The sequence below is a fragment of the Colwellia sp. TT2012 genome, from assembly GCF_001440345.1.
Classification (GTDB): Bacteria; Pseudomonadota; Gammaproteobacteria; order Enterobacterales; family Alteromonadaceae; genus Colwellia.
Genome location: NZ_LJYX01000017.1, coordinates 346028 through 403698, shown reverse-complemented (window position 1 = coordinate 403698; position 57671 = coordinate 346028). Strand labels below are relative to the sequence as shown.

At 37.9% G+C, this 57671-nt stretch carries 37 protein-coding genes and 2 pseudogenes (1 of these 39 cut by a window edge); 21 read left to right on the top strand and 18 right to left on the bottom strand.

Translation table 11 applies throughout. The features are described from left to right. Positions 1–30 precede the first annotated feature (30 nt). Together ASU03_RS11440 and ASU03_RS11435 are read right to left on the bottom strand one after the other, a co-directional pair. On the bottom strand, positions 31–3264 hold the full coding sequence (locus ASU03_RS11440; protein ID WP_057831929.1) for a collagenase: 3234 nt from the start codon (positions 3262–3264) through the stop codon (positions 31–33). 563 nt (positions 3265–3827) lie between these two features. Beyond that, positions 3828–4238 (bottom strand): hypothetical protein, encoded by a 411-nt coding sequence (locus tag ASU03_RS11435; RefSeq protein WP_057831928.1) that lies wholly within the window; start codon positions 4236–4238, stop codon positions 3828–3830. Positions 4239–4680: 442 nt separating this feature from the next. Between ASU03_RS11435 and ASU03_RS11430 the strand changes: the two genes are divergently transcribed. Beyond that, positions 4681–5562: a DMT family transporter gene (locus ASU03_RS11430; RefSeq protein WP_057831927.1), complete on the top strand. Its 882-nt coding sequence runs from the start codon at positions 4681–4683 to the stop codon at positions 5560–5562. A gap of 159 nt (positions 5563–5721) precedes the next feature. Here the strand turns inward: ASU03_RS11430 and ASU03_RS11425 are convergent, their stop codons facing one another. Together ASU03_RS11425 and ASU03_RS11420 are read right to left on the bottom strand one after the other, a co-directional pair. Beyond that, complete coding sequence (locus tag ASU03_RS11425) at positions 5722–6096, bottom strand: hypothetical protein (RefSeq protein WP_057831926.1); 375 nt, start codon at positions 6094–6096, stop codon at positions 5722–5724. Further along, the gene (locus tag ASU03_RS11420) at positions 6093–7808 is read right to left on the bottom strand and encodes a S41 family peptidase (RefSeq protein WP_057831925.1); all 1716 of its coding nucleotides are present in this window, start codon (positions 7806–7808) and stop codon (positions 6093–6095) included. Before ASU03_RS11420 ends, ASU03_RS11425 begins: the two co-directional genes overlap by 4 nt. A 527-nt stretch (positions 7809–8335) precedes the next feature. Here ASU03_RS11420 and ASU03_RS11415 point away from each other — a divergent pair. The 4 genes from ASU03_RS11415 to ASU03_RS11400 all read left to right on the top strand — a co-directional run bounded on the left by ASU03_RS11415 (position 8336) and on the right by ASU03_RS11400 (position 15056). Beyond that, on the top strand, positions 8336–9970 hold the full coding sequence (locus ASU03_RS11415) for a peptide MFS transporter (RefSeq protein WP_057831924.1): 1635 nt from the start codon (positions 8336–8338) through the stop codon (positions 9968–9970). A gap of 78 nt (positions 9971–10048) precedes the next feature. Further along, complete coding sequence (locus ASU03_RS11410) at positions 10049–10801, top strand: alpha/beta hydrolase (RefSeq protein ID WP_057831923.1); 753 nt, start codon at positions 10049–10051, stop codon at positions 10799–10801. A gap of 804 nt (positions 10802–11605) precedes the next feature. Further along, positions 11606–13540: a tetratricopeptide repeat-containing diguanylate cyclase gene (locus ASU03_RS11405; protein ID WP_057831922.1), complete on the top strand. Its 1935-nt coding sequence runs from the start codon at positions 11606–11608 to the stop codon at positions 13538–13540. A 541-nt stretch (positions 13541–14081) separates the two neighbouring features. Next, positions 14082–15056 carry a transposase gene (locus tag ASU03_RS11400; protein ID WP_057831921.1) on the top strand — a complete coding sequence of 325 codons (975 nt, stop codon included), beginning with the start codon at positions 14082–14084 and terminating at the stop codon, positions 15054–15056. A gap of 451 nt (positions 15057–15507) precedes the next feature. Here the strand turns inward: ASU03_RS11400 and ASU03_RS11395 are convergent, their stop codons facing one another. Continuing rightward, entirely contained in the window at positions 15508–17256 is a 1749-nt protein-coding gene (locus ASU03_RS11395) for a winged helix-turn-helix domain-containing protein (protein WP_057831920.1), read from the bottom strand. Between the two features lie 390 nt (positions 17257–17646). Here ASU03_RS11395 and ASU03_RS11390 point away from each other — a divergent pair, with 390 nt between their 5' ends. The 5 genes from ASU03_RS11390 to ASU03_RS11370 all read left to right on the top strand — a co-directional run bounded on the left by ASU03_RS11390 (position 17647) and on the right by ASU03_RS11370 (position 23753). Then, positions 17647–19170: a peptide MFS transporter gene (locus ASU03_RS11390; RefSeq protein WP_057831919.1), complete on the top strand. Its 1524-nt coding sequence runs from the start codon at positions 17647–17649 to the stop codon at positions 19168–19170. Positions 19171–19262: 92 nt separating this feature from the next. Continuing rightward, positions 19263–20237: a transposase gene (locus ASU03_RS11385; RefSeq protein ID WP_057831918.1), complete on the top strand. Its 975-nt coding sequence runs from the start codon at positions 19263–19265 to the stop codon at positions 20235–20237. A gap of 507 nt (positions 20238–20744) precedes the next feature. Continuing rightward, positions 20745–21587 (top strand): putative selenate ABC transporter substrate-binding protein, encoded by an 843-nt coding sequence (locus ASU03_RS11380; protein WP_057831917.1) that lies wholly within the window; start codon positions 20745–20747, stop codon positions 21585–21587. Further along, entirely contained in the window at positions 21584–22270 is a 687-nt protein-coding gene (locus ASU03_RS11375) for an ATP-binding cassette domain-containing protein (RefSeq protein WP_057831916.1), read from the top strand. Before ASU03_RS11380 ends, ASU03_RS11375 begins: the two co-directional genes overlap by 4 nt. After that, positions 22263–23753, top strand: a complete 1491-nt coding sequence (locus tag ASU03_RS11370) for a PhnE/PtxC family ABC transporter permease (RefSeq protein ID WP_057831915.1) — start codon at positions 22263–22265, stop codon at positions 23751–23753. Before ASU03_RS11375 ends, ASU03_RS11370 begins: the two co-directional genes overlap by 8 nt. Here the strand turns inward: ASU03_RS11370 and ASU03_RS11365 are convergent. Further along, a complete protein-coding gene (locus tag ASU03_RS11365) occupies positions 23730–23999 on the bottom strand; it encodes a hypothetical protein (protein ID WP_057831914.1) in 270 nt (89 codons plus the stop codon). The genes ASU03_RS11370 and ASU03_RS11365 overlap by 24 nt on opposite strands. A gap of 401 nt (positions 24000–24400) precedes the next feature. Here ASU03_RS11365 and ASU03_RS11360 point away from each other — a divergent pair, with 401 nt between their 5' ends. From ASU03_RS11360 to ASU03_RS11335, 6 genes and pseudogenes are all read left to right on the top strand, one after another. Continuing rightward, complete coding sequence (locus tag ASU03_RS11360; RefSeq protein ID WP_057831913.1) at positions 24401–25378, top strand: isoaspartyl peptidase/L-asparaginase; 978 nt, start codon at positions 24401–24403, stop codon at positions 25376–25378. 415 nt (positions 25379–25793) lie between these two features. Then, positions 25794–26165: pseudogene (locus ASU03_RS19945) on the top strand (SAM-dependent methyltransferase); the annotation flags it as partial. A gap of 109 nt (positions 26166–26274) precedes the next feature. Further along, complete coding sequence (gapS6a, locus tag ASU03_RS11350; RefSeq protein ID WP_057831911.1) at positions 26275–26631, top strand: GapS6a family protein; 357 nt, start codon at positions 26275–26277, stop codon at positions 26629–26631. Positions 26632–26633: 2 nt separating this feature from the next. Next, positions 26634–29909, top strand: a complete 3276-nt coding sequence (gene gapS6b, locus ASU03_RS11345) for a GapS6b family protein (RefSeq protein WP_057831910.1) — start codon at positions 26634–26636, stop codon at positions 29907–29909. Between the two features lie 536 nt (positions 29910–30445). Continuing rightward, positions 30446–31420, top strand: coding sequence for a transposase (locus ASU03_RS11340; protein WP_057831909.1), 975 nt, complete (start codon positions 30446–30448; stop codon positions 31418–31420). A 162-nt stretch (positions 31421–31582) separates the two neighbouring features. Then, positions 31583–35245: a YobI family P-loop NTPase gene (locus ASU03_RS11335; RefSeq protein ID WP_057831908.1), complete on the top strand. Its 3663-nt coding sequence runs from the start codon at positions 31583–31585 to the stop codon at positions 35243–35245. 60 nt (positions 35246–35305) lie between these two features. On the opposite strand, the gene ASU03_RS11330 is transcribed toward ASU03_RS11335, so the two are convergent. After that, positions 35306–38527, bottom strand: a complete 3222-nt coding sequence (locus ASU03_RS11330; RefSeq protein WP_057831907.1) for a DUF3427 domain-containing protein — start codon at positions 38525–38527, stop codon at positions 35306–35308. 726 nt (positions 38528–39253) lie between these two features. Between ASU03_RS11330 and ASU03_RS11325 the strand changes: the two genes are divergently transcribed. Then, positions 39254–40357 (top strand): MFS transporter, encoded by a 1104-nt coding sequence (locus tag ASU03_RS11325; protein WP_231731561.1) that lies wholly within the window; start codon positions 39254–39256, stop codon positions 40355–40357. 186 nt (positions 40358–40543) lie between these two features. Here the strand turns inward: ASU03_RS11325 and ASU03_RS11320 are convergent, their stop codons facing one another. The 3 genes from ASU03_RS11320 to ASU03_RS11310 all read right to left on the bottom strand — a co-directional run bounded on the left by ASU03_RS11320 (position 40544) and on the right by ASU03_RS11310 (position 44412). Continuing rightward, positions 40544–42103 carry a PH domain-containing protein gene (locus tag ASU03_RS11320; protein ID WP_057831906.1) on the bottom strand — a complete coding sequence of 520 codons (1560 nt, stop codon included), beginning with the start codon at positions 42101–42103 and terminating at the stop codon, positions 40544–40546. After that, positions 42096–42713, bottom strand: coding sequence for a PH domain-containing protein (locus tag ASU03_RS11315; protein WP_231731560.1), 618 nt, complete (start codon positions 42711–42713; stop codon positions 42096–42098). The genes ASU03_RS11320 and ASU03_RS11315 overlap by 8 nt, the downstream gene beginning before the upstream one ends. An 826-nt stretch (positions 42714–43539) precedes the next feature. Beyond that, on the bottom strand, positions 43540–44412 hold the full coding sequence (locus ASU03_RS11310) for an NAD-dependent epimerase/dehydratase family protein (protein ID WP_057831905.1): 873 nt from the start codon (positions 44410–44412) through the stop codon (positions 43540–43542). Between the two features lie 301 nt (positions 44413–44713). On the opposite strand from ASU03_RS11310, the gene ASU03_RS11305 reads away from it, so the two are divergent. Continuing rightward, positions 44714–45613 carry a JmjC domain-containing protein gene (locus ASU03_RS11305; protein WP_057831904.1) on the top strand — a complete coding sequence of 300 codons (900 nt, stop codon included), beginning with the start codon at positions 44714–44716 and terminating at the stop codon, positions 45611–45613. Positions 45614–46174: 561 nt separating this feature from the next. Here ASU03_RS11305 and ASU03_RS11295 read toward each other — a convergent pair. The 4 genes from ASU03_RS11295 to ASU03_RS11280 form a co-directional block, all read right to left on the bottom strand. Continuing rightward, the gene (locus ASU03_RS11295; RefSeq protein WP_057831902.1) at positions 46175–46606 is read right to left on the bottom strand and encodes a hypothetical protein; all 432 of its coding nucleotides are present in this window, start codon (positions 46604–46606) and stop codon (positions 46175–46177) included. Continuing rightward, a complete protein-coding gene (locus ASU03_RS11290) occupies positions 46603–47997 on the bottom strand; it encodes an ABC1 kinase family protein (protein ID WP_057831901.1) in 1395 nt (464 codons plus the stop codon). Before ASU03_RS11290 ends, ASU03_RS11295 begins: the two co-directional genes overlap by 4 nt. A gap of 2 nt (positions 47998–47999) precedes the next feature. Continuing rightward, a complete protein-coding gene (locus ASU03_RS11285; protein WP_057831900.1) occupies positions 48000–48386 on the bottom strand; it encodes a DUF6463 family protein in 387 nt (128 codons plus the stop codon). 91 nt (positions 48387–48477) lie between these two features. Continuing rightward, positions 48478–49197 carry a TetR/AcrR family transcriptional regulator gene (locus ASU03_RS11280; protein WP_057831899.1) on the bottom strand — a complete coding sequence of 240 codons (720 nt, stop codon included), beginning with the start codon at positions 49195–49197 and terminating at the stop codon, positions 48478–48480. 478 nt (positions 49198–49675) lie between these two features. Between ASU03_RS11280 and ASU03_RS11275 the strand changes: the two genes are divergently transcribed. Next, entirely contained in the window at positions 49676–50050 is a 375-nt protein-coding gene (locus ASU03_RS11275) for an RNA-binding S4 domain-containing protein (protein ID WP_057831898.1), read from the top strand. A gap of 339 nt (positions 50051–50389) precedes the next feature. Here the strand turns inward: ASU03_RS11275 and ASU03_RS11270 are convergent, their stop codons facing one another. Beyond that, entirely contained in the window at positions 50390–51760 is a 1371-nt protein-coding gene (locus tag ASU03_RS11270) for a sensor histidine kinase (protein WP_057831897.1), read from the bottom strand. Beyond that, positions 51753–52706, bottom strand: a complete 954-nt coding sequence (locus ASU03_RS11265; RefSeq protein ID WP_057831896.1) for a DUF3369 domain-containing protein — start codon at positions 52704–52706, stop codon at positions 51753–51755. Before ASU03_RS11265 ends, ASU03_RS11270 begins: the two co-directional genes overlap by 8 nt. A 426-nt stretch (positions 52707–53132) precedes the next feature. Here ASU03_RS11265 and ASU03_RS11260 point away from each other — a divergent pair, with 426 nt between their 5' ends. Next, complete coding sequence (locus tag ASU03_RS11260) at positions 53133–54584, top strand: sensor domain-containing diguanylate cyclase (RefSeq protein WP_057831895.1); 1452 nt, start codon at positions 53133–53135, stop codon at positions 54582–54584. A 196-nt stretch (positions 54585–54780) separates the two neighbouring features. Here the strand turns inward: ASU03_RS11260 and ASU03_RS19940 are convergent. Together ASU03_RS19940 and ASU03_RS11250 are read right to left on the bottom strand one after the other, a co-directional pair. Then, positions 54781–55471: pseudogene (locus ASU03_RS19940) on the bottom strand (hypothetical protein). A gap of 328 nt (positions 55472–55799) precedes the next feature. Further along, a complete protein-coding gene (locus ASU03_RS11250; RefSeq protein WP_057831889.1) occupies positions 55800–56759 on the bottom strand; it encodes a histone deacetylase family protein in 960 nt (319 codons plus the stop codon). 652 nt (positions 56760–57411) lie between these two features. Here ASU03_RS11250 and ASU03_RS11245 point away from each other — a divergent pair. Next, positions 57412–57671, top strand: partial view of a TetR/AcrR family transcriptional regulator gene (locus ASU03_RS11245; RefSeq protein WP_057831893.1) — the beginning only. It continues 517 nt past the right edge of the window; only the first 260 of its 777 coding nucleotides appear in the window; the start codon lies at positions 57412–57414; its stop codon lies beyond the right edge, outside the window.

The window sequence follows — 57671 nt, the reverse complement described above, 5'->3', positions numbered from 1 at the left end:
GACTTAACCTAAAAAGGTTATCTCAATTTTTTACAGTTTATTAATCGTTACTCTAACGCCACCAAACTCACCTTTTAAGGTGATGTAGTGCCATAATTTTGCAGGATTTAATTGCACACGTAAGCTATCATAGTTACCGTTAGCGTTGGCTATGCCTTCATTGTTTTGCGCTGTAGCCCAAGACTGTGAACTAAACATGATATCGGCATTTCCCCAACCGCCACTGGTGTTAATTTCGATTGTGCCGCTTTCGCCATTATGATTAGCGAAGATAAAGCTAGCGCCACCATTATTTGAATTTACACATTCAATTAATACATTAGGTACAATGGTATTGTTTGCTGGATCATGCGCATTGGCTGGATCGTTTGGCGTACATGGTGAAAAGTCAGTGCTGATTGTGATTGGTTCACCAGCCCAGTTACCCGCAGTACCTGAATTGGCAGCAGTTTCATCAGATGGTCCAAATTCAACAATACCGTTGTCTACGGTAGAAATATCACTGATTAACCAGGTATTCCACTCTGTATCATAACGTGTGCCAATATTGTTCATAAAGGTTTGATATTCAACATATTTGTTGTTACGTAATAAATATAATATTTGATCAACATCTGCACGATGGTTTTCAAACATAAATCTTACCGCTAAATATCCCCAACGATAGATACGTGCTTGACCTGAATTATAATCATTTTTGAATATTTCAGACAAGGCAAACTCTTGTGTTTTACCTACTTCAATCGCATGTACGTAACCTTCTCTGTATGAAATATACTCAGCTAAACCTTCAATCCACCAGATAGTATTTTGAGAAATAGCACGACCAAAGTCACCAAATAAATTATAACGACCATCTAGGTAATGCACATACTCATGTTGTAAGTTCCATACGTGGAATTTAGGTTGTTTCCATTCAGCTTCATAAGCAATGAAACGTGCTTGGTTTTTCTCTTCTGCAGGAGAGCCTTCTAAATACATGCCACCATTGTTGGTGTCCATATTGAAGAATTGACCAGCATACGTTTTATATTCAGCTGAAGAGTTAAAGACAACAAGTTCTAAATCGGTATTATTATCTTCCAGAACTGGAATATTTAATGTTGCTAATGTTTGATGAAAGTTAGTTTCTTGTTGACTTAATATGTCACACATCCATGCGCCTTGGTCATTGAAAACACTTTGAGCACGAATTTTTAATGAACCAGATGGACACTTGTAGTTAAATGTTAAAGTCTCTTGTTCTAGCTTAAAAGCGAAGCCACAAATATTATAGTAACCACAATCTGCTCTATCGTAAAAGTCAGCCATACCTGCTGCAGCAAGCCATAAACCGATTGTTTGGTCATTTTTACTGGTGCTATCAATGATGCTTTTAACTATCACTTTAACTTGTGATTTCATTTCTGGAATATGATAAAGACGTGATAATTCACGAGCGGCGTTAGTAACAATGTACTCTTCATCGGTTCCAATTAAATGACGTTTACTGGCTTGAAAGTTATTTAGCGCTGTTAATATGGTGTGATCCGTTGCATATAATGCACGTAATTCAACATCCCACAATGAACGCCAAATAGTAGTAAATACCGAGTTTGCAGCGGCATTCATATTAAAGCTAGTTTCCCATTGAGTATTGTACTGGTTTAATACACGTACCGTGATGTCGTTAAACGCAGCACCTAATGAAGATGAATCAACTGTGATTAAGGCTTCTTTTAATACACTACCATTTGCTTCACTTGCAACCCAAGCATTACTGTTATTGAAGAACGCACGTAATGCTGTTTTGATTGTTGATTTTACCGCGACACTATAATCAGGTATGTCGTTAGGGTATGAAAATTGAACATAAAATGCGCCACGGAAGAAATAAAATAACGATTCTAAACCGCTAGTATCTTCACCAGTATAACTCGGTGCACGGGTAATAATTGCATTAGCAATAGCAAGCATGTTCGCTTCAGAGTATATCTGCGTAGCTTCACTACCACTGATGTTAAAGATCGGGCTAACATTTTGTGGGTGTGTTAAAGCAATACGTTCAACAAGTGCTTGACCATTTAAGCCGATAAAGCGAGTTTTATCTGTAGGGAAACCATCATCAGGAATAGTTGAACCACCACCTGTAGTAGGTAATGTAGAGAGATCCACAGCAACTAAAAAGCTAACTTGTGAAGCTCCAGTAGTGCCAGCATCTAATTCTACATATAACCAACCTTTGTTTGCGGTGAGAGTAACCGATTGACCATTAGCTGTTTTACTTGAAACATGGTCATAATTAGTGCTACTAGCCCAGATATCTTTTTTAGCATATATGGTTAATTCACCTGAACCACCACCAGTAGATACGGTTACATTCATGTTGTCGGCAGGAACATATATATAATATGATGAAGAGCTTGCAATAGTTACACATTCAATTTGATTAAACGTTAACTCATTTGCGACAATGGTATCTGCACCACACATTCCAGGGTTAGCTGGTAGTGTCGGTATATCTGGATTTGTTGGCACTGTGGGATCAGCTTGTGCACTTACTTTAAAGCTTACTTGGTCGTTAGCACCAAAAACACTAATGTATAATCTACCGGCATTAGCGGTCAGACTCAACGATTCCTCAGTACCAGCATTAGTAGAAGAGGCGGTATAACTTGAGCGTGTTGCCCAGCCGTTAGTATTGACAAAAATGTCTGCTTCGCCAGTCCCGTTTTTCGTCGTGATGACAAGTGGCGTATTGTCTGCTTCAACGTCAAGATAGAAATATTTACCGTTACCAGAAATACATTCTTGTTGCTCTAACGTTAAGACGTAACCTGATGTAGTATCGGCACCACATAATAGTGGGGCAGTACCACCGCCGGTATCCTTTTTATCTCTAACATTTAACGTGACTTGTTGGTGTTGACCAAAAACACTTACGTATAAACGACCAGCATGAGCTATAACCGTTATTTTTTCTTCTGTACCGGCATTATTGGTGCGCTGCGTATAACTTGTGTCGGTAGCCCAACCAGAAGCATTAACTATTATATCTGCTTCACCGGTACCACCAGACGTCTGAATTTCTAGAGCGGTATTATTTGCTTCAATATCAATATAGAAATATAAGCCGTTGCCTGAAATACATTCAGTTTGGCCTACTATGAGTTCATTACCGGCAGTCGTAGCAGTGCCACATTCAAGTGCGTTTGCTCCGCTTGATGCAAATGCTCCGAGAAGAGCCGCTACGGTAAGTATTTTTTTGCTGACAGAGTTTGTCATATAAAATCCCATTGTAAGGAGTTAGCTATGCAAGTACTAACTATTTATAATTATTATTTTTTGTGCTTTTTTGAGTGACCTCTTAGTTAAATAACTCAATAATTGAACTACTTAACTCACCAGAAAAGCGCTGGTTTTGCATTTGTTATCTAGTAAAAAATCTAATAAGTAATGTTGTTATTTCTGCTAATTCAAATTTTTAATGGGAACGATGAATGAATTAGCTACAGAGCAATAATTTTAATAATCATGATTGTATATGAAATGTTGTATGCAATATATTATGTACGAGTGTAAAAAACAAGCTATCAATAGCCATAAGGTTACCGTTTTATTAAATTAATAATTTAACTTATTGTTAATAAATGGATTTTTTATCTGTGTTTTTAATATATTAATTTTATAAAATTCTGGATTATTTATACTCAATCAATATTTTAAGATCACTGTGTGAATATTCGAGCAAGGGAGACTAAAGGTGATTTTTTGAAAGAAGAGTATTGAAGAAAAAAAACCACTAAAAAGATTGAAGTGGTTAGTGAGTTTGTTAGTTAGTAAAAAAATTAACGTGAAACGCCGGTAGGCGGCGGTGGTCTATTATCAGTTGTTTTCAGTACTTTTTCATGGCCATGTTGTTGAGCACTTGAATGGGCATCTTGATAACGAGAGTCAGGTGCTGGAGGTGCTGGCAGAGGTGGTGCTGACAGAGGTGGTGCAGTTGCTACTGTTGAAGTATGAACATAAGCATTGATTTTTTCAGCATTTTCCTCGGCTATACCATGCTCAACCGGTGGTCTTTGTTGCTTATCTAATAGGGCAACTTCTGCGAGCTGCTTTTCAGCAACAGACTTAACAGCCTTATTGCTTGGGTCGCTTGCTTGTTGGTCATTATCGTTGTTGGAAAACTGTATGTAGCCCAAAACTACAACGACGGTTACTGCTAAAGCAGATATAACCACTTTATTGTTTATCATAGACGCCTCTATTATTTGTATTTTGATATATTGTATATTGTTTGCCTATTGAAAAAGTAGCATACTTTTCAGACGTACTCAATGATGTGTTTAGTTAATGATTAAAAATAGTCGCTTTGTTTATGCTCAACCTAGTATTTAGCTGTTGCTTCGATTGAGGATATCAATGAATCCAATGAATAAATAGCTGAAGCCTTAAATAAAGCGACAAAGCTATAAAGCGACAAGGCTTTAACTTAAATTGGCCACAGAAAGCATGCTTGTCCCCAATTTCACCCTATCAATTAAAAAATGTCGAAATCATGGACCTTTTTCTTGCTATTTAAATTCTGCTATTTTGCCATCCTATCTAGGTAGATGATGATAATTGTTAATGTTAAATAACTACGTTTGAGATTGATTGTTGTTTACAATGGTAAAAAAATAATCTAGTTAGGTTTTAATGTCATATCTTATTTCGGTTACCCTCTTGTGGGCTTTTTCATTTAGTTTAATTGGCGTGTATTTAGCAGGGCAGGTTGATGCTTGGTTCTCGGTATTAATGCGTATTGGTTTGGCTATGTTACTCTTTTTACCCTTTTTACGATTAAATGAAATCAGCTGGCAAACGGCCGTTAAATTAATGGCCATAGGGGCAATTCAATTAGGCTTAATGTACGTTTTTTATTATCAGTCATTTTTGTATTTGTCTGTGCCTGAAGTTTTATTATTTACCGTGATGACCCCTATTTATATCACCTTATTAAATGATGCTTTTGAGCGAAAATTTCACCTCAATTTTATGTTAACCGCATTACTGGCCACCTCGGGTGCTATTGCCATTCGTTTTAACACCGTAGACGCTAACTTCATTATGGGTTTGCTCTTGGTGCAAGCGGCTAATTTATGTTTTGCTACCGGGCAGGTCTGTTATAAACGCTTAATGGCTACTCAGCAGCTAAAACAGTCTATCAATCAAAAAGCAATATTTGCCTGGTTTTTCATCGGTGCGTTTTGTGTGGCGGCCATTTGTTATTTAATTTTTGGTGATGCCACTAAACTACCGACCACTGAGTTGCAATGGGGCATATTAGTTTATTTGGGCATTATCGCCTCAGGTGTGGGTTATTTTGCGTGGAACAAAGGCGCTACCTTGGTTAATGTCGGTGCACTGGCTATTATGAATAACTTGCTGATCCCTGCGGGCATTATCGTTAATTTAGTGATTTGGAATCGTGATGCAGATATTGCTCGATTACTCTTTGGTGGCTCACTCATTGTGCTGTCGTTATTACTGAACCAATGGTTAGAAAAGCGCAGAAACGCGTCTAAAGTCAGTGAATAAATAGCGGAAGCTTTAAATAAAATAACAAAGCTATAAAGCGACAAGGCTTTAACTTAAATTGGCCACCGAAAGTATGTTTGTTCCCGACTTCAGCCGAACAATTAAAAAAGGTCGAAATAATCGACCTTTTTCTCTCTATGTAAATTCGGCTATTAAACGTTATCGTTTAAAGCAAGACCTTGTCTTTAATGGCCACTCTTGACCTGTATCAAGTCGTTTAAGCAAACAAGTATCGGATTTTTTTCTTAATTCAAACACTAAAGCCGGTTTTATTTCCTTACTATAAACTTTTACACCCTGTGGTGATGTCACCGGCGGAGTCGTCAATAATAATCGACTCGACTGTTGAAAGACATCCTGTGCTATTGGTACCTTATTGCCTGCCAAAGCATTACTAACGACAGCAACAATTTCAGCACGGGCTTCACTACTGTTATCAGGCAGTAATGCCGCAACTGATTCATCAGCCTGCAGAGCACAAGCTGACAGAAGACTTAAAGACAGCGCGACAAAAGTAAGATGTTTAATTATCATTGAGTTTTACCTGCTCTGACATGGCGGAATTTATCAAAATAAATATCATCAATAATAGCATCTTGTAGTGGCGTGCGAGTATTAAGCTTAGCGCCAAAATATTCAACCGAATTGCTTGGTTGAGATAACACTGATTTCGGCGAACTAAAACTACTAATCAATTTACCGCTTAACTTAACAGGTTGTTCGACCATCACAGGACAAGTATTATGTGTTTGATAATAAAGCGCACTAGCGAGTAATAATTCTTGTTCGTCACCCAAAGAGTGCAAATAATCCTCCTTAATAGGACAACCTTGTACTTGATCTAACTTACCTGCTTCCGGCAACTTAGCGGGTACTAAACCATCGGCATAATCACCAAAACCTGCATCATTTTCTCCTTTAAACTGCACCGTGAAATACGTAGAACCACAATTATCTTGAATAAAAAATCCGTATGGTTTTCCGCAGGTTGTTTCACCAATTTGAATAACTTCTATGCCTACACCAATTAACGAATTGATAAATGATTCACTCGCTGAGCAGGAAGAGCCGGTAGTAAGCACATAAACTCGAGCTAAATCTAAGGTTGGTAGTGGTTGATCCGCTTGAATAATTGAGTCGCCACCAATTAAACGTCCTAAATCAATGGTCACATCAAGAAACGGTGTTTCGGTACTGGCTGTTTTATCGTTGTAAACAATTTTTTCGTATAGCTTACCTTCGGTAACATCTTTACCGGCAACCATATAAGCCAATTGCGACGACAGCGCTAAAAAACCACCACCGTTATAACGTAAATCAACCACTAAATCAGTAATTTGATTTGCCGAAAAAAGCGTAAATTGATCAAAGAGATCTTTTTCAACCGTAGAAATACTAAAAGAATTTAATAATAGATAGCCGACTTTTCCCTGTGGAGTAGCTATTGTTTTAGCTAACTGTAACGGTACTGCTGTAATGGCGGCAGTTTGCAACGTTACTTGATATTCTTCATTATTAATATCAATAAACTTAAAGGTATGACTTTCGCCTTCGTTGCTACTATATATGGCATTATCCATAATATTAATGTCACTTTGCGCCGTGCTATTAACAAAATCAACACCATCAATTTCCAGCAGCTTCGAACCACGAGAAACGCCCGCCATCATTGCTTGCGTATTTGGCGTGACATTTTTTACCTGCCAACTTCTCGGTGGAGCAATACTGCTTTGTTGATCATAGTCAATACCGTAACCATAGCTGACGCCTAATTGAGTGTGCTCTTCAAAATTACTTGTCGGCTCCATCCAATGAAACTTATCTTTCGGAGCGCCAGAATCTGTTACTGCTGTTGTTTTAAGTTGGTCGAAATAATCGATTAAATTAAAGTTTTTTGGATCTTTATCAATAACGTCTTTGTACCAAAGGTAAGTCTCATGAGTAAAGGCACGTTGCCACTGTTTTTCCAGTAGCTCACTGCCTGATTTATCTGGATAAGTGATATGAGTAATAGGGCTGCTGCCAACGCGGGGATCTTTACATTGAGCTACAAAGTTACTTGATGGTTGAAATTGATCTTGCTGCCAAGTAGGCTCAGTGACTGTTTTAGTCACGGGCACTGTTCCGCCAGAGCCACCACAGCCAGTGAGCATAACTAACGGCAGTGCTATGGTTAACAATAATAGCGGTTTTATATTTTTTTTACTTATGGTATTTTGTTCACTTTTGTCAATAACAACTGTCATTTACACTATTCCCTTTTAATATGAATCCATTTCAGTCATCTTTGGATAAAGTAATATTCTATAACTTAGGCCAAATAAAAAATCATCGTATCTTAAGTTATATTTAAATAATTAACAATCACTTACCATGGTTTACCAACCATCATAAGGCAGTTTAGTCGGCTCTAATAATACTTATCCATACCTTGGCTCTAGTTTTGTTGTTAAAGTATTGATGTTCACTATTTCACCCCAAACTTGTCACCCACAAATTCCCATCCTCTTCACCCCCTTGGTTTAGCCGCAGTCATTTCCGGAGTTCCGTCCTCATCAATTCCGAAGTTAGACCCTCTGTCATTTCCGAAGTTACTGGTCGGAAATCCATGGTCTAATAGCCATTAAACTTTGATTATATTCCACCATCCACCTATCGGTTATTCCTCGTACTTCCGTCAATGAATTAAACAAATAACAAGCCTGCTTAGCGTAACGGTAATACTCACCCTATACTTCTTCTATGGTTTTCTTGGTCGAATTACAGGCTATATATGAATAAAACAGACATCGCTGATACGGATAAACAGATAAGTGCTGATGAATTATTTGGTCACCCCAAAGGCTTGTATGTTTGTTTTGCCACTGAATTATGGGAGCGATTTTCATTCTATGGTATGAAGTATTTGCTGCTGTTATATTTGACCAAATACCATTTGTTTTCAGACGGAGAAGGATTGGCAGTATTAGGCGCCTATGCGGGTTTAGTTTATACCTTACCTGTTATCGGTGGCATGTTAGCCGATCGCTACCTAGGTATGAAAAAGTCGGTGATCTTCGGTGGTATTTTACTCAGTATTGGCCATATCCTTATGGCAGTAGAAGGTCACCAAGCGGTGCAATATGTGGCAGGAACTATTTTAACGGCTGATCTTACCCTTAATACGGGCGCTGTCCTCAGTGCAGGTACGCAATTAACTCAAACGATTAAAGTACAAGACCTAGCGGCGCTGAATGTTTTTTATCTGGCGCTATCGTTTATTGTGGTTGGCGTTGGTTTTTTAAAACCCAATATCTCCACTATCGTGGGTCGATTATACAGTAAGGATGATCCCCGTCGTGACTCTGGTTTTACTATTTTTTATATGGGCATCAACCTTGGCGCTTTTGCCGCGACAATTATCTGTGTTTACTTAGGAGAAACGTTCGGCTGGAACTATGGCTTTGGCGCCGCTGGCATTGGCATGCTGTTTGGCTTAGTTACTTTCACTAAGGGACTGAAATATTTACGTGGCTTGGCTGAGCCGCCACACGCTGAACTTTTAGCCGAGAAAGTGTGGGGCTTGATCAGCCGTGAATACCTAATATATTTAACAGCGATATTAAGTTTGTCGGTGTTTTGGTTAATGATCCAACATGAGCCTGTGGTGTTTGCTGCCCAGCAGATTTTACTGATTGTTGCCGGGGGCGGGCTAATCGTTTTTGCGCTGTTAAAAGGCAGCAGAGCAGAGTTTCAACAAATGCTGGTACTCATGGTTTTAATTGCTTCTACCATTGTTTTTTGGGCGCTGTTTGAGCAAGCCGCTGGCTCGATGACCTTATATGCCGATAGGGTAGTTGATAGAACTATTGCTGGCATTGAAATATCAGCCGGACAGTTTGGCTCGCTCAATGCAGGTTTTATCATTGTGTTAGCCTTACCTTTTGCGGCCTTATGGGTATGGTTAGAAAAGTTTCAGCTAAACCCCAATATTGCTGTTAAATTTGGTCTTGGCATTATGCTGGCAGGCATAGGTTTTGCTGTCTTAGTGTTAGGCGCGCAATTTCCTAATGAGGCAGGAAAAATCAGCTTATGGTGGTTAGTGCTGGCGTATCTCATTCATACTACCGGTGAACTGTGTATTTCGCCGGTAGGGCTTTCAGCGGTAACTAAGCTGGCCATACATAGGGTAGTAGGGCTCTCCATGGGCGTGTGGTTTTTAGCAACGGCGCTGTCTGAAACCCTTGCGATGCGCTTAGGAAAAATGGCTGCCATTGATACCCAAGGCGGAGAGGTTGCTAGTGTGAGTGATGCTGTTGTTATCTATAGCCAGCTGTTTGAATTTTTAATGTGGGTTGGTCTTGGTAGCGGCGTTGTGGTTTTATTGATATCGCCACTGTTAAAGCGTGGTATGCATGGCGTGCGCTAAACTTCTTTTAGCGTTAGCACTCAAGTTAAGCTGCTAGCTTTATCTGCACTATTTTACTTTAAATATAGAGAGGCGTTAATGTTAGATTTTGGCAAGTTTTTACTGGTCGCTTATTTGGTAACAGTAACGCTGTTATATTTTGCTCAGCGCAAGATGTTGTACTTTCCACCGGTAAATAGTCCGACAGCACAGCAAGACGATATTGCTTTTAAGGTGAATGGACAAACCATACAAGCATGGCAGATAAACCCAGAGACAAGCCATGCCTTATTATATTTTGGCGGTAATGCTGAAGACGTTAGCGCGAATATTGAGTCATTTCGTCAGCTATTTCCTCATCACACGGTTTATCTGATTAATTATCGCGGCTATGGCGCCAGTACCGGAGCACCGAGTGAGCAAGCACTGACTCAAGATGCGCTAGCAATATACGACCAACTAGCCAGTGATTATCAAACAATCAGTGTTATGGGGCGCAGTTTAGGCTCTGGTGTTGCGGTTAATCTAAGTGCAGTTAGAACGATTAAAAAGATGATTTTAGTCACCCCTTTTGACAGTATTCTCAATGTTGCCCAAGACATTTACTGGATGTTTCCCTTATCCTTTTTGCTCAAAGACAAATTTGAATCATGGCGTAAGGTAGAAGATATTAACGCCGATAGTCTACTTATTATTGCTGAGCAAGATGAGGTGATTGCGCCTAAATACGGGCATAACTTAGCTAATTACTTTGCCAAAAAGCCTCAATTGAAGGTTATTGTTGGCGCAGGTCATAATAACATCGCCGAGTTTTCAGCTTACCAGCAGGCGCTTGCAGAGTTTATGCAGTGAAAAAATGATGAGAATAACAATGCTAATCTCATCATTAATTTAGTTTTTTGATTAGAATGTTTTTTTGATTAGTAAAATAGCAGACAGCCCTCTTAATATATTCGTCATTCCCGAAGTTACTGATCGGGAATCCATTGTCTAAAAGCTATTAAACTTTGATTTATATGGGATTTAATTAACCATTCATTGACAAAGAACAACAATTAAGTGATTGTCTTCGTGAAGATAAAGCAGGTTACATTGAAGAAAATCAACCAACCTTGCTAACTCGGCTTAATATAAGCCCTGAAAACTGGCTGACACTAAGCAAAGGTTTTAGAAAACTCTTTCATGGCGCGGTGGGACATAGCGATGTATTGACCGAGTACTGTGAACACCAAGGGTTAAAGCGACGAACCAATGTCACTTTCTGTGATAAACTATTGGCGTAACGATTCAGCACCAATCACCTCTTATTTAATAAAACCACATCAAGCCTGATATTTTTGTCATGTCTAAAAAATAGCATTTCTGCTATTTATTTGAAAATTTGGTAAACACTGTTCGAACTCAGGTTTTATTCGCAATAATTGAGCTTATTTTGAGTGGCTATTTTACTTATGTTATTATTTTGTTTTAGGGGGGTATAAGCGAGTTAACTTGTTAACTTGTTAACTTGTTAACTTCTTTACTTTTTTCAACGCTGAGTAATAAAAAACCTTAACTAAAAGTAACTAATTCCAACGAGATTGACCGACAATCAACTACAATAGTTAATAGTGTAAAATAATAAAAACAAAGTATTAATAAAAAAGGCGGTAAGCAGTGACCAGCATTATTTTTATAGTCAATATGATTAAAAAAAATCACTTGCTTCAGTCAATTAACCTGCAAAAGATTATACTGATTTGTATCATGGCCTTTAGCCCGGTTAGTTATGCTTTATCTCCACACCCTGTTTGGTTACAAGAATCACTGAAAAAGCTAGACCAACTCAACGATAAAAACCCTAGATTGGCGCTTGAATTCACTAAGACATTACTTAACAAGCCAACACAGCCACTAGATAACATCGGCAAAGCAGCACTGTATGCCAGAGTTGCTGAATACAATTATTATTTAGGCTTGCTTGATGAAAGCCAACATTATATTAATATGTTTTATGGTTTAAAAACCAATTTATCGACTAAGGATGGCATAACACTGCTGATAACACATGCCGATGTACTCGACGCTCAAGGTACATCCAAACAAGCCATGACACTATATCGGCAAGCTAAAAAATATGCTGAAGATATAGAAGATAAAAAACTGTTAGCTGAGAGCTATAGCGCTATTGCCAGTGCGTATTCAGCCAACCATAATGATACTGAAGCGCTAAAAAATTATCACCAAGCTTATCTGCTTACCCACGAACTCGGTGATGAATTAGATATAGCCTATTTAAATATTCAGATGTCACGCTCTTATTCCTATATTTATGATGATGAAAAAGCCGTCCAGCTAGCAAATGAGGCGATCCGCTATTTCCATGCTAATGAATATTATTTTGACGAATTGTTTGCGCAAAATACCTTAGCTAACATTTACATGCCGATGAAAGAATTTGACAAGGCAATATCAACCTATCAAAGAGTACTGGATTTATCCAAACGGGTTGAAAAAGAAAACCTCGCTGATGTGGCGTATCTAGGTTTAGCAAACGCCTACCTTAAGAAAAAACAAAACGATAAAGCACGCCATTATTTTGAGTTATATGAAAAAAACCATCAAGGTAGCATAACCCCTTTCACGCAACTTAGTGATTTAATACTAAGCGCCCAAATAGCATTTGCCGACAAAGAAATCAGCTTTGCCGAAGATAATATAAAACAAGCCGAGGCGGTTTTAGCTAACCTAGATAAGGAAAAAGTCATCTCTTGGCATATCCAACTACTCGACTTCAAAGCTGATATTGCCGTATATAAAGAAGACTTTAAAAATGCTTACTTCTTTCAAAAAGAGACACGAAAATTATTTAAGTCCTATCAAAATAGCGAGCGAGAAAAAGTCCGCTCTAGATACAAAGTCATGTTTGATACTGACCAAGCATTGTTAAAAAATCAATTACTTGAGCGTGACATGCAACTTGATAAAGCCGAATTAGAAAGTGCTGCACAACAGCAGAAACTGCAAACCTTACTCATTTCTGCGGTGTCGATTTTTGCCCTTAGTTTGATGTTTTTTATCTATCGTCAACGTAAAAATAGCAAGATATTGCATAAGTTAGCCAATACCGATGTTTTAACTGAGCTTGCTAACCGTCGTTACACTTTTATTTATGCTGAAAACATGTTGGCGCAAGCGAAGAAATACCAACAAAACTTTGCCATTATAATTTTCGACATTGATCATTTTAAAAAGATTAATGATGCCTACGGCCATACCGGTGGGGACATTGCCTTAAAGAGTATTGCCAACATTGCTAACGAATATGTGAGGAGTAATGATATTTTAGGCCGTATTGGCGGTGAAGAGTTCTTAGTCATACTACCTAGTACCTCTTCAAAACAAGCCTACGATATCGCTGAGCGCATACGCCAAGGCATTGAGAAAGCAGATATTACCTTAGGTGATGAGATAGTTAATACCTCTGCAAGTTTTGGCATTTCACAGCTAGCACAAAATCAACCCAACTTTAATCAGATTTTTCATGAAGCAGATATGGCTTTATACCAAGCTAAAAATAACGGTAGAAACTGTATTATCCTGGCGGGTTAGAGATAAATGGGGGTCAGAGTCTGACCCCCATTTATTAGAATTAATAAGGACAGTCGCTCAAAAGAATTTACAAGGACAGTCGCTCAAAGTGAATTAAAAAGGACAGTCGCTCAAATTTGAATAATATAAACCTCTCAACTAGGGTTAGTAAATAAGCATTTTTCTAGAGGTTTTGTTATGACTACTGCAAGAAAGTAGAATTAATAAGGACAGTCGCTCATGCAAGAAAGGAATTAATAAGGACAGTCGCTCAAATTTGAATAACAAGAATTAATAAGGACAGTCGCTCAAATTTGAATAATATAAACCTCTCAATGAATTAAAAAGGACAGTCGCTCAAATTTGAAAAGAATTAACAAAGAATTAACAAGGACAGTCGCTCAAATTTGAATAATATAAACCTCTCAACTAGGGTTAGTAAATAAGCATTTTTCTAGAGGTTTTGTTATTAAAAGAATTAATAAGGACAGTCGCTCAAATTTGAATAATATAAACCTCTCAACTAGGGTTAGTAAATAAGCATTTTTCGAGAGGTTTTGTTATGACTACTGCAAGAAAGCAATTAATTAGCTTAGCTGATACACCTTATTATCATTGTATTTCTCGTTGTGTTCGCCGCGCCTTTTTATGTGGTGAAGATAAAAATACCGGGCAGAATTTTGACCATAGGCGAGGGTGGGTAGAAGATAAATTACTCAGCCTAAGTCAAATTTTTTCAATTGATGTATGCGCTTACGCTGTTATGAGTAATCACACGCATATAGTACTTTTTGTTGATGAAGCAACTGCAAAATCGTGGACAACAAGTGAGGTACTTCAACGTTGGCATCAATTATTCAAAGGCACATTAATAACACAGCAGTATTGTCGTGGAGAAGAAATCCCCGATTACCTTATGACTTATTTACTGGAAACGGTTGCCGTGTATCGGAATCGCTTAATGGATATTAGCTGGTTTATGCGCCTACTAAACCAAAGTATTGCTAGACAAGCCAACCTTGAAGATAACTGCACAGGTCATTTTTGGGAGGGGCGCTTTAAATCACAAGCCTTATTAGACGAGGCTGCTCTTGCTGCTTGTATGGCGTATGTTGATTTAAACCCAGTAAGAGCCAAGATAGCTAAAACCCCTGAAAGCTCAGGGTACACTAGCGTAAAACAACGGGTAATATCAGCAAAAAAAGGGAAACAACCCACAAGGCTACTTCCCTTTGTGGGCAACCCTAGAAAAGAAATGCCAACAGGTTTACCGTTTGAATTAAAAGACTATCTTGAACTAATTGAACTGACAGGGCGTTGTCTTCGTGAAGATAAAGCAGGTTACATTGAAGAAAATCAACCAACCTTGCTAACTCGGCTTAATATAAGCCCTGAAAACTGGCTGACACTAAGCAAAGGTTTTAGAAAACTCTTTCATGGCGCGGTGGGACATAGCGATGTATTGACCGAGTACTGTGAACACCAAGGGTTAAAGCGACGAACCAATGTCACTTTCTGTGATAAACTATTGGCGTAACGATTCAGCACCAATCACCTCTTATTTAATAAAACCACATCAAGCCTGATATTTTTGTCATGTCTAAAAAATAGCATTTCTGCTATTTATTTGAAAATTTGGTAAATACTGTTCGAACTCAGGTTTTATTCGCAATAATTGAGCTTATTTTGAGTGGCTATTTTACTTATGTTATTGTTTTGTTTTAGGGGGGTATAAGCGAGTGTCCTAGTTAACTTTGACTTATTTAGGGGGGTATAAGCGAGTGTCCTAGTTAACTTGCTATTTTACTTATGTTATTGTTTTTTTTTAGGGGGGTATAAGCGAGTGTCCTAGTTAACTTTGATAACTTCTTAGTTAACTTTTTCATGCACAGTGGCTGAACGGATTAATTCTACCAATAACTTCAGGCATACATGGTCACTTTTTGTAGCAGCATTATAGAGTTATTTTTATAATTGATTATGGTTTGTTACTTGAAGAATGAAACATCCCCAATAGCTTCATTTTCTACACTTTGCTTTTGTTTCATGCTGGAAATAATTTGATTATAATTTTTAAAACGTTTTAATTGAAAAAATACGGGGTGTTGCTCTATTTTATGTATTAGCATGAAACCTTGCTCTACGGCCTGAACCAGATAGCGAATTGCCAGTTGCTCTTGTTTATCATAAGCATAAAGCAATGCTAAGTTATAACTGTGAGACGCTTTATCTGAGCCGGTATTCAACGCATTTTTTAATTGCGAGATCAATGCCAACAAGTCTGTCTTTGCTGTATTTATTGAGTCTGGTGTTACCGAAACTAAAAACATGATTTCCACTCGTCTCGAGAATTTGTTTTTAGTATCTAGCGCTATCTGCCTGTAGAGCAGGTTTGCTTTCGTTGTCTGTCCAGAATAAAAATAATTATCGGCTAAACCTTCCGATAATAATGGATGTTGTTGATATAATTTAAGTGCAGCCTTAAAGGTATTTTCGGCCCGTTGATATTGTTTTAACGCGATCTGTAGCTGGCCTAAATAAAAAGTTGCCAATAGATAATCAGGTTGTTGGTCTATTGCTTTTCGATACCAGCTTTCGGCTAGTTTGTAATGGCCAAGTGCTGCCAGAGTCTGACCGGTATGAACCATACTTACCACATGGTTTGGATTGAGTAATAAAGCCTTTTTGTGCCAGCGCATGGCTTTAGCCAGCTTACCTTGCTCACTATAAATAAAACCTAAGTTTGTTACTGTTTCAGTATTAGAGGGGGTAAGGTACAGTGCTTTTAAATGTGCATCTATGCTTTTAGATAACCAGCCAGACACATAATAAGCAGCACCCAGAGCTTTGTAAGATTCCACCGAGGTATTATCATGGGTGATCGCCTGATACGCATAATCCACTGCCTTAATCTGCTCAATTTCTTCGCCATCAAATTGAAATGATTGCTGGCTATGAGCCTGACTCAATCCGGCATAAGCTAGTGAAAATTCTGGATTCTCATTGATTGCTTTGGTAAAAAATTCAATTGCAATGACATTATCAATTTTACGATAACGTTTATAATACTCTTTGCCTTTAGCATAATAGTCAAAGGCAACTTCATTGCTTGTCAGCGTCTGCGCTAAATGTTTTTTTACAGGTGAGGCATTAACAGTACTTAGCGGATTGTCTGATTTATCCGCTGTAATATCGGCCAATAAAACATTAGACGTTATGGGCGGATAAAAATAGGCATACAGAGCGAAGAGTAAACTAAGACTCAACAAAATACTTAGGCTAATTTTAGAGAAGTTTTTCCACAGCGCAGTAAAATGCATATATTCAATTGCAGGAAACCTATCATTAGCCGATAAATCCACGGAGAGGTCAATCACAACTGAGGGAGCTTTGGTGATAATACATTCGCGCTTAACTTGAGGCAAAAGCCGATAACCACGACCCCGTACCGCTTCTATATAATTTGGTGCACTGGCATTATCACCTAAAGATCGGCGTAATAATTTAACTCTTTGTTTTAATGTTTCATCTCCTATAACCCGATCAGGCCATACTTTTTCCATCAGATCCTGCTGACTCAATAACGCAGGAGAATGCTCTACAAGGGCAACCAGTAAATCATAGCTTAATTTTGGTAATGAAAGTGTTTCATTGCCGCGATACACTATGCCGATTTGTACATCTAAAATAAGATCATCGAATAAATAACGAGTCACTTTCTGTTTATTATCTAGCACTATTTTAATGACTCAATATTATATATTTTGTTGCTTTATCGACATCATTACTGCTTTTTCACCAAACTGCAACCTTGCACTATGTATTCACCAAACCTTCACCAAATCTTTGTGCCTGCTTCACCGTAACTTCAAGCACTTATTTAATAAGGCTTTATTATTAAATAGCAAATTACAATAAATTGGATCTGTTGACTCTAGACTTTTGGATCTGACAAAAATTCAAACAACACTAAATGAACCCTAGGGGCAACTCAGGGACATTAAAATAACCAAAAAAGTCACGAAGTGGCGATTAATAAAACAGCACAGGTTTTCTGCTGCAGACAAAAGTGAATAACTTTACCTGTTTGTGGGCATAGCCGTTTTATTTATACACAGGAGCACAATATGACAACACTAAGCTCGACAGCAGATGACGTTGAAATAAACAAAAGTATTTTAGAATATGATGAATTATGGGGACATCCAAAACCTTTATGGATGTTATTTATGGCCGAATTTTGGGAGCGCTTTGCTTTTTATGGTATTCGTTGGGCCTTAACCCTTTATATAGTGGCACAGTTTTTTAATGGTGATGCTTCGGGTCAAAACTTTGCATCAAATACCTATGGCGCCTATTTAGCTTTAGTCTATGGTAGTGCTATTTTTGGCGGATATGTTGCGGATAAGATCATTGGTGCCCAACACTCCATATTAGTAGGCGCACTTATCATGAGTGCTGGCTTCTTTTTAATTATGTTGCCCAGCCAGAGTTTTTTCATGATAGGTTTAGCAACGATTATCGTCGGTAACGGTTTATTTAAGCCTAATATTTCAAACTTAGTTGGCAAGATTTATCAGAAAAATGATAGCCGACGAGATCGTGGTTTCAGTATTTTTTATATGGGCATCAATGCCGGCGCTATGGTCTCGCCCATTGCGACTCAATGGTTGGCAAGCACATTAACTGATACCCCTATGATGGATAACTACAAAGCTGTTTTTGCTGCTGCGGGTATTGGTATGCTGATAAGTTATGTTTGGTTTTACATTGGCCGCCGACAATTAAAAGGCATAGGAAGCATAGAAAAAACGCCTACCAGAACTAAAAACTTACTCTATGTTATTGCCGGTTCAATGTTATCTATTATCCCAGTATACCTGTTAATGGCATATGCTGGCGCGCAAGTTTTAGGTTGGTTACTGTTTGCATTATTTATTGGCTTGGCCATAATCTTACTCAAAGGAGCGCAAAAAGAAGGGCGAATGGCCTTGGATAAAATTATTGCTTGTTTGATCATGTGTATTTTTAATGTGATCTTTGTGATGTTCTTCGAGCAAGCAGGCAGTTCTTTTACTTTTCTGGCCCAAAACATTGTTAACAGAAACATTACCGAGGTCGTTGAGTTCAAATTAGCCTGGTTTCAATCAGTGAATGCTGTTTCGATTTTAGTTTTAGCCCCTGTTGTTACTATGATCTGGTTGGCTATGGCAAAATGTAAAATAGAGCCAAGTATTCCTCGTAAATTCGCCTTAGGTTTGCTTGGTACCGGCCTAGGGTTTTTAGTTTTGGTTTATGCTCTGGAAAACTTATTAGATGCTAATAACATGATTCCGCTTTGGCCTCTGGCTGCCTGTTATGTATTACATACAGTAGGAGAGTTATGTTTAGCACCTATTGGTTTATCTATGGTTAGTAAATTAGTCCCCGCATCTATGGCTGGTTTTGCCTTTGGTGGCTGGTTTTTAAGTACCGCTATTGGCAGTAATTTTTCAGGTATTTTAGCCGGTAGCATGAGCGGTAAAACCGGTATTACAGTCGATTCAGCACTGACAGGGTTTACTTTTAGTTTCTGGTTACTTATGGCCAGTGGCATCTTCTTATTTATTATTGCCCCTTTCATTAATAAACTCATGCATGGCGTTAAATAAGTAAAAAAATTAACAAGGACAGTCGCTCAAATTTGAATAATATAAACCTCTCAACTAGAGTTAGTAAATAAGCATTTTTCGAGAGGTTTTTTATGACTACTGCAAGAAAGCAATTAATTAGCTTAGCTGATACACCTTATTATCATTGTATTTCTCGTTGTGTTCGCCGCGCCTTTTTATGTGGTGAAGATAAAAATACCGGGCAGAATTTTGACCATAGGCGAGGGTGGGTAGAAGATAAATTACTCAGCCTAAGTCAAATTTTTTCAATTGATGTATGCGCTTACGCTGTTATGAGTAATCACACGCATATAGTACTTTTTGTTGATGAAGAAACTGCAAAATCGTGGACAACAAGTGAGGTACTTCAACGTTGGCATCAATTATTCAAAGGCACATTAATAACACAGCAGTATTGTCGTGGAGAAGAAATCCCCGATTACCTTATGACTTCTTTACTGGAAACGGTTGCCGTGTATCGGAATCGCTTAATGGATATTAGCTGGTTTATGCGCCTACTAAACCAAAGTATTGCTAGACAAGCCAACCTTGAAGATAACTGCACAGGTCATTTTTGGGAAGGGCGCTTTAAATCACAAGCCTTATTAGACGAAGCTGCTCTTGCTGCTTGTATGGCGTATGTTGATTTAAACCCAGTAAGAGCCAAGATAGCTAAAACCCCTGAAAGCTCAGGGTACACTAGCGTAAAACAACGGGTAATATCAGCAAAAAAAGGGAAACAACCCACAAGGCTACTTCCCTTTGTGGGCAACCCTAGAAAAGAAATGCCAACAGGTTTACCGTTTGAATTAAAAGACTATCTTGAACTAATTGAACTGACAGGGCGTTGTCTTCGTGAAGATAAAGCAGGTTACATTGAAGAAAATCAACCAACCTTGCTAACTCGGCTTAATATAAGCCCTGAAAACTGGCTGACACTAAGCAAAGGTTTTAGAAAACTCTTTCATGGCGCGGTGGGACATAGCGATGTATTGACCGAGTACTGTGAACACCAAGGGTTAAAGCGACGAACCAATGTCACTTGCTGTGATAAACTATTGGCTTAACAACTCAACGCTCAGCAGACCCCCTTCTTTTATACCAACACATCAAGCCTGATTTTTTTGTCATGTCTAAAAAGCAATAAAAAGCACTCATTCTCGTATTTGTTTAGAGGTTTAGTACCGATTAATATTCACTAGAAAAATTTGAGGTTATTTTGAGTGAATAGTTAGCTGGTGTTATTGTTTTTTTTTTGTTGCTTTATAAGCGAGTGTCCTAGATGTTTTCTAGATGTTTTCTTTATTCTTGACCAGTATCGAGGTAGATCCAGCGTCGTTTTTTAATATGAACAGTGCCAATCAACAGATCAAGCAACGCATTGAAACCAATATTGCAGAAATGCAAAGCAACAAATTAAACGGAGTTCCGTAGATCATTGTTAATGGTAAGTATTTAGTGATCAAGTCACAGGGTGAAAAATATTTTGAATTGGTGAGATACCTTTCAACTTTATAGCATATATCTAACCAGTTCAGCTATAATCACCAGCCCCGTATTCTCCGTCGTTTATTATGAAATATTTATTACTGTGCTGTCTGTTATTCGTTAATTCAATTAATGCTCAAACCTTCACGTTTACTGCGATCCCCGATGAAGATGAAAGCCGTCTGCGCAGTCGCTTTGACAAAGTGGCGTTGTACCTGACTGAGCAATTAGGAGTCGATGTTAAATACGTCCCCGTTAAGTCTTACAGTGCTGCGATTAGTGCTTTTCGCAATAATCAGGTTCAGCTCGCTTGGTTTGGTGGGTTGTCAGGAGTCAAAGCGCGACATCTGGTTGAAGGTTCTCGAGCTATTGCTCAAGGTTATGAAGATCAATTCTTTAAAAGCTATTTTATCGCCCATCATTCAACGGGGCTGACCGAGCAAGCACAACTCAATAAAGATATCGCGAAATTTACTTTTACCTTTGGATCGAAAGGCTCGACATCTGGTCGCTTAATGCCAGAGCATTTCATCCGACAAACGTTTGGAAAATCACCCAATAAAGTGTTTAAACGGGTAGGCTTTAGTGGTGATCACAGCCGAACTATTGCGCAAGTTCAGTCGGGTGCATGGCAAATAGGGGCCGTTAATTACAAGGTTTGGCATAACGAGCTTAACGCTGGAAAAATCGATCTCTCAAAAATTAAGGTAATTTGGACCACCCCAACTTATCTTGATTATCAATGGACTATCCGTGGCGATGTCGACCAACAGTTTTCACCAGATTTTAGTCAGCGAGTGCAAAAGGCGTTACTCGATATGTCGGATCCATCATTACTAGCCAGTTTTCCACGCCAAAAATTTGTCCCAGCAACTAATGATGATTACGAACCGATTAAGGTTGTTGCAAAAGCCATTAAGTTGCTATGACACAAGATTGTCCGACAGTGTTTAATATATCCAATCAAGCCATTGGATTTAAAAATCAGCCAATATTTTCTAATCTCAGTTTAATGATTAAACAGGGTGAGAAGGTCGCCATTGTCGGGACCAGTGGCAGTGGTAAGTCAACCCTACTAAATTACCTGTATCAGTGCCGCAGTGTCGATGTTGCCTATTGCCCGCAAAAATCGATGCTGGTCGACACGCTGAGTGTTTACCATAATATTTACATGGGAATACTCAACCAACATGGCTTTTTTTATAATATCATTAATTTGATCCGACCATTTCCGGTGCATAAAACCCGAGTTGAACAGCTAACCCGACGGTTAGGACTCACTGGATTACTTTTTAAATCAATTGATAAGTTATCGGGAGGCCAGCAGCAACGATGTGCCATCGGCAGGGCACTTTATCAGCGACTGCCAATATTTATCGGTGATGAACCATTCTCAGGCTTAGACCCAAAACAAAGCGTTGAACTATTAAAGGCGATTAAGGATCAACATCAAACAGTTGTTGTTGCGCTGCATAATAAAGAAATGGCCCTCAATCAGTTTGATCGGATTATTGGCATAAAGGACGGGGCTATCGCCTTTGATACACCGGCTACTGAGGTAAGTTCCGAGCAATTGGATCTGATATATCACCGCATAGAACACAGTGAATAACCACGTTATGATCACTGTTGACACCACTGCACGAAAGTATCGACTCATCAGCTTGTTTATCGCAAGCTTGGGTATTCTCACGTTATTGATGGCGGACATTGAAATCAGTGCAACGGATCCAATGGATGAGTTGTTAGCAATTTTAGCAGGGTTTATTAGTCCAGATCTTAGTCAAATCGACTATTTAGCCGAAGCACTACTAACCACGGTTTCTTTTGCGGTGGTCGGAATTAGCATCGCCGCGACGCTTGGGATTTTTCTGGCACCTTTACATCATCTGCCATTGGTTAGCCATTTTTGTGCCTTTATTCGCTCAATTCACGAGTTATTTTGGGCGTTGATATTTTTACAAATGTTCGGATTATCTTCTATTACCGGTGTGTTGGCGATTGCCATACCCTACACGGGAATATTTGCCCGAGTTTATAGCGATATTCTGGAGCAAAGCCCACTGGATCGTCGCCATTGGATTAATGACACTAGCCTCAGTGTTTGGCTTTATACCGGTATTATTCCCTGTTGGGCTGCGATTGCACAATATACTCGCTACCGTTTCGAATGTGGACTGCGCAGTGCCGCGATATTAGGATTCATCGGGCTGCCAACCTTGGGTTATTATCTTGAAACTGCATTTTCGCAAGGACAATATAACCAAGCAGCGGGGTTGTTATTGTTGTTCTTTGCCATGATAGCGACGTTAAAATGGTGGCTTAATATCCGCCTAGTATTGGTCTACCTCATTGCGGCCATCGTCTATTTACCTTGGCAGTCACAGTTAGAGTTTAAATACCTAGTGCGTTTTATCACGCAAGATATTGTGCCACAGCCATTGCTTGAGCCTACGCTTAATCTAAGTCACTTAAGTCAGTGGTTTGGCGATTTAGTATCAGGTCAAATTCTACCAGGGATTGGGGCTAGCTTATTACTTAGTGTTAGTGCGTTGCTGTGTTGCGGCGTGATAGCGCTGTTAACTTGGCCGCTGGCCTCTAGAGCAATTCTTGGTCGTGGTTATATCTTGGGGCACGGTTTATTAATCGTCATGCGCTCGACGCCAGAAATTATCCTGGCTTTTGTGATTATGCTAATCATTGGCCCGTCAATGCTCCCTGCAATATTGGCATTGGCCCTGCATAATGGCGCAATTATTGGTTATTTGTTGGCACATCGTGCCGATAGAGTCCAGCTGCGAGTCGATCGACCTAACGGTTTAAATTTGTGGGCTTATGAGCTCCAGCCACAGATATATCCAAGCTTTATCAGCCTGATTTTCTATCGCTTTGAAGTCATATTGCGTGAAAGTGCCATTTTAGGGATGCTTGGGGTCACCACACTCGGTTTTTATATTGATTCAGCCTTTGAAGCACTATTTTTTGATGTCGCCTTGATCTTAATTTTAGTGACCGCCGCACTTAATATGTTGGTCAATAGCATCTCACTCCGTTTAAGACGTTATTTAGCGTTAGATCGAATCGTTACCGCTTAATGTCCTTAAAATTTTTGTAATAAGTAAATAACACCACCGCAAAGTAGTAATCTTCATTTGGATACTGCGACCTGTCGCAATCAGTGATTGTGACGCTGGGGTATAGGTTTTATCACCTAGATTAGTCGCTTCAAGACTGATCATCATCATGCCATCGTCGCCATCACTGGCTGCTCTGATATAGGCATTAACCCAATAATTTCCTAGCATATCGCTTTGCTCGAGATATTTAACACCCTCCGTCATTCCCGAGGTTACGCCTTTGTCATTTCTGAAGTTACCCCCTCGCCATTCCCGAACTTACACCTTCCGTCATTCCCGAAGTTACACCTTCGTCATTCCCGAAGTTACACCTTCGTCATTCCCGAAGTTACACCTTCCGTCATTCCCGAAGTTACTGATCGGGAATCCATTCTCTTAAAACCACTAAACTTTAACTTATAGGGTATTTATGGTTTGGTTTTTAGTACAACTTATTGCCCAATCGGCAGCTAACTTCCACGGAAAAAACTGCAGACACCCACTCAAATAGAAATAAAATTTTAGTGGGTGTCTGCTATATTCTATATTCTACTGAATAAATGAATACAATTATAAAATAAGGTATAAACATTTATACGAGTCTCTAGAATAAAAGTGGAGGTAATATGTTTTTATTAGCCAACGAAGATGGAAAGGCGGGAGTCGACCAAGCAGTCGAATTGCTAAACAATAACAATACATCTATAAACTCAATCGTTGCAGGAATATCTATGGTTGAGGAAGACCCTCATTCCAAAATTGTCGGACTGGGAGGCCTAGCGGATATTGGCGGCGATGTGACACTTGATGCAGCAATTATGGATGGTGAAAATATTGATTTTGGTGCTGTTGCTTGCATTAAAAAACATGTTAATGCCATAAAAATTGCGGCTGCTATATTGCACGATTCACCACATTGTATGTTAGTTGCTGAAGGAGCCGAGCGATATGCCAGAGAAAAAAATATTCCTCAGCGCTCACCACGATTAAGAAAATCAGAAGATCAATGGCGCGAACTTTTTAAATCCTATGTTAATGAAGATCCCTCCGTTTTATCAGACAAAGTCGCATTAGCTCAGTGGTGTAAAAAGGCGATATTAGGGGCGCATGGACATCTGTTTAAAGATACAACAATATATATGGCAAAAGACCACAAAGAAAATATTGCAGTTGGAACGAGTACATCCGGTTGGCCACTTAAATATCCCGGACGCGTGGGGGATTCCCCTATATGTGGTGCAGGCTTCTATGCGGATAATCAGTGGGGTGCTGCCGCATGTACAAATACAGGGGAAATGGCTTTAAGAGCAAACACTGCCTTTGCTGTTGTACAATATATGAAGATTGGCCTATCCGTTGAGGAAGCTGTGTATCAGGCGATGAAAGACCTGACATCACTAAAAGGAGGATTGCTATCTGATCTGATAGTGTATGGCATAGATAAGCACGGGAAACATAAAGTTGTTTGCTATCATTCCAAACCCCATGGAGAGCCAGCCCCTAAATTTTGGTATTGGCATAAAAATCACTCGACAGATTTAGAGCTTATCGTTGCGGAAACTATGTTTAAAGACGATATTTTAAGTATGAACCACAAATTCTAAGGGATTAAGGGGGCAATATCTAAAGCGATAAAACGCCCTTTCCCACGTATTACATACGCCGTCATAACCATAATCCATCCTGGTAGTTTCGTCCTCGTCATTGCCGAAGTGTCTGATCGGAAATCTATTCTCTTAAAACCACTAAACTTTAATTCCAATGGTATTTATGGTTTGGTTTTTAGTACAACTTATTGACAAAGAACAACAATTAAGTGCTTGTCTTCGTGTTAGCATAGAGAAAATAGCAGACTCAAAATACCAACGCGAAAGGACCACGCGCTTGCCAGCCAAATTTTATAATGACAATGCAGAAGCACTAGCCCAGCAATACCTATCAAGGTCATTTGATCAGGTACATCAAAGCGGGCATCAACTATTGCCAGCCATTATAGAAATCATCAATGCACGTTTATTAGATACCTTTCGCAGTATGCCTTTTGCCCGTTGGACGAATAATGACTTATGGAATTTACTGCCCACCGATAGCCAAGTGAACAATCAAAAAAGCGATAGATTGCCAACAGAGCAGAAACTAAAACAGGCAAAAGAAAGAATTCAGCATTGGTGGCAAGTTGCTTGGCTTGATGAGCCATCAGCCTCTCTTTTAAGAGCAAAAGCAGAGCCCTCAACGGGCTTAAGGTATGAGCAAAGCCAGCGCTTTTTCGCTGAGGCGAATATTGCTTTGCCGGGGTTAAGTTCTGATAACTCATCAGTAGATGATTTGTTTGAAGCTTTGGTGATGCAGCGTGGCCGATTGAAAGAAATGCAACAATTGAGGGAGTGGTGATGCTTGATTTTACTCTGTCCCTATTCATTATACCGGGGGAATCTGATAAATTAATATTGAAATCAAACTTTTAACTAGTTATTTTAGAATTTAGCCTTAGGAGGTTTATGTGGATATACTTAGCGCATCTATTTTATCGGGACTTATTTATGATGGTGTAAAGGGCGGTGCTGTTATAGGTTTTGACATGTTGAAATCGAAATTGCAAGGTTGGCTTATCGATGACTCGCAAATAGAAAAAATATCAGATTACCTTAAAGATACAGGAGTTAATGAAGATCTAGCCCCCCATGCAATAGAACGAAAAATAACTGAACATCAGGGATTACTTGATCTTATTAGTAATATTAAAGCATCGGGAGACACTATTATTGTTGAGCAAACATCAAATATAGGGCATAACATTAATAGCACAGGCAGTGGAAATATATCTGTGGGTAATATAGTAACAGGGAAGGATGAATAATTGTGATAGATAGTGCTTTAGTAACTCAAGGTACAGGTATTGGCCATAATATAAATGCAGCTGAAAATGCAAATGTAACCCTAGGTGATTTAAATATCACTAGTTTGTCCTCTAATGACTTAGTTACTTATACAAAGCAATTATTAAAATTATTCACACATCGAGATTGGGTTACGGCTGAGGCATATTTAAATAGTCTTAAGTCCTTAACCTCTTTAGATGACGAATGTAAATCCCTTCTAATGCTACTCCAATACAAGTTTAGCCTCTTAACCGGCAGTAACATAGAGATAAACCCTGATGTTTTTTTAGAGTTATTACGTAGTCCTCGCTCAGGGCCTGTTATAAAAGACATAGTCGAATCTATTTATATTCATTATTTATCAATTGAATCAAAAGGTAATGCGAAAGATCGGTTTTCTAAATCTCTTTATAAAGATGCTTTTACCCATGAGGTGTTTTATGAAGTTCTTGCTAATAGTGAGGATTTAGACACAAAAATAAAAAGTGGAACTTTAGATTTTTTTGAGTGTGAACTATGCTCTTTCGTTCGTTGTTCTATTAGATGTAAAGACTTTGAATTGGCAATAAAACTTTCGAAAGTCATGTTTAACAAATACAAAAATTTTAACAGTGAAATACTACTCTCTCTTTCTTTGGCATATAGACTACATGAAGATATAGAAGGAAAACATTATTGGCTTATTAATTTTGAGCTCATGAGTGAACTTGAAGAAAGAATTAATAACTGCATTAATTTATCAAAAGATAATAGTGATACTCGAATAGTTCAAATCGCGGCAGTTTTATTAGCTTCTACATGGTTCCAATCTGTAGCATTAAGAGATATTTGCATTGAAAATTTTGAAGAGGCAGAAAAGGTTATTCCTAAAATACGAGACTTTTTATGTATTGGTGAAGAGAAAATTGATAATGCTGGTTCAGCAAAGAAACTGTTAAATAAAGAAGAGTTAAATATAAGTGAGCAAGAATTTACCCAAGTATCTTCTGCCTTCATTGAAGGAAATTTAACTGAACGACATATTAAGAAATGGCTTGATAGTGGTGGTACTGTTGCTTCCACTAGTGATCCAGCTAAAGAATTTATTCAAATAGTTTTGAGTTCTATGATTTGTGGTATTGATGATCGCCAACAAAAGTTTAATCTATCTAAAAGGTTAGAGGCATTCATAGAATCCAACCAAGATGGGATAAGTGAATTTAATGTTCATGCTGTTCAGCAACTTTCTATAAACCTTAGTCGCATAGGTTTGCCATTACACGTGGTCAAATTAGTTGAACCTATACTTCCTTTAGCTCCTTGGGCATCTCCAATTGTTGACATTTATGCTGAGTCTTTATTGGCATGCGACCAATTAGAAAAGTTGGATGAATTATTACTGAGCATGAAAAATGGTAAAGATAGCTTTCGATTATTGGCTGTTAAAGTAGAAAGAGCACATATTTCTAATGATTATAAACAAGCAATTGAATTGTCAGAATTAGCTATTAGCAAGTATGAACTTTCATGCTTTTACTGGGCTCAATTATTGAGGGCAAATTATTCAGAAAACATAGAGCCTTATAAAATTCAAATTGTTGTGTCTAGAATACCCAAAGAGATTATTAATAGTTTTAGTTTTGATGGTCTTAATTTACTCCACCTTATTGCAAAGAGCGATTTGAGTTTAGCCGAGTATGTAGCTATGGAATGGTTTATTGATGATCCTGTCGGTATGGCGACCCATGTAACTAACCTACATTTTAATAACTTGAAACGAAATAATGACCTTACTAAAAATGTATACCCTTCAGAGCGGTGTTCAACGGCTTTTGTTTATACAAAACGGGGACGAACGTTCACTAAGTTATTAGTTGATGATTGCAATTCAAGTGAGTATTTACTGAATCCAGATAGTCCTTTAGGTGAACTGTTAAGTGATATGGATGTTGGAGAGGAAGCTAAGGAGGGGATGACGACTATAAAGTTAATTGAAAAGCTACCTGCGATTGTCGGAGTATTTAGAATTTCAACCAATATTAGAGACGATATAAACCCTGGAGATGATTGCTTTTATTTACTATCCATAAACGAAGACGATGGTGTGGAAGGGCTGCTGAAGCATATTGATTCAATATCCCAGCAAAAACAAACTATCGAGCATGAAATTGATGGCAAGGCTATTCCAATTCTGATGAGGCTAAAGCATTCCCATGAAAGCGATTTAATAAAAGGAGCTTTCATCTATTTATGTGATGAAGCTAGTAATAAGACTCTTAATCTTTTTTCAGAAGGAAAAGTCGTTGATGAGGCTGTTATTGTTGACGTTCTTTCAATAGCTTATTTTTGTTTGACAGGTCTAAGTAAAGGACTAATACAACTAGGTGTTAAAGTTTATGTCACCCAAGAGACGCATGATTTAGTAATCTCTTGGTTGGATGACATTAGCAGAACAGACTTTTTGTCTATAGGGAAAGTTGGCGATGACTTTATAAAAACAACGGCAAATGATATTGCAAAAGACAAAAATATTAGCAATCTCAAGGAACTTATTGAAAGTTGCGAAATATTGATACCTTCAAGCATAAATATGCCAGAAATTTTAACAAATTTGAAAGATGTCGTTGATACATCTCACTATAGCTCTATTAAAGCTTCTATTTCTCACTCTATTCCATTTTTTTGCGTAGATTCTGCATTCTGTCAGCTTTATCGTCAACTGGATGTTATTTTAGCTGATGTATATAAGTTGACAGTTGATGCAAAGCTAGCTTCTAAGTCAATAGAGGCCTCTTTAGCTGAATGTCATATTCAATTTAATTTACCTGTCCCTCTTTCCCATCAAGATGTTATTGAGCTTTGTTCTCAGGAAAGTAAAGGACAATATTTAGCAGCGGAAGTTATTAAAAAGTACCCCAATAATTATTCTTCTTCCGAGAGTGCTCTTGATGTACTCACTACCAGTTGTCTTAAGTCAATCCGCTCAGCTTGTTTAGGTGTAAAAGGTAGATTTGATTTATCTGAATGGAAATATACCGAACATATTATATATGCTTGTTCTAGATCTTCCATGATTTGTCTGAAAGGTGCAACCTCTGAAAAAAGGCTAGCTTTATTAATTTTCCACGTATTGGAGACTTTTAAAGCTATGGAGAGTGTGACCAAGTTTACTTTAACTTTTTTTAGGCGTTTTGTTCATGGCCACTTTCTTGATGTAAGGCAAATAGATCTTGAATTGAAGGCTTTAAGGGAGTCTAAAAAGGCTCAGAAAGATTAAACTTAGTTGTTAGTGAATATTAGGGCCAGGTCTTGTCTTTTGCTACAACCTGGCTCACGGGTTAATAATTTATAGGGTGATTTTTTATCAGTTTTGCATCTAAATAATTAAGCGGTTGTTCTTATTTTTTCTTTTGTCGGTTTATCTGGTTGTGAAGAGTACACCGTTATAAAGGCAGTACCGTGTTTTTGTAATAAAAAGGGGACATCCATACTTTTGTTAATTGATTATTAGGTCGTATAGAATATAAAGTATGGGTGTCTATTTCTTTTTGTTGTGTATGTTAATAATTCCTAGGGTGATTTTTATCAGTTTTTCATCTGAATAATTATGTGGTTGTTTTTATTTTTGATTTTGTCGGTTTATCTGATTGTGAAGAGTACACTTTTATAAAACAGTCCCATGCTTTTCTAATAACTGGATGTGGTCACTTTTAGCCAAAATAGCCAAAATAGCAGACACCCACTCAAATGGTAATAATGAGTGGCATCTACTATGCTTAAATAATGATCAATAAATATCCTTTGAGAGTTATTATGGCCACGGCAAGAAAACAACAAATAAGCTTAGTTGATACACCTTATTATCATTGTGTTTCTCGTTGTGTTCGCCGAGCATATCTATGTGGAGAAGATAAATTTACCGGACAAAGTTATGAGCATAGACGTGCTTGGGTCGCTGATAAATTACAAGCATTAAGTGATGTTTTTGCGATTGATGTTTGTGCGTATGCGATCATGAGTAATCACACCCATTTGGTGTTGTTTATTGATGAGCAGCAAGCTAAGTCATGGTCAATGCATGAAGTGATTAGCCGTTGGCATCAGCTATTTAAAGGAACCTTGCTAACGCAACAATATTTACGGGGTGAGCCACTCATTGACACGCTTCAACAAGTTGTAGACGAAACAGCCAGGGTTTATCGTCAGAGATTGATGGATATCAGTTGGTTTATGCGTATTTTAAATGAAACTATCGCTAAACAAGCCAATCGAGAAGATAAGTGTACCGGCAGGTTTTGGGAAGGACGTTTTAAATCTCAAGCCTTGCTTGATGAAGCCGCGTTAATAGCCTGTATGGCTTATGTCGATTTAAATCCCATTAGAGCTAAAATAGCTAAAACCCCAGAAACATCCAAGTACACCAGTATTCAACGACGGATAAAAGCCGCAGTTAAAGGGCAACAAGCCCAACAACTACTGCCCTTTATCGGTAACCCAAGAAAGAACATGCCAACAGGTTTACCGTTTGAATTAAGTGACTATATACAATTGGTAGATTTAACCGGTCGTTGTATTCGAGCCGATAAACGCGGTTATATTGAAAAATCTCAACCTGAAATATTAACCCGCTTAGGTATTAGTGCCCAAAACTGGTTAGTATTAACCACCAAGTTTAGACAATGTTTTCATGGTGCGGTAGGTAGAGCGCAAGCACTTACGGACTTTTGTGAACATCAGCACTTAAAAAAACGAGCAACGGTATCAATCTGCCAAAAGTTGTTGGCTTAATCGCTAGTAATTATTAGTCACCTAAAGGTAATTGCGTCTTCATTTTAGGAAAACAGTATTTTTGCACATTAATTTTAATTACCTCTTCGCTATCCTAATTTAAGTGAAATTCTGCCTGATGTTAGTCAGTAACCCTGATTTTATTTATGGTAGTCTTTGTTGATGATTATGAGTGGGTGTCTGTTATTTTGTTTTAAAAAGCTACTTATCGACCTATGTTGGAAATTAATTCAGCTTAATAGTGAAAAACCAGTTTTTAATTCATCTAAACTTCCAGATCTCTGCCCAACGGATAATGCTGAAAATTGTGAAGAATATATTGATCGATTAAATGAATTATTAATTAATCGTGAAGTGGTAAAAGAAATAGCAATAACAGCGCCTTATTCTGGGGGGAAAAGCTCATTTATTAATACTTATATGAGGCTTAATCCGTATCATAAATATACTTGTATATCACTTGGTGCATTTACCGATGACAAGCTTAAAGAGTCTGATGAAGGAGATACAACAGATATAAATAAAGTTGAAAAAAGTATTGTTCAACAGATTTTATATAAAACTGACAGCGAGAGTGCTCCAAACTCAAGGTTTAGAAAAATAATTAAATCCCACCCTAATTATTTTAATACTATTAGCTCATCAATTAGTTTTGTAATACTGGGTATTTTCATCGCAATAATGTCCTATATACCTGAATACTCATTAAAACATATTTTTTCTGAGTTTTTGAAAGATGGTGTAATTGCCTCTTTTTCATTGGTATTAATCATCTATGTTACTTCTATCCTTATTTTATCTATAAAAGATGCCTTTAAAATATTCCCTAAGTTTAATTTAAGCAAATTTAATCCAATAAAAGGAGAAGTTGCGTTTGAACAGCGCTCAAATGACTCGGTATTTAATATTTATTTAGAAGAGATTATATATTATTTTTCCAAAACAAAATCTGATGTCGTTTTTTTTGAAGATTTAGACAGGTTCAAACGCTCCGAAATATTTGTTCAACTTAAAGAGCTGAATAAATTAATCAATGACAGTGCCGATGTTAAGCAAAGCGTTCGATTTATATATGCATTGAAAGACGATGTTTTTAAAGGAGCGAATAGAACAAAGTTTTTTGATTCAATAATTCCTATTATTCCAGTTACAAATAAATCAAACTCATTTCCTTTATTAAAGCGTCTCTTGGGGGATTCTGGCTTTGAAAATGAATTTAAAGATGTTTATCTAAGAGATATTGCTGTATTTGTTGATGATATGCGAATGTTGAAAAATATCGTAGCTGAATACGGAATATATAAACCTATTCTTCAAAAAAATCTCCCACAAATTGAACTGCAAAAGTTATTCAGTTTTATTATTTATAAAAATATTTATTGTGCGGATTTTGCTGAACTTCATTCTGGTAGTGGTAAATTAGCATCGTTTTTTAATGGATTACAAAGCTTGAAAAGCGATTTTAAAAATTCAGTTCAAGATAAAGTTCATTTACTTGAACAAAAGATAATTGATTCAGAACAGGAGCATTTACAAACGGTTAAAGAGCTAAATACCCTCTATTTATCATTAGCTATAACAAACCTGAATCAACTCGATTCCATAGGTAGTTATCACATTCAAAGTATTTCGGAACCAGAAAACTTTGAAACATTAATGACAGAAAACAGGGTTGATTCGAGGAATTTAGATAGGCGTTATGGATCAACAATAATGTTTGCTGATTTGGTCAATGGCATAGAGCCTTCATATGCACCCCGTAAAAAGAATATTGAAAATAAAAGTAAAAGCTATAAAACTAAAGTTAGTTTAGAAATTAAAGAACTTAGAATACAGTTATCTTCAATTCCACACCTATCTATTAAAGAGCTAATTAATCAGTATGACCGATTAAATGTATTCAAAGCCATTAATGATGAAAAATTACTCATTCACCTGATTGAGAAGGGATATATAGATGAACAATATCATCTTTATATATCTATTTTTTACGAGGGGAATATTGCTAAAAGTGATATGGATTTTGTTATGGCGGTTAAGAGCAATGAAAAAACGGATCCTAATAAAACTCTAATAAATTGTACTGAAATTCTTAAGTATTTTTCAGAGGATGAGTTCCGTAGTTCTTCATTTTATAATTACAATATGCTTGATCATTTATTAGCTAGGGGAGACGAAAGCATAGTTATTAACGTCATTGAGTATGTCTTAAAGCCACAGGATAATAATATGGAAGTTATCTACGAGGCTAATCAAGAACTTGTTAATACTAAAGAGTTTGGGGTTTTAATAATTGAGAATTGGCCTACGGTTTGGTTAAGTATTATATCGTATACAAATATAACAACAGAAAAAAGAAATGAGCTTTTAGTCGGGCTATTATTAAGTGTCGTTAACAATGAGCTTACCGAAGATAATGTTGAAGCTATTAAAGACTATATTGATGGCAATGAAAATATTGCCAATGCTATCCCTGCGGAAAAAAATGCAATAACTCAAATACAAGATCTATTTAAATACTTACAAGTTGAGTTTCAACAAATAAATGACTGCGCTAATAATGTTGATTTTTTGAAGTTTCTCATCAAAGAAGAGTTATTTGACATTAACCAAGCGAATTTATTGGTAGCACTTAACTCCCTAAGTAATAAAGTATTTTCTAATACATTTAGCCTTTCTGATGTATATGAATTAGATAATACGGACTTTATCAATCTTATTGAAAATAACATTGTCACTATTTCTCACTTAATCGAGTCTGGCGAAGTAGGAATAGGTAACAAAGTTCAATATCAAAATATTCTTAATAATTTTCAGATAGATAATAAAGTTAAACAAAAGATCATTGCTAATGAGAAGTTTAAAATTGATAACTTATCTGAAATATACGAAGGAACTGGTCTGTGGGGCATACTATTCCAAAGTAATAAAATAAATACATCTTGGGATAATGTAATTGAGTTTATGCGCTCAAAAATATTCGTAAAGAGTCAACTTGCTAGTTTTTTAAATTTATCTCCAGTTTATTCTGAGTTACTTGAAACTGAGGTGAGTTTAAGTGATGAAAATGAGAGGATATTCATTGATTTGCTGATAAGTGAGGATATTAACCTCGCATCGTTTGAAAAGCTTCAGATAATTGTTGCTAATTTGTTTAATGAAATTAGCCTAGAAAATATAGCAAACGATAAATTAAATAGCCTAATCCTTAACGGCAATATTAGCGTTACTAAATCTAATTATAAAAAGCTAAAAGAGATTGATTATAAGCTTTCGTGTTTATTATTAGAGCAAGGTTTTGATACATTTTTAACCGAAATAGACTTTGAAAATTGGAGTTTTGAACAGGCTGAAATTAACTTTGATTTTGATGAATTACGCATTCTCTTAAATTCATCAAAACTCACTGTTAAGCAAAAAAATATTATTATTGAACAGCAAGAAGAGTTGAAAAATGCACCTGATGTAATATCAGACGCTGTTATTTCCAATTTTAATGAAACCCCATTTCCTAAGCCGAAAATAAGTGTAGATCTGCTCGAAAACTTATTAAGGACTGGTAGTTCAACAGAAGAGAAAGTTACAGTTTATACCAATCAAATTAGAAATTTAGAGCTAGATAATCAAAAAGGGCTTTTGAGCTTGCTTGGTACCGATTACCATAAAATTGTAACTACTAGGTCAAATACGAACATCCCTAATACACCATATAATTTGAATCTAGTAAATGAATTAAAAAAAACTGGGCTAATATCTTCATTTAGTTACACTGAATCGCTATCAGGAAATAAGGAAATAAAAGTAAATGCTAAACGGAAGAAGTAGAACATAAAGTGTGGCGCAGCTAACAATTGAACATATAATTTATGACTGTTTTAGTTTTTCCTAACCAACCGCCAACTTAGCCGTCTCATGCCACAAATATGCTGGCATGGGATGTTTTAATTTCCAGGTAATATTCATCGGCTGACTGCCTTCATATTTGACAAAATCGACCGGACCAAAATTAACAAAACCCATGGTTCTGCCGTTTTCATCCTTGCCTTGCTCACGTACAAATAACAGGAAGGTCTTCTTAGTTTCTTGCTGCGTTATATAACCTAAACCTCGGCCTGAATTCGGTCGGGCGCTATTCTGCGTTTGCCAATGAAACAAGGTCGGGCTAATAGCGTAATCATGGTACATGGTGGTCGCTGAAAACTGCTTTTCACATTTATCTAGGGTGACAAAGAGCAACTCGGTATTAGCGCCAGCAATATTTAACACACCTTCACGGCTCGATGATTTTTTAGTGAAAGTACTATCACCAAAAGCAACCAGAATATGCTCTTTCGGATAGCGCACATGCATTTGTAAGGGCGATTTATCTACTTTCGAGTTATTAACCCTTGGCATAGCAAACTCGCTCACTTCAAGTCGCTCAATAAGCATGGCAATAACTTCGGCTAATTCCGCAAGCAGCGTGGTGTTTTTCAGCGCTAATACGCTTGTCGCCACGTCACTAAAGCCAGCTTGTTTTCCTGTTTTATCCCAAAAGTCGTAATGAGTCATTAATGCAAAAAGTTGCTGGTGTTTGGGTAAGTTTACATCGGTATTTAAGGCTGAAATTGAAAAGTTGTTATCACACAGCGTTTTAATAAAACGTAGATATGAAATGGATGAACAGTTGAGTAATCTATTATTAATGGCGCGATAATAAGCTGCATAAAGCGCTTTATCCGCTGGCGCTATTTCCTTGTTCTTGCTGGCGGCAAGTAATACTGACCAACCACCAACCTTGCCACATTTAACCTTGTAAATGTCTTCTAGCCTGAGGTTAGGGTTGAGCTGTAAAAAATTAGTTAGCGTTAACGGTAAGTTGGTATTATGCGGAAAGTTATTAATTAAGCTCAGCAGTTTGTTTTTGTTTAGTGTCGCTTGGCTAATGTTTTTTAAGATCATCGCCTGAGTTTTTTCTTGTAACTCAATGCGGCAACCCAAGGGCAGGTGAGGGAAGCCTTGTTTAACTTCTTTGGCTATCGCCTGATTGGTTTTACCGACCAACGCTCTGAATTTATGGGAAAAGTCGTATTCAGGGCGTGAATTACCGACAAAATCTAAAATGGTGCAACATTCTTTATCGTTAGTTAGTCGCAGGCCACGACCAAGTTGTTGCAGGAATATAGTCAAACTTTCGGTAGGGCGTAAAAATAGTAAGGTATCTAATTCGGGGATATCGACACCTTCATTAAATATATCAACGACAAACAAGACGTTTATTTGTTTTGATCTTAGCTGTTGCTGCATAAGTTCACGGTCTTTATTGTTATCGCTGGTTAATACGCCACAGGCAATATTATGCAAGGTGAACTTTTGCGCCATAAATTTTGCGTGCGCTTTACTAACGCAAAAGGCTAAGGCACGCATTTGTGAGACATCAGTAACAATTTCTTCAAGGCTTTGCAAAATGCGCAAAACCCTTTGGTCATTATAGGTATAAAGGTGGGTTAATTCGGCAATGTCATAACGACCTTTAGACCACGAAATTTTAGTTAAGTCGGTATCATCATCTATGCCGAAATATTGAAAGGGCGACAGGTGAAGTTGATTAATGGCTTCAGGTAATCTGATTTCTGCGGCTATAACATTGCAAAAATCACTGAGTATATCGGTGCCATCATGCCGCTCGGGTGTGGCGGTTAATCCGAGCAATATTTTCGGGCTAAAGTGCGCTAATACCGCGCGATAACTACTGGCCGAAATATGATGCACTTCATCAATAACAATATAATCAAAATAGTCTTCACTTAACGCTAACTTTTCCGTTTGGTTGTTATTTACAGTGCTAAGTTGCGCGTTTAAACTTTGAATAGAGGCAAAGAGGTGCTGATATTTGTTTGGCTTGTGATTACCGACCCATAACTCGCCAAAAGCGCTATTTTTTAATACGCCACGATAAGCCGCTAAAGCTTGTTTTAGTATCTCTTCTCGGTGAGCAAGAAACAAAAAATTTGCTTCGGGATTTTTATTATAGAAACGAGCAAAATCAAAAGCAGAAATAATGGTTTTACCTGTGCCCGTTGCTGCCACCACTAGGTTGCGATAACGCTTATGCAGATTTCGCTCCACCTGTAACTTGTCTAATATGGTTTGCTGATGGGAATGCGGTTTGATATCAAAATAGAAACTAGGCGTTGAGGTACTGAAGCTGCCTTTTGCCTCTCGCAGGGCATTGTTTAGTTTTTCTTTGCTTGGTGCTTTGCCATCAAAGTGTTCAAAGTCAGGTGACTGCCAATAGGTTTCAAAAGTGCTTAGCGATTTTTTAATGATATGCGGGATTTCTTGCGCAGTAATTTTAAGGTTCCACTCTAAACCACTGGTTAATGCTGAATGAGATAAATTAGAGGAACCAATATAGCCGGTGTGAAAACCGGTATTACGCATGAATAAATAAGATTTAGCGTGCAGGCGTTCACGGTTGGTGTTGTAGCTAAGTTTAACTTCGGTGTTGGGTAGTGATGCTAAAAACTCGACTGCTTTGGCATCGGTAGCGCCCATATAAGAGGTGGTGATTATTTTTAATTGTTTACCGCTACGGGTGAAAGCCTCTAATTCCTTTTTAAATATTCGAATACCGGTCCATTTGATAAAGGACACTAGCCAATATATTTTGTCAGACGATTGGATTTCTCTTTTAATCTCGGTTTCTAGCGACACACCGACATTGCTACCACAGAACAATTCACTCTGCGTTAAGCCAGTTAACGGCATGATGGCTTCTACGTACTTGGGCAGGTCTGCCGCGATAGGGTTGGTTTTATCAAACAGTGCGGTAAGAATTTTACCCCTGCTATCAATTAAGTTTTCACTGATTAATTGTTCATCTTTAATATGTTTACTAAGCCACTGCACTATGGTGTTTGCTAAGTTGATTTGCTGATGAATTCTATTATCACCATGTGGCACTGAGTCCATGGCAATTTCAATCAGTCGGGTTAAGAAACGAGACAACCACGTTGCTGCTTCGCCAGCTTCAAGTGAGCGCTCACCAACATGGAAGGTTTCTCGGTCTAAGTTTTGTTCAACTAATTGGGTAATTAGCTGCTCATAAATACCCGTAGTGTTCATGAAGGCTCTTAAATTTATTAACGTTATTTGCCACTAGAATAGCTAAAATAGATTTGAATTTACACCTTTTTATCAGTGGCTTAGGTGATTGCTTAAGGTTGTTTTTTGCTGCGTACAACTTGATTTCTGGATTCCCGATCAGACACTTCGGGAATGACGAGGTTCGCCATTCGGCAATGACGGCTGATGGGTTTATGCACAACTACTACAACTTAGCCGTCATCTTCGAGTGTCTGATCGAAGATCCATTGCTCTTTATACACTGGATTCAGGACAATAAGCTCAGGATAATATGCTCCTGCATTATCTAATAAGGTACTTCCTGTACCGTCAGCATTGTCTAATAAGTGCCATCCATGGCACGTCCGATTAAAACACCACGGGGATGACGATCCTGAGCCAAGTGCATAGGCATGTTAGTTAATGACTACCAAGGCACTCACATAAATGCTGGACTCAATAAATAGCTAAAGTTTCAATAAGCTGAGTCAATAATAGTTATTCGTAACAATACTTTTATTATCAAGGCGATAGTCACTATAATATCTCATTATTAATTTAGTTTTATTGCTGCTTTATCAATTGATAAAATAGTAGGTGTAATTGAAAGCCAGCCTCAGAGTGTCATCATCATCATGATTGAAGTAAAAACAGCTGCTTACCGCCGTGCTAGCTTTGCGTTAGCGTTAGGCTCTTTCCTTGTATTTTGTATTTTGTAATTTGTACATGTTCCAACCCATGTTGCCATTGATGGCTGAAAAATTTAACGCCAGTGCGATTGAAATTAATTGGTTGCTTGCGTCATGCACATTAATGTTAGCGCTTACTCTTGTTCCGTGGGCTGTAGGCTCAGAAATTATTGGCCGTCGTAAAGTGATGATGCTGAGTCTTTTCTTATTGCCATTTACCGGCATGGCCATGTTGCTAACCGATTCATTAATAATGTTAACGTTAACGCGAGGGGTAATGGGTATTGCGCTTGCGGGGTTTGTTGCCGTTGCTGTGGCATATATGGCTGAAGAGTTCACCCCAAAAGCATTTATGATTGCCGTTGGTGGTTATATTAGTGCAAATTCATTAGGCGGTATTGCAGGGCGTTTATACGGCGGTTTTGCCACTGAATATTGGGGATGGGATATAGCCGTTATTGGTATGGCTATTGCCAGTTTAGTTGGCGCGCTATTAGTGAGCCGACTGTTGCCTGAGCAACAATGTTTTACCCCTAAAAGAGGGCAGTTCCGTAACCATAATAAGCGTGTCATTGGTCATTTAAAACAGCGTGAATTATGGCTTGCTATGCTTATTGGCGGTTTAAACTTTGCGTTAATTGTTAATCTTTATACGGTAATGGGGTTCCGTCTTATCGCGCCACCGTATTCACTGTCTATCAGCTTAACGTCGTTGATTTTTCTGTGCTATTTAAGCGGTACTATTTCAGCAAAACTAAGTGGTCGTTGGAGCCAACATTACAGCCCAATCAAGGGCATGGTGTTAGGTACAACCGTAAGTGCAATAGGTATGTGGATAGCCGTTTATGATTCATTGTACACAATGGTTGTTGGTCTATTACTTATTGGCTCCGGCGCTTTTTTCACGCACTCACTTGCCTATGCCTGGGTAAGTCAGAAAGCGAAAGTAGCGAAAGCAACCGCGACGGCGTTATACCTTGTGCACTATTACATTGGTGGCAGCTTAGGTGGTTTTTACTTAATTGCCTGCTGGCAATATGGCGCTTGGTATGGGGTGCTTGCAGGTGGCATGATATTATATGGCTTAATTTACCTATTATGTTGGCGCTTACATCGCCATGCTTGTTCATTAACAAAATAAAATTAATCGCGGTTTTTCTTATTTTTGATTTTGTTGGTTTATCTGATTGAAAATACGTCTTTAAAAATTAATTTGGCGGAAGCCTTTTTAAAACAAACAATCGTAAATGGGGGCAATCTCAATTATTATACCTAGTCACATGTGGGTAAGCGCTTTAAGTCTTTTTCTCTGCACCCCAAAAACAGATTACATCCAAGATTTGCCTGAGCTTTCTACTTGATATAGCACTTCATCTAACATGGCGCTGCCTTTATCTGCCTTAATAAAGGGTAAGTTAATTGCTCCTGCGGCTAACACTACCGAGATAGAGCAAAGTTGGTGACGCTGTTGAAACCAACTTTGTTTAAACTTCACTTGTTGCACTTTGTAATGTTCAAAACAGAGATAGTCAACACCAAAAAAGCCTCGACGAATATAAATATAGTTATCATCACTGGCATATCCCCAACGATACCAGCGCATAAAAATAAGCAAAGCCGCAAAAATCGCCAATGGAGTAATACCCCATAAGAGCTGAGTTTTACCTGTTACGGTGAAAAATACCGCCACTAAAGAATATAACGGCAACAAAATAAAAACTAAATTACGCAGTAGAAACCTTTTACTAATGCGCTGATAAGCAATGGTCATCATTTGATTATTAGGATAAACATCATCCACTAAAGCGGCACATTGATGGGCAAAAATAGAAGGCACGATAATTCGGTTATTTTGCGCACCGGCTTGATGTTGAGTAAGCACATTATTGGCTTGTTCAAATTTTAAATTAATACGCTTGAGTAGTAGATCAAGCCAGTCTTGTTGTCTGATCACCATTTGTAAGCGTGATAAACGCATACTGACTTCATATTTAGTTAACAAACCACTACGACGAATGTAACGATCGCCTACTTTGCTCAAGGTATAGTGATAAAAGGTTATAACCGCTCCCGCAATGGAAAAAAATATAAAGGGCAATAAAATTAAAAAAGTCAGTGTTACCGCATAAAGCGTTATTTGCCACATGGGTTTGTCGGAGAAAGTTAATAATTGCTCTATATTGATACCAAAATCACTGAAGGTACTGACAATATAGCTAGCGATATTATCAAAAAACGGCGCTAAACCGCCAAGAAAAATCCAAATACGGTTATTGGTTATACCGTGAATAACTAAATCGGTGATTGAGCGAGTATTCAGTATAATTTCATTTTCTACCGCATCTGGTGTTAATTCTGCAGAGTCATCAGGGTTTTCGGCATGGTGAGTTATTGAGTGTTGAGCAAGAATTTCTTTTTTCAATTGCTCGGCAAAATCAACTTTTAAAGCGACAATTTGTGCTTCTTGTTTAGCAGAGCCCGCGGTATCTAGCTGTAAGCAGGTATAATTAAAAGGGCGATAATAGATAGGCTGTTCAAGTTTTACATTTTGAATTTTACTAAAAGGTAAATTGATGTATTTTTTTGAAAGTACCCCCGAACGAATTTCTATGTGATCTTGGGTTAATCGATATTGGAAAAAATAATAGTTTAAAAATGTTGTTAAACAGATGAACAGCAAAATACCAACAATAATAGCTAGACCTAATTGCGGATTTTCTTTTAACCCGTCATAGCCAAAATAAAGCGCAGGTAAAAAGGCCACCAAATTACTGGCAAAGAATTTAATTAACCGTTCAGTAAAAAATAACAGCGCTATCGGCGAAATTCGCTGCCAGTCTTTGCTATTTTCAACTACCGGGGTAAATGCTGCAACTGACTTATCCATGACGATTAACATCTTTGTGATCTAAAATAAATTGACGAATACTTTCAGCTGACGCTAGTGGTAAACCTGGTATTTCGAAAGTATGCATAGCTCCGCCGGCACTAAATACTTGTAACTTTGCTAAACCTACTTTGCGATCGATAGGTCCACGTTTTAATTCAACATGCTGAATACGCAACATTGGCTGGCTAACGGTTTTTCGAAACAGTAAACCACTGCGATAACTTAAGTCTTGTTGCCTCAGCGCATAAAATTTTTGTTTATCCGCAAATGCCGCATAGAGAGTATTAAAACCACCTAACATAAACAAAACCAGCATTAACCAATTAAATAAGTCAGCAACATCATTAGATAATGGCCAGATGTTTTGCTGTTGGATAACAAATAATAGTGTCACTAAAAATAGGGTAAATGCTACATTGATAATGAGATTGCTTTGCCGATAAATAGCCGATATGGGTTGAAACTCAAGTTCGACTAAACTGGGTAAAGATTCAGCAGTTAATGAAGTATTAGTGAAAGCTGTTCCTTGCATATGATTAAAACCCTTAATTTTATTGCCTGTTATTTTAGTGTAGTGTACCGCGAAATCCGCCTTCGATAAAAACAAATTAGTTACCTTTGTTGAATGTTTTTATAATCGTGGTTTGGTTGCTGGCGCTGATACTACTGGTGGTTTGGGGCCATAAGGCATGAAGTTTATCAACGCAGCAGACAGCCCAACTGGTGCCGCATTATTAGTGGTAGGCTATGAAATATCAGGCTCTGTGGCGGTTTGGTAAATAACCGAAAAGTAGCTGTTGAGGGAGCGTTGAGTATTTTAATTTACTCTGACCCTAATAATAATTTACTCTGACCCTAATAATATGAGGCTATTTTTAGTGAACGCTCACCAATATGGAAAGTTACAGGTTTTTATCAGTAACTTAGGTGATAGCTTAATGTTGTTTTTTGCTGTGTACAACTTGATTTATGGATTCCCGATCAGACACTTCGGGAATGACGATGTTCGCTACTTCGGGAATGACGATGTTCGCCACTTCGACAATGACGGCTGATGGGTTTATGCACAACTACTACAACTTAGCCGTCATCTTCGAGTGTCTGATCGAAGATCCATGTTTTTTCTACAAAGGGAAACAGGAAAAGTCATCAGAGCTGACAAGCGTAGTTATATAGATGAAGGCGCTATTTCCTATCCTGCAGCTGGCTCAACACTTTGGTAAACAGTATCACCAAGCGGTTGGCTCTATAACAGAGCCAATTCAGCGTATATATTAGTGGTTTAATCAGCGATTTTTAATAAATCTTAATTTATGGCTGTCCCACTTTTTGCACTTTTTGGCGACTGTCCTTTTATCTGCTTTTATCTGCTTTTGTCTGTACCTTTAAGAAATACATCCCTTGGCTAATATTTCCAACAGCGGTCAGTGAAATTAACCCGTTCCATGGATGCTCTCTACCATCCCAGGTAAGTAATCTTCAATCTCTTGGAGTTTTATGCCAAGACTTTGTAATTTTGAACAATTTAGACACCAGTCTCCGGTATTATTATAAGGTGATACATTATTATCTAATTTCTGCTTTGCCAGAATGAATTTTGAATCGGTAATTTTCTCAATAATCTCAATAAATCGTTGCAGCGTTATGGGCTTAGCGCTTGCTGCATTGATCGTTCCTGAGAAATAATTTCCGGCTAATTCAAAAAGAGTTTTAGCGGCATCATCGGCGGAGATAAATGAAATTTTACCTTGAAGATTATCAAAGTAGAGCGGCAGTCCATTTTTAATACTGTTGACATGGCGCTGCAGTCTTAGGGAATAATCCTCTGCATCTACAATAACGGGAAGCCTGATGCTGGTAACAGGAAAAGTGGCAAATTTGATAAATGAAATTTCCGCCTGTCGTTTTGCCTCGCCGTAGTGCTCCTTTCTACTCACTTTATTAGCAAGTTCAAAATCCAAAGGATTAAATTGCTCTTCAGATAAATTATCATTGCGTTCTACATAAGCAGAAATGCTGGAAGTAAAAAGATATTTTTTCACTCTGCCGTTGAAGACTTCGCAGGCGTGTTTTGCTTGCTCAAAATCAAAACATGATAGATCAAAAACTAGATCATAGTCTTGCTTGATGGCCTCTTCTAATGCTGTTTTGTCAGTACGGTCACAAATAATCCGCTTAATTTTTTCTCCGAAGCCATCCGCGTGATTACCTCTATTTAATAGGGTCACTTCATCGTTATTCTCTAAGAGAAGCTGCACAAGTTTTCTGCCAAAAAACTGACTTCCACCCAAAATTAATATTTTCATTTAAGTTTTACAACCCTCTAAATCTAGCTTTTAAATGAATGTATTATATCATCATTGATAGAAAAACGAGGCTCCACTTTAAAATTGACAATAATGGATAATGGATAATGTTAATTTATTGTTTTGGGGTGGGTGTCTGTTGTTTTTTGCGAACGAAGCTATCTGCGGGTAAAAAGTTACTTGCCTAGCACTCGCTAAATTGTCTCTTTCTTCAAACTTGTTTTGATCGAGTAGAGATATTCATCGTGTTTATTTCATGAGATAATTCACCTCATCGAGCATTAAATTACGTAAATTAAATATGAGCAATACCGAAATCAATCTAAAGTCACTTATTGGCGATAATACCAGAGAAGAATTTTTAAAGTTACTCAAGTCTAGAACACCTTTTATATCCCATGGTAATACCGAAGCCCTTAAAGATTTAATGAGTTTGCCATTTCTTGATTCTGTTGAAAGCCTTGCCGCCTGTTGGCGCGACACTGTTGATGTATTTCACCCAAAGATTGCCGATGAAATTTCAAAGACCTCAATCCCTCCTGAAGACGCTCTCCATGAATATAAGAATGGCAGCTGCATTCTCTTTAATGACGTCAATAGAATAATTCCTGAGTTTGACCGGTGGAATCAGCAAATTAGAAGAGACATTGGCTTCTCTGAGTTGACCTATGTTAGAAACTTAGTCTACGCAACACCAGCGGGGAAAGGAAATGCTCCTCATTTCGATCAGAATTTTAATTTTGTTCTTCAATTAGAAGGAACAAAAAAATGGTGGTTAGCAGAAAATAACACCATTAACAATCCAATGACTCGTCATGTGATCGGGCATCCTGTTGATGATGAACTAGGACGTTATAGCGCTAAAGAATTTCCACAATCATTCCCCGCAGATTGTACTGAATATATATTAGAACCGGGCTCAATTCTCTTCGTACCACGAGGAGTTTGGCATATGACTGAAGCAGTAACCGATGCTGTTTCGTTTAATTTTACTTTTACACCGCCGACTTGGATTGATATTGCGATGACGGCCTTAAGAGAAAAACTCTCTCATTCTGAGCAGTGGCGGGAGACGGTAATTATCGATGATAAGGGTACTCACAACAGTGAATTCAACCAACTTATCAATGGTTTAAGTGCCGATGTTAAGAATTGGAATGCGGTTGATTTCTTAGACATTACTGAGCATCAAGAGCTATAACTAAAAAACTGAAAGTTACTGTTTTTTTATCAGTAACTTAGGTGATTTTTTAAGGTTGATTTTGCTGCGTACAACTTTATTTCTGGATTCCCGATCAGACACTTCGGGAATGACGAGGTTCGCCACTTCGCCACTTCGGCAATGATGGCTGATGGGTTTATGCACAACTACTACAACTTAGCCGTCATCTTCGAGTGTCTGCCCGAAGATCCATGTTTTTCTACCAAGGGAAAAAAAACTGCAGATACCCACTCAAATGGAAATAAAATTTTGAGTGGGTGTCTGCCCGTAATCATAGATTTAGAGCAAAAAGCTGAACAAGCTAAAAATAGCTGTACTAAAGGACAAACTAAATAATTAATAAGTAATTAATAAGGACAGTCGCTCAACGTTATTAAAAACAGCATCTCTTCTATTATTTTGAAAATTTGGTAAATATTATTCGAATTTAGGATTTATTAGCAACCATTGAGCTTATTTTTAGTGGCTGTTTAGCTTGTGTTATTGTTTTGCTTAAATTAAGGGGGTAAGCGAGTGTCCTCGTTAATACCTTTGTTTGGTCTACAAGCTAGCCCATTGCTGCTTTACACCAATAAGGTGAACAACGCCAAAAGTTAGACAAATAGCAGAGCTCCAAAACCAAAAATTGGTACTGTTACCAAAATGAGTCGCTTTAGAGCTAGCTGCTAAGAATATGCCAGCGATACCGCGCAGTAAATAAATAGCCGTAATGGTTATAAGCGCTAAGCGCATTAATGGCAGTTTTATTATTAATCCAGCAGCAGAAAAAGCATAAAGCGACCAAGTAGCCAATACCAGCACAATACCTGATGTGATCAGTGTTGGTTGTAAACTGCCTTGTTCGGCAAGTTTTGCCATGTGTTCACCCGCGCCAAAAAACCGATACCAAGAAGCACCAAAAACTATGAAACCTATGTGTAGTAGCGAGGCTAAGGCACTTAATGCGCCGGCGGTAATTAAATAACTGTTCACAATATTTCCTTATTTCCGGTGCTGAATCTTGAATAATCGGTATTAATGTTGGCACCAATTTGTGTTAATAAGTTCATTAAACCTAAGTGAGCACGGTCAAAGCAAGGCTGTTCGCTATACATGCCCGATAGAAATTTTATGGCTTCACCACTAACATTGTCGGGTTTTCCTGGGCAAGGGCTTTTAGTGGTAAAGTCGAATGTTTTATGCTCATACGCTTGACCTAACCATTGCCCATAACGCTGTAAATCAGGGAATATTTTCGACTCGAAGGTATTAAAATCGACACTGTGGTCAATAAGTTTAAGTGCTTGGTAACTGGCAAACAGTGCCGGTTTATTTTTGCCAAAAATATAACTATCAACAATTTTTGGCATCATAGCAGTAAAACTATCAACAAATTCATCACTTAAGCTACGAACACAGCCAAAGTCTAAAACGCCGAGTTGCCCATCGTTTAATACTAAGAAGTTACCCGGGTGAGGGTCTGCGTGTATTTTTTTCAGTGTTAAAGCGCAATACCAAAAGAAATCAAATAACTTTTGCCCTAGTGCATTTCTGTGTTGCTGACTTGGCTGGTTTTCTAGCCATTTATCTATGTGCTGCCCAGTTAACATTTCCATTGATAATACTCTAGCAGACGATAACTGCTGGTTAACCTTTGGAATAACAATACCGTTTAGCTTCATTTCTTGCCGAAACCAGTTTAAATTACTGGCTTCAATTTCATAGTTTATCTCTTCAGCTAAACGATTTTTCATTTCAGCCAATACTTGGGTGATTACTTGTTTTTGTGGCATGTTGTTGGTGGTTTTCGCTAACAACCAAAACAGTTTTTCTAACATTTTTAGGTCGCTGTTAATAGTTGCGCCTATGCCGGGATACTGAACCTTGACCGCTAATTTTTCATCGTTAAATGATAAAGCCCGATGAACTTGACCTATGCTGGCCGCTGAAAAGGCCTGACTATCAAATTCTTTAAATAGCTGCTTGGGCGTGTTGCCTAGCTCTTGCACCAATTGCTTTCTAACCAGCGCTCTATTAATAGGCGGCACTTCATGGCAAGCCGACTTTAATTTATTACGAATGGTTTCTGGCAGAATGTCGGTTTCCATACTTAATAGCTGAGATAACTTAATTGCTGTGCCTCTAAGCTGACTTAATACGGTAAAAACTAACTCGCCTATTTGTTCTTCGTGTTGTTGCTGAGATTGCTCATTATTTTTTACTGGTGATTTTTTAGTGTCAGAGTATTGAGTTGCCGATATTTTAGCTGCAAAGGCTTTTCGTACTTTATAACCCGCATGTTTCAAGGCGATTTTGGTTACTGCTGCGCCAGCAATAGCGCTACGTGATAAGGTTGAGGTGGGTACTTTTTTTGAAGTAAGCATAACTAAACCGCTGCTGTTTGGTTTTTGTTTTGATTAAGGTTTTTTCTGTGCTTCATTATCAAACTTATTATGGGTGGGAACATAAGCCAAAAACCAGATTCAGGCATGATGGTAATACCAACAACGGTTAACAGTAAAAGGTTGAGTGACACTGAAAGTGGTACTAGGCTGTTATTTACTGAAGCTAAATGTTTTATTAATAACCCGGTAATGAAAAGTAATTGCCCGAATAAGAAAAACCATACTGCTGCCGCTGAGCGATCAGTACTTAGGCTGTTAATAATACCATTATCATACAGTGAGCTATATTGGGCTGAGAACATAATAACGGCAAATAAAGTGTGAAGTACTGCTACTGTGATAATCCAATTACCTTGCCAATTTTTCATAATATTTTCCTTTTTAATATTTAAAATGTAGAACTAAAGCGCGTTAACTTTAGTGAAGCCTAGCGATATTTCGTGAAGCCTGATTAAGGTATTACAAGCCAAATGATTTCTTCATTATCAATTTGTTTAAAAAACCACTGCCCATAAAGCGGAATAGATGCGCTTTTACAAAAAAGCTAACCAGATCAGTGGCCTTAGAGACAATGCCACTTCTTAATATTTCTACGCCAAGTTCTAGCGACATATCTACCATTTGTGTGGTATTGCTGAATTCTTCGGAGTCATCGTTAACCCAATACAAAAGTACCGCTAATAAGTAGTCATTAGCGAGTTTTGCGGTGGCATCGGTAAAAGGCGATTGGGCAATTTCGCCAGCTTGCTCGGCGTCGTTAAGTAAGTTAGCAATAAGGTCGACAAACTCTTCTCTTACGGGGGCCACGTCTTTAAATAAAATGCTTGGCGATTGCATGATCATGTTGATGCTGTCGCAAACAAACTCTCGGTTGGGCAAGAAGTTATTCAGGTATATGTCGATGAGTAGCTGAAACTTTTCTTGTAACGAGTACTCAGATAAGTCGTCTTCAGCTAAAAATTGCTCAGTTGTTTTTGTGGCAATTAAGCCGTAATAGCCGTAAATCAGTTTGTCTTTATTGGCGAAATATTTATAAATAGTCGCATCACCAATGCCTGCTGCTCGGGCTATTTGTTTCATGCTGGTGGTTTCAAAGCCGTTTTCAGTGAATAGCTCAACTGCTGTATTGATTATTTTTAGTCTTATTTCTGCTTGCTGTTGTTTAGATAATCTCGCCATAAGATACACTCTATCGTTTAATTGCTATTTATTAGTGTTTATATGATAGATCGTATCTTAATTAGTTCCAAGTATTGTTTACTTTATTCTGCTATTTTTAATTTATACTGATTTTATGTTGTTTTTTTCTGCATACATGCTGATTTATGGATTCCCGATCAGCCACTTCGGGAATGACGATGTTCGACGCTTCATGAATGACGCTGTTTGCTACTTCGGCAATGATGATGTTCGACACTTCGACAATGACGGCTGATGGGTTTATGTACAACTACTACAACTTAGCCGTCATCTTCGAGTGTCTGATCGAAGATCCATGTTTTTTCTGCCAAGGAAAAAAGGAAAAGGGCACAGCCATACCTTGGCTAATAATTAACAATTAATAAGGACAGTCGCTTAACGTTTTAGTTTTATTCAATAACCGTTATATATGTTAGAATTTAACAATATTATTATTTAAAATTATTAGGCGTATTTCATGTCTGCACACTCAATTTTCGACATTTGTGTTCAACCGATAGAACTTTGTAAATTACTCAAAATTGCCAAAATGGTTGGCGGTGACGGCGAAGCTAAAACCATGATCAGTGAAGGTAAGGTTTTAGTCAATAATGAAGTTGAAGTTCAAAAGCGTAAAAAAATTCGTCACGGCGATATTATCAAATATAACGGTCAAATTATTGAGGTCGCTTATAATCCCACCAACAAATCAGCAGAGTTTATTAGTACTGTAGTTTCAGTAAGTAAAAATTCAAAAAAGAAACAAAGAGCTAAAAACAAAGCTAAAAGCGAAGCGCGGGTTGTTTCATCAAAAGCTGTTACTGAAGCATCGAACGAACGCTCGAAAAAATAGTCTATTTCACTTTAATTAGTCGTTAAATTTTTACAGTCATTTAAAATTAATCGCACATGAGGGTCAGGTCTTATCTTTTACGACAATCTGACTCATGGGTGAATAATGCAAACTAATAATCCCGCAACTCTTTAAGTGTATAACCAGCTAAATTATAGGCGGTTGCTGAGTATTGCTTTCCCCCTTTATTATCTCGGTAAAAAATAAAACCTTAATAGCAATGTTAAGGTTTTTTCGTTTGTTCTTACCTATTTATTAATGACTAACTTCTCAATATCAATCTATCTGTTTCGCTTCGTTGCACTGCATTATCTTTTGAGCTGTTAACATTAAATAATGTTAGGCTTCTTCAATCTCAGTTATTGAATTTGCTTCTATCTTTTTCGGTAAACTGATGGTGAATTTTGTACCCTGATCAACCTGGCTTGTTATATCGATACTACCGCGCAGAGCGCCGGTAAGTATATTACGCACTATGCTTAAGCCTAACCCCGTACTGCCTTGACCACGCTTTGTCGTATAAAAAGGTTCAAACAGATGTTTTATGAGTTCGTTTTCAATGCCTATGCCATTGTCTGCGATAGACAATATGATGCGTTGCTTGTGCTCCGTCAGGGTAAAGGTAAGTTTTTTGTCTACTAGGTTGGCCTTTTCGGGAAAACCGTGAATAACCGCATTGATCACCAAGTTACTGATCACTTGCGCTAGTTTACTGGGACAAGTGGTTATTGTGGTCGGCTGCTCTGGCAGGTGCATCTGTAGGGATATATTGTTCTTTTTCAGCATAGGCATCAGACTGCTCAGCAGTGAGTCAAGCCAGCTTGAAAAAGTGAACTGTCTTATGTCATCGGTATTTCTGTCTATGGCAACCTGTTTAAAATTGTCAACTAATTTGGCGGCTCGCTGCAGATTAAAATTCAACGCCGTAATAGATTGTTTAATATTGGCAAGGCCTGTTTGTAACTCTTGTTTGCTTAAACTCTGGTCGATTATTTTACCATTGATTTCTTTTGCCGTTTCGTCAATCATTGAACCGCTAAGGATGGCGACACCCAGTGGTGAATTTATCTCATGGGCAACGCCTGCAACCAAGGCGCCGAGTGAAGCCATTTTCTCTTTGGCGAGTACTTCCTGTTGCGTCTGTTTTAACCGGTCAATGGCTTGAGACAGCTCTTGCGTTCTTTCTTTTACCTTGTCCTCAAGGGTTTTGGTTAGCTCTTGCAATTCCTGCTCGCGTTCCGTTCTTTCTATTTCGGCAGATATACGACCCGAGAACAGTTCAAACAAGGTGACGGCAAAGTCTGGGTTTTCAATTTTTTTCTCGTGCAGGGCCACCACTATGCCCATCATATTTCCCTGAGAATCACGCAAGGGCGTGCCTACATAGCCCTCAATATTCATGTCTTGTAATAATTGGTCATCGGGATACAGCTCACATATGCCCTGAGGAAAAATACAAAGGGAATCATCGCTTATATCGGCACAGGGAGTATCCTTTAATGAGTATTCAAAGTTTTCAGCCAACTTGCCCTTAGCCACTAAACTTATGGTCTTAGAGGTGTTGGTTTTTTTATTTAATCGGGCGATAAAGGTGTAGTCGGCGCCTATATGTTTGCTTAGTTGCAGGTTTAAACTGTTGAAAAATTCATGACCATAGGTTGATTTTAAACTGGTGATTATTTCTTGCAATATACGCTCAACATTAGCCATGAGTGATCCCTTTATTTAGTTTACATCGTGATAGATTTTCTACCATTATCACTAGGTTTGTGACAAACAGTTGTAATAGTTTTTCGGCGGTAACTGATAATTTTTCGGTGCTTTCTAAGATAAAGACACTTTGTGTATTGCGCCTAGAGTAATAATAGCCATACATTTCCGGTTCAAAAATATGCTGTTTTGCTAGCAGTACTCTTTTGGAAAAGTCATTAAACTTGCTGCTGTTTTCTGGAGAATCGGCGTTATCGATAAAAATAGCATCGTTATCATTGATGGTAATACTCCATTTTTTGTCAGTTGAACCATCGGCATAACCTTGTGTGCCGGCAATTAAAAAATGGGTATGTTCGCTATTAAAAATACTCTTTAGTTGGGTGAGTATGCCTTTGGCCAGATCTAAAACATTCTCCAATTGGTTCATATTAGAGATGGAATTGATAATCGCTTCTAAGCCTTTTTGATAATATTGGATCTTGACCAGATCACGGTATGATCTTAAGGCGATGTAGAGCACTTGCTTTAATGCATTTACATTGAGATCTGTTTTTCCCTTGTAACCGTCTATATCGTAAATTTCAAAAATTGAGTGTTCCGGCGCTTTGCCCGGTTGTCCTGTTCTTAATATGATGCGGGTGTAGCTGTTGTTGAGTTCATTGCGTAAGTAGTTGACCACTTGCAGGCCAGCATCGTCAGATTCCATTACTACATCTAATAAGAGCAGGGCTACGTCGTCATTCTCCTCAAAATATTCCTTTGCTTCCGCGCCGGAATAGAGGCTGACGAATTCAATAGCTCGACCTTCAAACTGAAAGTTACTTAAGGATAACTTGGTGACTTTATGTATTTCTTCATCGTCATCGACAATGGCGACTTTCCAACAGGGCAGTGATGACGTTGATGGCTCATGCTCATGCACATCTTCATTCAACCAATCCATAATTATTAATACTATCTAAATGACTTGTTCTTTAACATTATCACTTAATAATATTTAATCAAATAACTGGCCTTGTTTAATCTGAAATGAGTCAACAGTAAGTACTTATACCAAGTCCATTAAATTAGTTCCAATCTAAAGATTGGTTAAAGATTGGGGCATAGTTTGTCTTGATAGGTGAAGGTGATAGTTCATCCTCTCTGTCAGGCTATTGGTAATAGAGAAGGTAATCTTTGAAAATCAGGCTTTTTAACTTGTAAAGATAAAGGTTTTAAACTAAGTAGCAGTCCGTTGTCATTATCATAGGCACCTTTAATTATTCGGGAAAAAGTCTAGAATTTAACTTACCTCAGATTATTAAATGACCAGTGCCGATACTTCTATGTCAGTAAGGTAATTATGCTTATCACGCCAAGAGGAGGAAAAATGTTGACAGTTAAGAATAAATTCATTTTTTATATTGCTTTTATATTGCTCTCTGGTTTTTTAATTTCCAGTTCCTTGAGTTACTACTTTGCTAAAGCGTCATTAAATGACAAGTCGCTCAATGAGATTTTACCGTTAATTAATCATTCAATTTATACTGAAATTCAAAATGAGTTAATGATACCTATTCATACCACGTCGCTTATGGCACAAGATAACTTTGTTATTGACTGGGTAGTAAGCGGCGAAGAAAACCCGCAAATGATACACAATTATCTGATGCGTATTAAAGAGAAGTTTAATTACTCAAACGCCTTTCTTATTTCAAATTCGACACTGAATTATTATCGTCATGACGGTATTTTAAAAAAAATAACTGCGTCTAACAAACATGATGCCTGGTACTACAATTTTATAAAATTAAACCGTGCTTACGATCTTGATGTTGATACTGATGAAGGAGCCGACGAAGATATCACCATTTTTATCAATCATAGGTTAGAAAATGAAAAAGGTGAGCTAATAGGTGTTATTGGCGCAGGGTTATTACTCCATGAACTTGGCAATAAATTTCAGCATTACCAAGATAAATTTTCTCGGCAAATTTATATGGTGGACTCATCCGGATTAGTGCAAGTGCATTCGGATAAGAACTTTATCGAACAATTGAATATTAAAAATATAAACGGTATATCCTCAATTGCAGAACAACTATTATCGAATAAAGACAATCAAAAAAGCTATATTTATCAAAATGATAACAGTAAAGTTATGATGTCAGTGCATTATTTCTCTGATTTAGACTGGTTTCTCATCGTTGAAGAAAGTGAAAGTACTGCCTTAGGCGAAATTAAAAAAGCGTTATGGACCAATACCATTACCGGTTTATTAATTACCATTTTTATTGTTTTTATTATTGATATTTTAACAAAAAAATATCAGAATGAAATTATCAAACTAAGCTCGATTGATGAGCTCACCGGTTTATATAATCGTCGACAATTTATCAAATATTTTAACCATATTCACGCATTAGCAAAACGTCAGAATTTAACGCAAAGTTTGCTAATGATAGACATAGATCACTTTAAAAAAATAAATGATATCTATGGTCATTTAGCCGGCGATGCCGTACTTAAAAAGATCAGTAAGACCATGAGTTCATATTTACGTGAAGATGATCTGATCGCCCGTTGGGGAGGTGAAGAGTTTGTTATTTCGCTGTCGCCAACCAATGAAGAAATAACCTTAAAAACGGGGCAACGAATTCTGCAAGCGATTGAAAATATTGAGCACAGTTTTGAGGGTCAAAAGGTGGTGTGTACTGTCAGTATTGGTGTGGTGATAAATAAATCAGGTGAGTTCGATTTAAATGACATGCTTTCGCTCGCCGATAAAGCACTTTACCAAGCCAAAGACTCGGGAAGAAATAATATCCAAAAGGCTGAGTAAAAAAGGTTGCTGTATAAGTACTTGGCTTCCCTCTTTATTATCTCGGTAACAAAAGCTCAACAGAGCTAAACAAATCGATGAATAGAGCGATAACTAATTTGTGCAATATAATACGATAGGATTGTCTTTGAAGTTATTTGAGGGCAGGGCTTTGCTAGGCTAACAGTAAAACCCCAGTTGAACGGAGAATAAATACTTACAATGCCCAATATGCCTGCTCTAGGCTATCTTCTCGTTCAGGTAAGCCTCGTGATAACCGAGGTGAGTGCTGCATCAGTATTTCAAAACTAACGCGATTAGCATACTTGCTGATTTGTGATAACGATGAATACGTCATCGCTGGCTGCAAATGTTTGCTGGAATCATCAACATTCATTTTATGATAAACATTAGCACTTAGGTCGTGTAATACGGCAGCAAGGGCCGATTGGGCCATCTACGGGTTGCAAGTAATTTAAATCGACACGAGAAGAGGTATTGCTGACAAAGCGATAGGCATAGTCGCCCACTTGCATGTTTTTTGACATCACACCCAACAACACCGACCTGTCATCAGCAAGCACAGAGTAATTATGCATAGTATTGCCTATGGTACCGCCGGCAAACTCATAGTTGATTTATTGCTCGTCTTTTAATCGTTGGTATAAACGATGAGTAACTTCGTCAGTGATAACCTGCGACATCCCCCGTTTAAGGGAAAACTCAGTTAAGAATTCATCATCAACTTTGGCCTCTATATCAACAAGCATTTGATCTATACCAACAATATAACTACGCGCTAATTTAGGCTCAGTGTTAACTTTATTGGTAAGTGGGGCTTTATTCTCAACCGGAAAATAATGTTTATGTTGGCGACGGCCTGAATAACTAAGACAGCCATCTTTAATTTTTAGCCTCGCTTTATCCTTAACGGGAAGCGCGAATGAATTCCCGCCTACGTAGGCGGGATTTTAATCGCGCAGTTACTTAATATTTAATCACGTGATTTCTTGATATTTATATCACTCATTTATCATGACGCTTTGTCGACTAGAACTTAATATTTAATCACGTGATTTCTTGATATTTATATCACTCATTTATCATGACGCTTTGTCGACTAGAATGAATTCCCTTAATGGAAAGCGCGAATGAATTCCCGCCTACGGTAGGCGGGATTTTAATCGCGCGATTTCTTAATATTTAATCACGCGGTTGCTTAATATTCAATCACGATCAATTACCAATCAAGCCATTAATATGTGCAACAACACTTCTACCTAGCGCACTGGGAGCATAACCGCCTTCAAGAACCGAAACAATTTTTCCTCCACCGTATTTATTGGCGATAACTTTAAGTTCATCGGTGATCCAGCGATAATCCGACTCCGTTAAGCTCACTTGTGAGATATCATCTTCGATGTGGGCATCAAAGCCTGCCGAGATAATGATCAACTCGGGTTTAAACTGGTGTAATGCCGGTAACCAGTGTGCAGTTAACTTTTCTCTGAACTGCTCACCCTTTGTTGTTGCCGCTAACGGGGTATTGATAATTGGTGCGGTATTACTTTCTTCAACTTCAAAGGGGTACAGTGGGTCTTGGTAGCTTGAGCAAAACAGGTAACCTTTGTCATCCTTGGCTGTGGCCATAAAGTGATTCTTAATAATATCTTCGGTGCCATTACCGTGATGGACATCAAAATCGACTATGGCGACGCGTTTTAAACCATACTTTTGTTTAGCGTAAGCGGCAGCAATGGCAACATTATTAAAAAAGCAAAAACCCATGCCTTTATCATGTTCTGCGTGATGACCTGGCGGCCTAGTGGCACAAAATGCCGCGCTTAGGGTGCCCTCCATGACGAGATCAACCGCATCAACCGCAGCCCCAGCGGAATACAAAATAGCGGTCAGTGATTTTGTATTCATTACTGCGTCTGCACCGACGATAAAATTTTCTTCGCCTTTAGCTTCATTGGGCGCATTATCAAAAACAAAATCAATATACTCTTGCGTGTGCGCTAGGGTTAGCAAGCTTTTATCGATAGGCTTTGAGTCAAATTGACGGACGACGTAATCTAAGCCACTACGAATTAATTGGTCTGAAATAGCGGTTAAGCGTTTAGCATTTTCAGGGTGGTGTTCACCCATGTCATGTTCGCCACAGTGGTAGTGGCCTATTATTCCAACTGGCATAACTTTCTCATAATTGTTAGTGACTATTCATCTTGTTGCGCTATGACGCAATTAAGGCGTCAAAAGTACTCATTGACTAACGTCAACTCCGTGCCTTTTCCTTTTACTTGCACCATAGTGCTTAAAGCTGAACCGTCACTGGGTGTTCAATTTATTTGCTAATTAGCAGTAAGTATTTATAAGTAAACTTTAAGACACACTACTTTCATTCAGTGTCAGCTTTAAACTCACTTCATCATAATCATCACTGGCTTGACGGACAAAGCCGTAGAGTACGAAGTGGGTCAAGGACAGAAAGGCCCATGTGCAAATAAAGTTGTTGCTGTTTAATCCGTAACACATAACCATTAAGTAAGCGGATGCGTTACAACCACTCACTTACTTATGCGTTATCCATAGAAAAACCAACCCCAATTAGCTTCACCACCTAAATCCCCTAAAGTCTTCTAAGTGCTAAAAGTTGACTCGCAGATTCTACTAGACAGTTTGTAGTTCAGAATAACTCTTTCAAAAATCATTCTTGATTCATATTATGGCGATGAAAGAAAATTCACCTGTACACTTTAGTTACATATTCGTTGACAATAATTACATTGGGCGTACTATGACGTTTCGTCAGTGACGAATCGTCACATATTAAATAGCAGGTTCTATGACACCACCTAAGTTACTCGATGAAGCAGCACTTAAAGCAAGAGAGTTGCAAATTATCAACTCGGCAGTGCTACTAATTCAGAAAATTGGTATCGAAAATCTGACCATGGATAAAGTTGTTGCCGAAGTGCCTTTTTCAAAAGGTACGGTTTATAAACACTTTATTGGTAAAGAAGATTTATTGTTAGCCATCAGTAATTATGCCATTGGCCTGCTTGCCGATTTATTTTATCGCGCTTATCAATTCAAAGGTTGTGC

Bases quoted from the DNA above. Each gene is read 5' to 3' on its own strand.
- ASU03_RS11440 (WP_057831929.1), bottom strand. From the start codon at position 3,264: ATGACAAACTCTGTCAGCAAAAAAATACTTACCGTAGCGGCTCTTCTC.
- ASU03_RS11435 (WP_057831928.1), bottom strand. From the start codon at position 4,238: ATGATAAACAATAAAGTGGTTATATCTGCTTTAGCAGTAACCGTCGTT.
- ASU03_RS11430 (WP_057831927.1), top strand. From the start codon at position 4,681: ATGTCATATCTTATTTCGGTTACCCTCTTGTGGGCTTTTTCATTTAGT.
- ASU03_RS11425 (WP_057831926.1), bottom strand. From the start codon at position 6,096: ATGATAATTAAACATCTTACTTTTGTCGCGCTGTCTTTAAGTCTTCTG.
- ASU03_RS11420 (WP_057831925.1), bottom strand. From the start codon at position 7,808: ATGACAGTTGTTATTGACAAAAGTGAACAAAATACCATAAGTAAAAAA.
- ASU03_RS11415 (WP_057831924.1), top strand. From the start codon at position 8,336: ATGAATAAAACAGACATCGCTGATACGGATAAACAGATAAGTGCTGAT.
- ASU03_RS11410 (WP_057831923.1), top strand. From the start codon at position 10,049: ATGTTAGATTTTGGCAAGTTTTTACTGGTCGCTTATTTGGTAACAGTA.
- ASU03_RS11400 (WP_057831921.1), top strand. From the start codon at position 14,082: ATGACTACTGCAAGAAAGCAATTAATTAGCTTAGCTGATACACCTTAT.
- ASU03_RS11390 (WP_057831919.1), top strand. From the start codon at position 17,647: ATGACAACACTAAGCTCGACAGCAGATGACGTTGAAATAAACAAAAGT.
- ASU03_RS11385 (WP_057831918.1), top strand. From the start codon at position 19,263: ATGACTACTGCAAGAAAGCAATTAATTAGCTTAGCTGATACACCTTAT.
- ASU03_RS11380 (WP_057831917.1), top strand. From the start codon at position 20,745: ATGAAATATTTATTACTGTGCTGTCTGTTATTCGTTAATTCAATTAAT.
- ASU03_RS11375 (WP_057831916.1), top strand. From the start codon at position 21,584: ATGACACAAGATTGTCCGACAGTGTTTAATATATCCAATCAAGCCATT.
- ASU03_RS11365 (WP_057831914.1), bottom strand. From the start codon at position 23,999: ATGACGGAGGGTGTTAAATATCTCGAGCAAAGCGATATGCTAGGAAAT.
- ASU03_RS11360 (WP_057831913.1), top strand. From the start codon at position 24,401: ATGTTTTTATTAGCCAACGAAGATGGAAAGGCGGGAGTCGACCAAGCA.
- ASU03_RS11340 (WP_057831909.1), top strand. From the start codon at position 30,446: ATGGCCACGGCAAGAAAACAACAAATAAGCTTAGTTGATACACCTTAT.
- ASU03_RS11335 (WP_057831908.1), top strand. From the start codon at position 31,583: ATGATTATGAGTGGGTGTCTGTTATTTTGTTTTAAAAAGCTACTTATC.
- ASU03_RS11330 (WP_057831907.1), bottom strand. From the start codon at position 38,527: ATGAACACTACGGGTATTTATGAGCAGCTAATTACCCAATTAGTTGAA.
- ASU03_RS11325 (WP_231731561.1), top strand. From the start codon at position 39,254: ATGTTCCAACCCATGTTGCCATTGATGGCTGAAAAATTTAACGCCAGT.
- ASU03_RS11320 (WP_057831906.1), bottom strand. From the start codon at position 42,103: ATGGATAAGTCAGTTGCAGCATTTACCCCGGTAGTTGAAAATAGCAAA.
- ASU03_RS11310 (WP_057831905.1), bottom strand. From the start codon at position 44,412: ATGAAAATATTAATTTTGGGTGGAAGTCAGTTTTTTGGCAGAAAACTT.
- ASU03_RS11305 (WP_057831904.1), top strand. From the start codon at position 44,714: ATGAGCAATACCGAAATCAATCTAAAGTCACTTATTGGCGATAATACC.
- ASU03_RS11290 (WP_057831901.1), bottom strand. From the start codon at position 47,997: ATGCTTACTTCAAAAAAAGTACCCACCTCAACCTTATCACGTAGCGCT.
- ASU03_RS11285 (WP_057831900.1), bottom strand. From the start codon at position 48,386: ATGAAAAATTGGCAAGGTAATTGGATTATCACAGTAGCAGTACTTCAC.
- ASU03_RS11280 (WP_057831899.1), bottom strand. From the start codon at position 49,197: ATGGCGAGATTATCTAAACAACAGCAAGCAGAAATAAGACTAAAAATA.
- ASU03_RS11275 (WP_057831898.1), top strand. From the start codon at position 49,676: ATGTCTGCACACTCAATTTTCGACATTTGTGTTCAACCGATAGAACTT.
- ASU03_RS11270 (WP_057831897.1), bottom strand. From the start codon at position 51,760: ATGGCTAATGTTGAGCGTATATTGCAAGAAATAATCACCAGTTTAAAA.
- ASU03_RS11265 (WP_057831896.1), bottom strand. From the start codon at position 52,706: ATGGATTGGTTGAATGAAGATGTGCATGAGCATGAGCCATCAACGTCA.
- ASU03_RS11260 (WP_057831895.1), top strand. From the start codon at position 53,133: ATGTTGACAGTTAAGAATAAATTCATTTTTTATATTGCTTTTATATTG.
- ASU03_RS11250 (WP_057831889.1), bottom strand. From the start codon at position 56,759: ATGCCAGTTGGAATAATAGGCCACTACCACTGTGGCGAACATGACATG.